The sequence below is a fragment of the Paracraurococcus lichenis genome, assembly GCF_030657435.1.
GTDB classification, from domain to species: domain Bacteria; phylum Pseudomonadota; class Alphaproteobacteria; order Acetobacterales; family Acetobacteraceae; genus Paracraurococcus; species Paracraurococcus lichenis.
On the sequence record NZ_JAUTWS010000049.1, the window covers coordinates 1 to 41,577 of the forward strand.

Consider the following 41,577-nt stretch of genomic DNA (forward strand, 5'->3'; position numbering starts at 1 on the left):
GCCCCGCCTGCCGATCGGACGCGAGGTTGTCACCTATGGCGGCCTCGATCCCGTCATTGCCTCTTTAGCACGGGTACGAGGTGGGATAAGGCATCCGGTGAATCCTCACGTTCAGAACAGCGCCGCGAAGGGCAGCACTTGCACTGCATCGCCGGGTACCACCGCGGTCGTCACCTCATCCAACTCGGCAAAGGCGTCGCTTTCGGTCAGAGAGGTTTGCATCCCAGAACCCACACGTTCGAATTTCTCGGCCAGAGGAGTCGTTAAACTTGGGCGCAGTCGGACCAGGACGTATTCTCGCCGTCCGACCTTCTTGCGATGATTGAATCGGGCCTCAACCGGAAAGCGCGGCAGAGGCTCCGGCGCGGCGCCGGCGAGCCGCAGCACCAGCGGCCGCGCCAAATGCAGAAACGTGACCACCGCGGCCACGGGGTTCCCCGGCAAGCCGAGCACCGGCTTGCCGGGGAACCCCGTGGCCGCGCACCGCATCACCCCCATCGCCACTGGCCGACCCGGTTTCACCGCCAGGCGCCAGAAGACGAGCCGCCCACTCTGCTCGATGGCGGCTCGGACATGATCCTCCTCTCCAACAGACACGCCGCCTGAGGTCAGCAGCAGGTCATGGTTCGCAGCTGCCGCCTGCAGCGCCGCGGAGCTCTCCCCAGCGTGGTCGGGCATGATGCCGAGATCGAAAGTTTCGGTCGGCAGCCTTGCCAGCAGGGCAAGCAGCGTGAACCGGTTGCTGTCATAGATCTGTGCCGGGCCCCGCGCACCGCCGGCTGCGGACAGTTCGTCGCCGGTCGAGAAAACCCCCACTCTAACCCGCGGCACGACCGGCAGGCTGGCGCAGCCCAGAGCGGCGGCTACGCCAATATCGGTCACCCGCAACCGACGCCCGGCAGGAAGCACGACCACCCTCTCGGGGGTGCTTCCGCGGGCAAGGCGAGCGTTGGAATCGAGCCTTGATGCAGGCGTGTTAACGGTGCCGAACGCGTGGGACGCATCCTCCTGCACTCGCCGGCCGCCGGCGTGCGGCAACACAGGGGCGTTTGTGACAAAACGGGCGCCCTCGGGGTCGGGTAGCGGCACATGCAGATCATGCGCCAGCACCCGACCGAGCGCGTCCGCCAGCGCTACCTGCTCCTCCCCGACCAAGGGCGGGATACGCGTGCCAATCAAGGCCTCCGCCGCGTCAACCGAGAGCAGCGTATTGGAGGCAAAGCAGTCATCCGTGAGCTGCGCCACGCCGCATCATCTCCCTATTTGCTTAGAGCAGCGGGGCTGCTGCAACGTGGAGCACCAGAATGTCGCCAGCCTCAGTCCCTTCATCCCAGGGCTATGGCAGATCCGGCGGAGACCGGACATAGTTGGCGACGTTGGCGTGCTGTTGAGCGTCTTGATGCGGCCTCTCTGTAAAACAACTGCACTTAGCCCCACTGGCAACAACGGCATATCGGTGTGCCGGTTAGGCCGAATCGACTAGGCATCCAATGCTGATCAGCGGCGGTCACGCCAAACTTCGTCGTTCACATTGACCGCCATCAAGACGGACCTGCCCGGTCCTACAGGTGTCGCTCACGCTCGACTTGGTTGAGTTAGGCGAACGGCTTGATCGCGTCGTGCTGCCATGCCGTCCTCCATGCTCCGTGGATAGCGCCGCGGTAAGGCGGAGACCGCATCGAGACGCTCTCGCGTCGCTTGAGGCAGCTCCCAGCCAGTGCACGCGAGGCTGTCGGTAAGCTGCTCAGCGGTGCGGGCACCGACGATCGCACTAGCGACCTGCGGTTGCTCGAGTACCCAGCGAAGTGCTACCTGGGCTGGGCTGCGGCCGAGAGTGACAGCGACCGCCACCAACTCCGCCAAAATCGCCTCGTGTTGCGGGTGGAAGTAGCGTGTCGGGAAGGCCCAGTTCTCAGCCGAGCGAGAGCCCGCGACCGCGCGCTCGCCGGGGCGGTACTTGCCAGAGAGATAACCTCCGGCCAACGGCGACCATACAACCATGCCCAGCCCCTTGAGGCCGCACACCGGAACCAACTCCTCCTCGATGTCGCGGACGACAAGACTGTACTGCGGCTGGTAAGCCTCAAACCGCGCCAACCCTTTACTGTCGCTCGTCCATAGTGCCTCCATGAGCCGCCAAGCTTCGTAGTTGCTGCAGGCGGTATAGCGGATCTTGCCGTGCCGGACGAGGTCGTCGAATGCGCGCAGCATCTCCTCGAGCGGCGTCTGAACGTCGACGTGGTGAATGTAGTAGAGGTCGACATAGTCGGTGCCGAGCCGACGTAAGCTGCCCTCGACCGCGTTCATGATGTGTCGGCGCGACATGCCGGAGTCATTCGGTCCCGTTCCCATAGGGTTGAAGACCTTGGTAGCAATTATCGCCTCGTGCCGTCGGGCGCCCAGAGCGCGACCCAGCATCACCTCGGACGCCCCGTTGCTATAGCCGTCGGCGGTGTCGAAGAAGATCACTCCAGCATCCAACGCCGTGCCGACAATGCGTGCGGCCTCGTTCTCCTCCGTTCCATGGCCGAAGGTCATGGTTCCAAGGCAGACTTCGGAGACTTTCAGGCCGCAGCGACCCAAGCGGCGGTACTCCATCGGCTATAGTCCTTCGTATCCAAGGTTGGATCTGCAGCAATCAAGTGGTTGCCCCGTAGCAGATCACCGCCGCAGCCTCGCTTAACTCGTTCACGAGCAGCCGCAGCTGATGGGGCGGTGCAGGTTGGATGCCGGGTTCCAGACACACAACCGGCGCGGATACAGGATGTGTTATCCTGAAATGGTAGTCTGCTCGGCATCCCAGGCGGTCGGGTCACGCGCAGGCCGGCCGGTGCCATAATGACTATCCCGGGTGGACGATCAAGACCCGTCACCAGCACCTCCACCTTGCCTGACGTTGTATTTATGTGAGTATAACGGAGCGCAGGTTGCAAGAGGGTTCAACCTATGCCCGGGGCGAGCGGAGGAGACGAGGACGGCGGGGCGTGCCGCTGTAGCGCGGTACACGGCCTACTCGACTGGTCGGTGTCAGAGGACAATCTTGTTGAGTTGCGTTTCGTCGCGCAGGACGGCGAGCACCTGATCGTCGCAGTGCCCACAACCATGATCCCACGTTTGATCATGGCCTTGATGGAGATGGGGAACGAGGCAGCCAGGCAGCGCGCGTTCCAGGATGCTGGTGTCCTGGCGGGACTAGGCTGGAAGCAGGCGGAGCGACGCCTGCTCCCGCCCAGCACCGGACGACTCCTCCCTGGCCGTCGGCTGCAAGGCGGCCTCTGACAATAGGACAACGGCGATCCGATAGATGGACAACGACAAGACGATTCAGAGGAGACCACTGATGCCGGGAGGCGACGATAAGGCCACCGACACGTTACCAGGGCCGACGAGGACGGTTGAGGCCGTGCTTGGTTGGCGCCTCGGTCCCACCGCCCATGGTACCTTGAATCTGCTCACCGCAGATGGAACGGAATGCGATTTAGTCGTCCCGGATCGCCTGCTGGCCCGGCTGGCGCTGGCCGCGGTCTCGGTCTTCACCGAGTGGCAGCAGCACGAGACCCCAGAAGGGCTCCGGCTTCATCACCCGGTGAGCAACTGGGCGGTGGAGCCGATGCCGGATGAGCCAGAGCAGTGCTTGCTCACGCTGGCGACGGTTGACAGCTTTACGCTGACCTTCCTGCTCGACCGAGCAGAGCTGGCGGGCATCGCGCGCGCTGCCACTCCGGCAGCGCCGTCATCAAAGGCCAAACATTGAACCGGCCCGACCTGCGCTGGCCCGGCGTTCGAGCCGCACTCGCCACCGGCACCTCCACTCTACGGCTCCTGAATCGATGTGAGTATAGCGATGTGCAAGCCGCAAGAGGTTCCACCACGAAGGCGTGAAGCGCGCAGAGTGAAATGGATGAGAATGGCAGGTGTGTCGCTGCACTGTGGTGGGATGCCGGCGTCCCAGCCACAGCAGGCCATGGTGGGGCGGCTTGTCATCTGCTCGCGCTTGGCGCCGAAACGAGCGATGCTGCGCCGGCCATTAGATGCGACGCAGTAGCAGGCAAGAGGGGGACTGTCCCATGATGAAGGCTCCAGTCCTGCGCCACAGCCTCGTGCCGCTGCTCCTCGGTGCGGTGCTCACACCCACTGTCCGGCAGGGCTCAGATCGAGCTTCTGCGCCTACTCGTCGCTGGCGGTCTGACAAGCGCTATAGAAGAACTCGCGCGCAGATACGCGGCGAGCCGGGGGGGATGCTTGGTCGAGACGCGCTTCGGTCCTTCCGGCCGCTGCGCGAAGCGCTTTTGGCACTGTCGCCCGCCGGGCGGACCGCCTTCGGACGGCATGGCTGCACGCCCATGACGGAGACGAGGGAGCGGTCATGAGCCGACTCGCCGGAGTGGCGGCTGTGATCGCCTTCCTCGCAACGGCAACGGCACCGGCCCTGGCGCAGGGGCCGCTGCGACTCTTCGCCGCCGGGTCACTGCGCGAGGCGATGACCGAGATCACGGTCGCCTACAGCCGCGAGACCGGACGCCAAGTGACGGCGAGCTTCGGCTTCTCCGGCGTTATGCGGGAGCGCATCGAGCGCGGAGAGGCCGCGGACCTCTTTGCCTCCGCCGACACCGGCCACCCGCAGCGGCTGCTGCGGGATGGTCGCGCGAGCCGCGTCGTGCTCTTCGCGCGTAACGCCCTATGCCTTGTGGCGCCGTCCGGCACCGGGTTGTCGGACCGCACGGCCGTGCAGCTCCTGCTCAACCCCTCCGTCCCGCTCGGTATTTTCCCGCCGGTGCAGGACCCGGTTGGGGACTACACGCTCGAGCTGTTCCGTCGCCTCGAAGCGGAGCATCCGGGTGCCGAGGCGGCCCTGCACGCCCGCACAACTGTCATCACAGAGGCGTTGCTGAGCCGTGCTCTATCAGCTGGTGAGGATCTCGCGGTGGCACTGCTACAAGATGGCAGGATGCGTCTCCATGTCAGCTATTGCAGCACCGCGCGGATCCGCCTGGCGGCGGCGGTGCCCGGTCTGGAGATCGCCGCGCTTCCTGCCGCGCTCGCGGTCGGGCCTGCCTACGGACTCGCCGTACTGCGGGAAGGTCGAGCGGGTGTTCAGGACTTGGCGCTGTTCATCCTCGGGGAGGTCGGACAGCGAACTCTGGAACGCTTCGGCTTCACGCCGGTTACCCTACCCTGAGCCTCCTTCGCGGATGACAAGGAGGGCGCAACACCCATCCCGCCCCGTTTTGCACTCACGACATCGACGCAACGTGCTCTGACCGCACAATCGGGAGATGCTGATCATGTTGTGAGTGCGCGACCGCCCAGGGGAAGCACGATCGAGCGCACGCATGACTGGCTTCGCCATTTCGCCGGAGCGGGCGCAGACGGCAAGCGTCGTACAGCATCTGCCCGTCAGGTGTGGTCCTGTACAATCAGACCTTGTTGCGCGCCATCAGTGCCTAGCTGATGCGCGCCATCTTGGCCGCTAGGACTATGGTCATGTGCCGAACGGGATGCCACTCAGCAGTCCTCGCACCCATATGGCAGCGGAGCCGTCCCAGTGCTCTGCGCGGTACACCATCGAAGTGGCCCCGGGTACCGGCAAGGCCTGGATCTGCGGATTCCCCGCTTTGATGATCTTGCCAAAGCGCGCTGCGCCGAAGGAAGGCTCAGCCACCTCGCGTTGGCGGTTTCGCAGTAGCGAGCACGCCTAGCTCGGCGTGGGTGAATATTCGGCTGCGGGTGAGAAACCGCACGCCCTCGGGTGCCTCGAGCGAGAAGCCGGCACCACGCCCCGGCACCACGTCCAGGATCAGCTGCGTATGCTGCCAGTATTCGAACTGCGCGGCACCGATGTAGAACGGGCAACCGGCAATCAAGCCGAGCAGCACATCCTGCGGTCCGACCCGAAACTCGCCCACCGAGTAGCACATCGGTGCCGAGCCATCACAACACCCTCCCGATTGATCCCCCCTTATTCATGCTGACGGCGCTCTGAGCGGGCTCTTGCGGGAGATGCGTGGCTGATTCAGGCGTTTGCGCTGCAGTGTCAGCGAGCGCCGAACCACCCATGGGTGAAACACCATCGACCTTCCATCCGAGCTTCAACGCGGGCGTGGTGATCGAGGCCCGCGTCGAACGCCTGACCAGCGACGCGGGAGCGGTGATCGTGCGCGAGGTGATGGAGCGCAGCGGTATCATCGAGTGGCTGACAGAACGGCTGCACGATCCACGCCAGCCGCATCTGGTGACCTATCCGCTGGCCGACCTGCTGCGCACCATGCTGCTGCTCTTCGCCCAGGGCTGGCGTGACCAGGACGACGCCGATGCCCTGCGGCTCGATCCCGCACTTCGGCTGGCAGCGGCCGAGACGCGCAGCACCACGCCGCTGGCCGAGGGGGCGCACCTGGCCTCGCAGCCAACGCTGTCGCGGCTGCTCGACATCCTGACGCTGGAGCCCAACCGGCCGGTGCTGCGCGAGGCGGTCGGCGAGCTCGCCGCCCGGCGGCTGCGGGCCGAGCGCGGCGGCCACAAGCTGCGCTACCTTACCATTGACGTCGACGGCTTGCCGGTCGAGGTGCATGGCGAGCAGCCGGGCTCGGCCTGGAACGGGCACTACCACCAGCGCATGTACCACCCGATCATCGCCTGCGCGGCAGAGACGGGCGACCTGCTCGATGCCCGGCTGCGGCCCGGCAACGCGCACACCGCCGCGGGCGCGCTCGACTTCGTCCTCGACCTCGTTGACCGCCTGGAAGGCTCCATGTGTCAGGTTGCGGCGGTGCGCATCGACGCCGGCTTCCCCGAGGAGCAGCTGCTCGCCGGGCTGGAGCGGCGTGGCACGCCCTATGTTGCCAGGCTGCGGAACAACCGCGCTCTCGATCGGCTGGCCGGGCCCTACCTCAAGCGTCCGCCGGGACGGCCGCCGGCCGAGCCGCGGCTGTGGTTGCACGAGCTGGAGTACCAGGCCGGTCCCTGGTCGCGCCCGCGCCGGGTCGTGCTGGTGGTCAAGGAGCGCCCGGACGACCTGCTGCTCGACCATTTCTGGCTGCTGACCAGCTTCGATGCCGCCGCCATGCCCGCCGAGAACCTGCTGGCGCATTATCGGCGGCGCGGCACAGCGGAGGGCCATTTCGGCGAGCTAATGGACGTCCTCGCACCGGCGCTGTCCTCGGCGCCGCGCACCAAGAGCCGCTACCGTGACAACCCGCTGCCGGCGCTGCCCACCGGCATCGACGCCGCCGCCCGCAACGAGGCCATCCTGCTGCTGCACCTGCTGGCCTACGAACTGATGCATGCCGGCCGACGCGCCATGGAACTCGCCTCCCACACCGGCTGGGGCCTGCGCCGCTTCCGTGAGCGCGTGCTGCGCGTCGGCGGCCGCGTCCTGCTCCATGCCCGCCGCGTCACCCTCGTCATCGCCCAAACGGCTGCTGGCTTCTGGAGCGCCCTCTGGCCCCGCTTCGAGCGCTTCACCTGGGCGGGCTCCTGAAGCCAGCTTCCGTCCAAGACACTGTGTCGCGCCCATGCCCGCCAGCATTCCTGGCGGACGAGGCCGCATGCCCGTAGCATGCACCAACTGCGCCGCCAACGTCGCCGCGGAGCTCCTCGCCCCCGTTCAACGGAAGCCGCCCCCTTCAAGACAGCGCTTCGTACCGCCACCGAGCGTCCGTTTGCCGCCTGACGCAGCATAAAGCGGTATCGACCCGGCCCAGTGTGAATAAGACGGGTTGATGGAAGAGCAGCGGCCCGTGCCGTTTAGCCAGTCGGGCGACGAGCGCCACTGCGGCTTCGGTGATCTCGACGCGTTCCACCATACGATGCACTCCTTGAGTGGGGAGGGAGACCATGCGCCCCCTTCCCCGCTCTTTGCGTCAGAAGAAGCCGAGTGCCTTCGGCGAGTAGCTGACCAGCACATTCTTGGTCTGCTGATAGTGGTCCAGCATCATCTTGTGGGTCTCCCGCCCGATGCCGGACTGCTTGTAGCCACCGAAAGCCGCATGCGCGGGGTAGGCGTGGTAGCAGTTGGTCCAGACCCGGCCCGCTTGAATCGCGCGTCCCATGCGGTAGGCACGGTTGCCATCCCGGGTCCAGACGCCGGCGCCAAGGCCGTAGAGGGTGTCGTTGGCGATAGCCAGGGCGTCCGCCTCGTCGCGGAAGCGCGTCACCGAGACGACGGGTCCGAAGATCTCCTCCTGGAATATTCGCATGCGGTTGGAACCCTCGAAGATCGTCGGTTCGACGTAGTAGCCGCCGGCCAGTTCGCCGCCGAGGTCGGCCCGCTGGCCGCCGGTCAGAACCTTCGCTCCTTCCTGCCGGCCGATGTCGAAATAGGAGAGGATCTTCTCGAGTTGGTCGTTGCTGGCTTGCGCGCCGATCATGGTGGCGGAGTCCAGAGGGTGTCCCTGCCGGACCTTGCGGGTGCGCGCCACCGCGCGCTCCATGAAGCGGTCGTAAATCGACTCGTGCACCAGCGCGCGAGACGGGCAGGTGCAGACCTCGCCCTGATTGAGGGCGAACATGGTGAAGCCTTCGAGCGCCTTGTCGAGGAAGTCGTCGTCCTCCTGCATCACGTCGGCGAAGAAGATGTTGGGCGACTTGCCGCCCAGCTCCAGCGTGACCGGAATAAGGTTATCCGAGGCATACTGCATGATCAGGCGCCCGGTCGTGGTCTCGCCGGTGAAGGCGATCTTGGCGATGCGCCGGCTTTGCGCCAGGGGCTTACCGGCCTCGACACCGAAGCCATTAACCACGTTGACAACGCCGGGCGGCAACAGGTCGGCGATCAAGTCCATGACCACCAGGATCCCAAGTGGAGTCTGCTCGGCCGGCTTCAGAACCACGCAGTTGCCGGCGGCAAGGGCGGGGGCGAGCTTCCAGGTCGCCATGAGGATCGGGAAGTTCCAGGGGATGATCTGGCCGACCACACCGAGGGGCTCGTGATAATGGTACGCGACCGTATCGGCGTCGATTTCGGAGAGGCTGCCCTCCTGCCCGCGCAGCACGCCCGCGAAGTAGCGCCAGTGGTCCACCACCAGCGGCATGTCGGCATGCGTGGTCTCGCGTACCGGCTTGCCATTATCGAGCGTTTCGACAAGCGCTAGAAGCTCGAGGTTAGCCTCCAGCCGGTCGGCAATGCGGTTCAGCAGGCGCGAGCGTTCCTGGACGGAAGTTCGACCCCAAGCCTCGCGTGCAGCATGCGCGGCGTCGAGTGCGAGGTCAACATCAGCCGCAGTGGAGCGCGGCACCTCGCATAACACCTGACCGGTGATTGGACTGGGGTTCTCGAACACGCGGCCCTCGACGGGCGGCACCCAACGGCCACCAATAAAGTTGTCGTAGCAGTGGCGGAACGCAGCCTGCTTCCGAATGGTCTCTATAGCCTGCTGGTACACGGCATGCCTCCCTGTGGCAGGTTGCGGATCGCGGCCGCCCTGCGTGCACACAGGACGCTAAAAGGCGTCTATTGGCGGGGTCAACGTGATATTTAGTAGAATATAACGCTACAGCCCCCTGGTCACCTGGCCTGCCACCACCCGACAAAGGGGCTTTGTCCAAACTGACGGAAACACGAACCCAGCCTCGCTTGGTAGCGCCATGCTCTGCCTTGCGGCGATCCAGGGCGCTGTATACGAATTGATACGTATTACCGTGGGGAGGTCCGGGGCATGCAGGATGTGTGCAGCCACAATATTGACACGGATGGAGCGGCTCTCGGCAGCGTCGTGGCGCGGCTGTTGAGTGACTTACCCGATTGGGTGCCGCTGCCGCCGGCCTTCCTCGATGCGCTCGGGCTGGTGCGGCTCGGCGGCGATGTGGCCGACTCCGGCCTCTATTCGGTCGGAGAGTTCCGGGCGCTGCCAGCCACCACGGAGGCAGCGACCTACCTCTCCGGCGCCGGCCAGATTACCGATACCTACACCGGCGTGTTGCTGCGCGACCTTCTGGCCGACGCAGGGGGCGCAGTCACCGATCCGGCGGCGAAAAACGATATTCTGTCCCATTATGTTATAGCCACAGGTAGCGACGGCTACAGCGCTGTGTTCTCCATCGGTGAGCTGGAGCAGCGCTTTGGCAACCAACCGGTGTTGGTCGCCTATGCTGACCAAGCCGGCCAGCTCGGACCGGACGGCACCGAGGGCTGGCTGCGCATGGTCGTACCAGGCGATGTAGCAGGTGGCCGCTACGTGTCGCACCTGGTCGGGCTCACCGTCGGCGGCGGCCCTGACTTCATCGCCGGTCCTGGCGGCCCCACGACCGAGTTCCACCTCGATGGCGCTGTGGCGCATCCGGCGGGTTTCGACGAGGCCGGCCTTGCCGCCCTGGCCGGCGTCACGCTCACTGCTACCTACACCTCTGGCGCCGGCCAGGTCACCGACACCTACACCGGCGTTCCACTGTGGGACCTTCTGCAGGACGCAGGTGTACTGACCGACCCGGCGGTGAAAAACGACATTCTCGACTTCTATGTTGTCGCAACCGGCAGTGACGGCTACCGCGTGGTGTTCTCGATGGGCGAGCTCGACCCACGGTTTGGCAACGGTGGCGTGCTCGTCGCTTACGACGATGCACTCGGGCAGCTCGGACCCGACAGTCAAGATGGCTTCGCCCGGCTGGTGGTGCCGGATGACACGGCTGGCGGCCGATACGTGTCAAACCTGGTGTCCATTGAGGTGGTAGACGCTGCGGGTCACAAGCACGACCCTGTCTGGGGCTAAACGACACCAGCATCGTCACCGCCGCCGCCATTCGTGTTGCCTTACTGACGCCCGGACGGTCGCATCGCTAGCCGCACTCGAATACAACGCCTTCGGGACTGCGACGCGGCGCCGTCCGGCACCGGCTTTTTGGAGGAGACGCAACATGGCGGTGACACGGCGAATCCTAACCTTCGCCCCGGCAATCCTCGGCGCAGCGGCAGCTCTCGGATCCCGCAGCGCCAGAGCACAGGCCGGCTGCGGCACGGGCCCACAACTGAGCGTTTACCACGCGGGGAGCCTGAGTGCGGCATTCACGCCTCTCGAGACGCTGTTCACACAGCAGACCGGCATCTGCGTGACCGATGCCTCGGCCGGCAGCTTGGATGCCGCACGGCGCGTCACCGCAGGAGGCGAGCCCTGCGATGTCTATGCCAGCGCCGATGACCGCGCCATTGATTTGCTGCTGAAGCCCGCCGGTTTTGCCGACTACACTATCCGGTTCGCGCGCGGGGCCATGGTGTTGGCCTACACCACGAATAGCCGGAATGCCGGGACCATCGCCGGCTCCGGCACCCTCGCTCCACCCGATCAGGTGCCGATGGTGGCTGATGATTGGTACCGGCAGTTGACACAGACCGGCGTGGTAATCGGTAGTTCCCATCCCTTTCTCGATCCTAGCGGCTACCGCACCGACATGATTTTTCAGCTGGCAGAGATGATCAGCGGCGTGCCCAACCTTTACGACCAGCTGCTGACGCACCTCTCGGTCACCCGAGTCTCCGATGTGCTGGGCCAGACCTACGACCACCAGTTCACCTACGAGCACAGCGCGCGTGCCGCCTACGCTGCGAACCCTGCGACCTACCGCTTTGCGCGGCTACCGGCTGCGGTAGGGCTGTCAGATCCACGATTGAATGCCGCCTATGCGAAGGCCGGTGTTGTCGTTCCCGGCCTGCGCACGCCCGAAGCAGAGCCTTATGTGCGCATCCCAGCCAGCCGCGCGCGCTGGGGCCTGACCATCCTGCGCAATGCGCCTAACCGTGACGCTGCGATCCGCTTCCTGCAGCTGCTTCTCGGAGAGCAGGGCTTCGCGCAATTGTCGGAGACAGGGCCAGAGCCGATCAGCCCGGCGCTGGTCACCGCCGAAGATTATGGCCGTCTGCCTTCTGAGTTGCAGGCGCTGGTACGCATTGGACGACCACCTGCCGAGTAATCCTCGCTCGGAGAGTACAGCCACTGCGAGGGCGAACCAGCCTCCAAACTGATGCGGCCGAGATGATGGCCGCAGCTGGCAAGGCAAGCGGCGAGCGTTTCGGGCTCACTGGGGATTTTCTCTTACTGAACAACACGACCGGTCGTGTCGAGGATGCAGATGCTGCTCGTCGCCAGCGACAAATCAGACCCAGCGTAGTGTCCGTGGCAGCTCGTCCCTTCGGAGCTATGGTGCCATTTTCGCTCTTGGCTCTGCTGTGGCAACAACAGCAGCTGCCGGGAGAGTCGAGGTCCTTCTGCTGCAACTCTGGATGCACACTTTCGGCACCATCGAGGCCTGATTAGCGCAGCCGACTGTCTCAGCGTCCGGGCACAATACAGCAGTGGACGTCCGCGCTCGTGCGACGATCAGCGCGATTTTGAAGGCAGGTAGCCGCAGCCACTGCGACATGCTCGGCCTGCTCGCGCGGCAGGGCCGGCGTGACGCGCCGTTGGCTTCCAGCATTCTTGAAGGTAGTCATCTCACCCATCTTCGTCGGCATTCAAGCGTGGTCGACCAGGCAGGTCGCGCAGGAACTCGACGACGCCGCGGTACGAACTCCGGCAGATCAGCGGCAGGGCGACGATCACCTGGCGCAGCCAGGTCTTGGTCACCGCCAGCTCGAACAGCACCTCGTCGTCCCGCACGGCGGGCGAGAAGGCGTCATTCAGCGCCGCGCTGGCCTTGTGCGCCTGTTGGTAGACAAACTTGCGGCTCACCCCATGCTGGGCGGCCAGGTCGCTGATCGTCTCGGAACCGGCCAGGGCCTGGATGGCGAGGTCCTTGCGGCCGCTCTCGGGCAGCGACCTGACTGCCGCGCCAACACCTCGGTCCATACTCGCCTCACGGGTGAAAACCCGAGGATACCATCACCTACCCCGGTACCGCCAACCCAGCTTCCCGTTTGACCCGATTTCGAACCACGCCCCCGCCATCACCCAATTTCGGCCATAGCTCCCCCTGCTTCGGCCTGGGACCGCTTCAGCCCCGACGGGCTTGACGCGGGGGAGGCTGACCGCCTCCCGCACAAGACATATCGCACGTCCACATCCGACCCTCACAGGCCGGCGCTCTTCGTGCGCCCGTGTTGCCCGATACTGGCCGATTCTGAACCACGCCACACCGAGGCATCAGCCGCACCTCGGTCCGTAACATCTCAGCTCACATCCGGGGTCACGGCTATTCGGATGGAAGTGATGTCGCTGTTCTTGAGGTGAGCCGCCTCGTACCCCGCGCGCTGCCCATTGGCCGGCAGTGCTTCCGCTGGTACGATACCGCGGAAAGCAGCCGCTCCGCGTTGAAGCAGACGCCGTGCTCTCCGGGGGAGCTGGTCGGCCAGCTGCCGAAGCGGCGCGGTCGCCTGCCAGCAGGTGCTCTGGAGGATGCCTGACAAGCGTTCTCGCGTCATTGCCTCCCGGACCGCCAAGTCAGTGAGGGCTAGCTCTGCTCCTGCAATACGTTCGCCACTCTCCTCCAACATTACCCGGAGACACCGAATTTCCTCCGCTTGCGCAGCCATGGTGACTGCAAAATCTTCGGTCTGCCCTTCGAGTTCGAGGTTCCGACGTCGCACCGCCAGCAGATCCGGATCGACACGTTCCACGTCGAACGCGGCCCCTCTGAACGCTTCCAATCTGCCGGTAAGCATGCGCAAGCGGGCCAACTCCGCTGTCAGCACGGCGTGCTCGTGATACGTCTCAGCAGCAAAGATCTGATGCTCGGGCGCAGGATGTCTCGCGGCAAGTTCTGCAATCTTCAGGGCGATTGGGCTGCCCACGACGGCACCTTCGAGAGCCTCATCGCCAAACACCTCATGGTACAGATCGTCCCCCATGGACGCGAAATGCCGCAGGATGCGCGTCGTCTCGAATCGCGTCCGCAAAAGATTGTCGAGGCGCGGCGCGCTCGCGTTCGCGGCGTTGTCGCGGATCCGGAGGGCAGTGAGCTTTTCCGGAAGAACATGGATACGGTGGCCCGCCAGCAGCATGCGGATCCACATGTCGAGGTCCGAAAGGTTCGTCAATCTCGGGTCATAATGGCCGACGGCGGCGTATGCCTCGCGTCGGATCATCGCCGTCGGTGCGCATAGGCAGTTGCCCCCGAAGAAGAATTGCCGGAGCCAACTGCGCCGGGAGAAATCCGGCAGACCGAAGGGAACATGGAAGTCATTATAGGCCTGGGTGGGTTGCCCTGTCTCATCGACCGGCTGGGGCAATCCGAACAGCAGAGAGATCTCGGCATTCGCGTCGAGGAAGGCGACCTGCGTCCGCAAGCGACCCGGCAGTGCCCAGTCATCGGAGTTCAGGATCGCCAAGTACCGGCCGCGCGCCCGCGCAAGCGTGGCATTCATCGCGGCAGCGACGCCGCCGTTGCAAGGCAGCACCTCAAGTCGGATCCGGGGATCATCGAAGAAGCGGAGGATCGCGGCCGTCTCGTCGGTCGAGCCGTCATCTGTGGCAACGATTTCGAAGTCCTGAAAACTTTGACTCAGCAGGCTTTCGATCGTCTGTCGGACATAGGCTGCATGATTGAAAGTCTTAATGAGCACCGAAACCGAAGGACAGCATGCGGGGGCAACATGGGCAGGCCGCAACTCGGCTGCGGGAGTGCACTCGGTGCGCCACCAAAGCGGCTTTACCGCCGCTCGTTCTGGTTCAAAGTCACAGACTGACAGGTCGCAACCCGCAAGAACCATCTCCTCCCAAAATGTGCGATGCTCGTCCCGAGACCGGAGGTAGTGCCGGCCGAACCCGCTGGCGCGATCACGCGGTCCGAGACGTCGACCCTGAACATTCTCGCGCGCGACATACCGCTCGAAGTCGAGATGCTTGTAGTGCCAGAGCATAACTTCGTCGCGCTCGGGCAGGTGCAGGTGCCCAACTGGCCGGGCGACGTGTCGCCCCGCCCCGAAGCCAGTCTCCTGCAACGCATTCGGATCGAAAATGCTGAGTTTATTGAATGCCGGTCGGGCGCGGCCGCACGTGACGGTCTCCACCAGCAGACCGTTGTCCGGCGGCATCTCGGGGTGGTGCATATCAAAGCCAAGCGCTGGGATCAGCGTCGTGTTGCGCCGTGCCTGCTCGGCAAGGTAGTCCCTCATCTCACGCCCACGGACGTGCAGGTGCTCGTCAATGGCGGTAACGACGACCCAATCCGCCTGACCACGACTTTCCTTCCAGACCTCATCCTGCATTGCTGTATGCGAGAGAACGAAGGAATCCGCTACGACCCGGGTGAATTGCCGTACTTCGACTTTGGGATGTGCTCGTAGGATGCTCAAAGAATTGTCAGTCGAGCCGTCATCGTAGATGACAAAGCGATCTACCCATGGCGCGTAGTGGCGAAAGAAGAAGCCGAGCATGTCAGCTTCGTCCCAGCAGATGGTATACAGATGTACGACGGGTCTGGGCATGATCGATGTCCCCTCACCCTGCCTTCACGATGGTGTCGCGCCGGACCAGCCGTGCGGGGTTCCCGAGCGCAAGATAGCCGTCTGGTACATCGCGGGTCACCACGGCACCCGCGCCGACAATGGCATCCTCGCCGACCGTGATGCCGGGCAGGATCACAGCGCCGGCACAGACCAAGCCCCCTGAACCGACCGTCACGTCACCGGCAAGCACGGCGCCTGGACCAATCGAGGCGAAGTCACCCAACCGGGCGTGGTGACCGATGCTGGCGCCGCGATTGATTAGAACGAAGGCACCCAGGACACTATAACTCCCGAGGCTGACCCCGGAGTTGACGTAGCAGCCGGGGCCAGTGTCCAGCCGGCGCGGGACCGCGACACTCGGGTCAACAAGTCGCATCGGACGAACGAGCCCGAGAACCTCCGCTTGCCGGGCAGCCAGCCGCCGATGGCGCGGCGTGAAGAGCGGTACGAGAAATGGTAGTTCCAGCATGGCACCCGTTATGTCCTCAGGCGCCATGACGCGCGTACCATCGCACAGGTAATGTCTGCCAGGCCAGTTGTGGATACCGGCGACGACGCGAAGTCCCGCCCGATGCAGGCTCTCCTCGACATCGACCAAAATCGGTGATCCCGCACCGAAGAGAAGAACGCCGGCTACGCCCTGGACGGTGCCAGCATCATCCTGGCTTGCATGGATTTCGCCTGCTTGGTCGAGCATTGGATTTCCCAGTCCTCCCACCAGGAAGCGTACCGGGAGCTCGTCGCGGGCCCTATGGGCCATATTCCCGGTTTTCCGGGGAATCTTTCCTGATTTTGCCGGCGAGGCGTGCTGGCCCAGCTACCGGGGCCGATCACGCGGTCCGCGCGATGGCCCACTTGGGTGGGGGTAGCCCGCGACAGTGTCGGCCGGTGGGCCGCACCACGAGGTGAGCGCATGACCAGCTGCGGTCTCGCCCTACGCGCTATCAGTCCTCTGGTTGCCGGGCGATCTCGCGCAGATCGTCCGCTGAGAGGCGGAGGTCGAAGCGCTTACCGTCAGCTGTATAGGCATCATCAACTTCCCAGGTCTTGCCGCGGTCCTCGCGCTCGATCTCCTTCCAGCGCACGAACCCTCGTTCGTGCAGCACGGCCTCGATCCGTTTGCGCTCGGCGGCTGTCGGCGCGTCGTTCTCCGTCCGCCGCCGCTGCTGTGCGTAGGCTGTCGGCACCACGGTTGCGAGCGCAAGGGTGACGAGGAGGACACGGGCCACCAATGGGGTGCCGAGCCCTGGGCTACTGTGAGGCATGTGGCGAAATTCCCTTTCCAGCCTGACCAAGCAACCGATCTGGATTGGGTGAGTTCCACGTTCTCAACCTGGAGCATTTAGCTGGCGCGCACGGTAGCATCGAATAGTTTCAGTTAGATTTGAGCGCTCGGAGACCACCACCTATCTCAGTCCGAGCTCAATCGTCATCCGCATCAGGTCAGCCGTCGTGGTAACGCCGAGCTTGGCCTTGATTTGGGCCGAGGTGTTCGCCACCGTCTTGTAGCTGGTGCCGAGCGCAGCAGCGATCTCGGCGAGCGATCGGCCGTCCCCGAGCAGGCGCAGGGTTTCGAGCTCCCGTCCGGTCAGCTGACCAAGTGGGTCCTCGGTTGCGGCAGCCCGGAGTGCGAGTTCCTGCGCGATCTCGCTTTCAATGTAGCGGCCCCCCTTGGCGACGCGGCGGACTGCCTCGAGCACCTCCTCCGGCGGGGCCCGCTTGCTCAGGTAGCCTGCGGCACCGGCCCGGAGTGCCTGTGACGCCCGGAATGCCTCCGGATGCATGCTGAACACCACCACGCGCAGGGCGGGCTGCACCAAGAGCAGGCGGCGGAGGAGTTCGAAGCCGCAGAGGTCCGGCAATCCGAGGTCGAGCAGCACCAGGTCCGGCGGCGCGGCCTGGACCATGGACAGCGCCTCACGGCTGATGGCCGCCTCGCTGATCTCGAGCTCGGGTAGGGTTCCAAGCAGGCGATGGAGGCCCGACCGGATCACTGCATGATCGTCAACGATGAGCAGCTTCATGCGATAGCCGCGGTCATGACTGCACGGATCATGTTATCAGGCGACAGGCGCGCCGTGACGGTCGGACTTCGGTTCCTCGCAATCTCTCCGCTCTCCGACGTGCCGTGCAGGGCGACAGCCCGGTCATAGAGCATGAGCAAACCAGATTCGAACCCTGCCGTGCCAGCCAGATCGACATCGTGGCCCGATCCGCGGGCGATCACATCATCCGCGACGGATGTTGGGGCGTATCGGAGCAGGCAAGCTCGTAGTGGCATGAACAGTCGGTCCTCCGATAGCGACGCTATCAGAGCGGCGGCCCATTAATGCAAATCGGGAAGTTTTCCCTCGCATTTCGGGAAGTTATCCCATGGGCAACTCGCAGCGGCTTTGGCCTAATCAACACGCATGGTGGGCGCTGCGAACTGACAAAGGCACAAAGACGAGTGCGGGGTGTTGTACAGGCTAACGACCCCGGCTTGCTTTAGTCCCTCTGTCGCGCTGTTGCCCGAGGGGGGAAGCAAAGGACATGACAACACACAGGAAGCGGCTGGGCCGGGGAGGTCGCTATTCCGCGCGGATCGTGAGCGCATTGACATTGGGCATCGTGATACCTTCTGTGCAGCCAGTTTTGGCGCAGGAAGCAGCTCCGACGGCGACCCTGCCGGCGGTCGAGGCGGTGGGCACCACGCCCCTGACCTCGACCGGGCTGCCGCGCGACCGAATCGCCGGCAATCCGCGTAGCTTTTCCGCGGCCGATCTGGCGCGCGATGGTGCCCCTAATCTTGTCGACACCCTGGTCCGGCTCTCGGCCGGCGTCACGCTGAACGACACGCAGGGCAATCCCTTCGCACCGGACCTGCAGTACCGCGGCTTCACCGCCTCACCCCTGGTCGGCACACCGCAAGGCTTGGCGGTCTACCAGAACGGGGTTCGCATCAACGAGGCCTTCGGTGACACGGTCAACTGGGACCTTATCCCGAGCATCGCCATCCGCAACACCGACCTGCTCGGCAGCAATCCGGTCTTCGGCCTGAATGCGGTCGGCGGCGCCCTGAACCTGCGCATGAAGACCGGCTTCGACACTCAGGGCGGCCGCATCGACCTGTCGGGCGGCTCCTTCGGCCGGGTCGGCCTCGCCGCAGAGTATGGCAAGCAAGTGGGCAATGTCGCCGCCTATCTCGCGATTGAGAGCCTGAACGAGGATGGTTGGCGGCGCTTCTCGCCGTCCCGGGCGAGACGGCTTTATGGCGACCTGGGCTTCCGCGGCGAGCGGGCGACCCTGGACCTGTCCATCACCGCCGGAAGTACTGCACTTGGCGGCAACGGACCGACGCCCGTGCAGCTGCTGGCTGCCAACCGCCGCGACGTCTTCACATACCCGGACCGCACCTACAACCGTATGACCATGGTGCAGGCCAACGGCACTTATGAGATCGCGGCCAACTGGAAGCTTGAGGGCAATGCCTATGTCCGCAGCTTTCGCCAGCGCACATTAAACGCCGATATCGCGGAATTCGAACGCTGCGACGACGACGACCTCGCCGGATTACTCTGCTTCGAGGATGGTCCCGCGGTGACTGCGAGAGGTGGCGGGCCCGTCAGCGCCGACCTCCTCGGGGACGGCGTGCCGGGTGTGGTGAACCGCACCGGGACGAACACAACGGGCGCCGGTGGTGCGGCGCAGGTGGTTTCGACCGAGCCGATCCTTGGCCGACCTACGCGGGTGGTCTTCGGCGTCAGCTACGATCATGCGGACACCGACTTCATCGGCAGCACCGAGCTCGGCGTGGTGACGCCGGACCGTACCGTCGTCAATCGCGGGGTGTTCGTCGACAGCCCTCAAGGCGGCATCGCCGATGTCCGCCTGAACACGACGAATGCCTACTGGGGGGTCTACGGAACCGGCACCATCGACCTCACACCGCGTCTCTCAGCCACAGTTGGCGGTCGGTTCAACAATGCCAATATCCGGCTACGGGACCAGATCGGTACGGCGCTTAATGGCGACCATACTTACTCCCGCATCAATCCTACGGCGGGGCTGACCTGGCGGCCGCTCGACACCGTTACATCCTATGTCAGCTATGCCGAGGCGAACCGCGCCCCAACCCCGGCCGAGCTCTCATGCGCCGATCCGCTGCTCCCCTGCACTCTCGGTGCGTTCTTTCTCGCCGACCCTGCCTTGAAGCAGGTGGTGAGCCGGACCTGGGAAGGAGGGCTGCGCGGCACCCTGCCGCGCGCCTGGCTCGGTGGCCGAACCACCTGGAACCTCGGCCTGTTCCGAACCGATCTCTCGGATGACATCCTGCTGGTGCAGAGCGAGATCCAGGGCCGCGGCTTTTTCCAGAATGCAGGCGATACCCGCCGGCAGGGGATCGAGGCTGGGCTCGCTTGGCGCACCGAGCGTCTCGCCATTGCGCTCGACTATGCGCTCATCGACGCTACGTTCCGCACGGCCCAGCGGCTCCCGAGCCCTAACCATCCCGATGCCGACGCTAACGGAACCATCCCGGTCGAGCGTGGCGACCGCATCCCCGGCATCCCTCGGCACCGCATTCGCTTCGACACGGAATGGCGGGCGACGGAAGCCTGGCGACTGGGCGGCACGGTGATCTTCAACTCGGACCAGTACCTGCGAGGGGACGAAGCCAACCTCCTGAAGCCGATCGCGGGCTATGCCATCGTCAACCTGCGCACCAGCCTTGCCATCGGTCCCGGCGTTGAGCTCTATGGTTTGGTCCGCAATCTGTTCGACCAGCGCTTCTCGACGTTCGGCACCCTCTACAGCCTGGAGACCGCGAGCGCGCTCAACCTCGGCCTGAGCGACCCACGCACAGTCACGCCTGGGTTGCCGCGCGCTTTCTACGGCGGGGTGCGGTTCACCTTCTGAGCTTCGCGTTGGTGATTCATCCTCTCGCGACGGAGGGCCGCTCGAGAGCATGCAAAGTTGTGGGGGTCGATCAGGCTGCATTTGCCATGGCCTGCTGACCTTCGGCGGGACGGAAGCCCGGGTAGCGCTGCCGGAAGGTAGCCTCGAGCGTGTCGTTCAGAACCGCCGTGCGGACGTCCAGGAAGGGCTGCACCGTCGCCCGGCTCCAGCGCATCTGCTGGGCTTTGTTCATCCGCTTGGCCACGATCTCGTTCACCGCGCTTTCCACGAACGAGGTCGAGATCGGCAGCCCGCGCCGACGCTGGGCGGCATAGGGCACCAGCGCGCGCTCGTTACGCCCAAGGTGGCCCAGCAGATCGGTGACGTAACGCTGCACGCGGTCACTCCCTGCTGCCTCCACCACGGGCGTGGTTCAAAACGAGCCAATTCCAGGTAACATCGAAAATCTATAGAGCTCTGAAAATAGGCACTCTTTTCGCTTTAGGTGTTACCCTGACTTGAACCAAGCCAAAATGCTGGCTTGGCACGAGGTCTGACAGAATCTGTGGAGGAGTGTCGACCTGATCAATGCATGATCCGCTTTTCAGCAGGGAGGTTGTCCGTTGCAAACTGCGGTTGAGTCACAGTGTGACCGCGGAGGCATATTCCACAAGTGCGCGCCGTTGCCGCCAAGCGCATGGCCAATGGCAGGGCCGGCATAATGGCCGGCTGCTCGAGCCAGCTGGCCAGCACATCCAAGGCGCTCAAGGCGTCATCTCGCTGCAGGGCCGCGATCAGGGCAAGGAGGAGGTCTTCGTCGCGGCCGACTTGCGGACAGGTGCAGCACCGGATGTCAAGCGGACGTCGCATGGCACGATGAACGGTGTGCAGGAACGCGTCGAAGGCCTGCACGGTATCTTCCGACAACTCTCCTCGTCTGCAGACCTCGCGCCAGTCGAGAGAGGGCATGCCATCTGGACGACGCGCCGCTACCCAGGTCCGGATGACCGCGATGCAGAAGAGAGCCTCCGGTTCGAGGTCCTGCACCGGTCGCCCTTGGTCCACCTCCTCCCGGTGCATGCATGTCGCCATTCAACTACTCCCGAGAGGCCTGGGGTTCTTGGTCGCGTACCACGGACGAAGTAAACCTGACGCACCAGATGGGCCTGAAAGGTGCGGAATCGCCGCTTCTCGATCGGTGCGTGACAAAGCTCTGGTCATACACCTGGCAGGTACTGCGGGCCGCTTGGGAAAGGTCGAATGCGCCCAGATCGTCGTCCCAGCTGTGCCGGCGTCCAGACTTCACATGCGCCATGCCATCCCTTGCCATGAGCGCAGCCAGCGTAGCGACGCCAAGAGAGCGGTGTCGGATCATCACAGACAGCTCCCTCAGTGCCGAATTGGAAGAGGCGGCAGCCAGGGCGTGATACCTGCGCTGTCTATGTCCATCAAATCCACAAGCGGACGGGGGCTGAGATGGAGCCCGACGGTGAGAAACATCTCGCCCAGACCTTGCAGCGGCCCGAGGGCGAACTCCGCTCCGACATTGGACAGTAAGCCCTGCTGGAGTGCCTCCTCCGCGAGCCAGCTATCCCGGCCCTGGGCCAACCGTGCGGCATGCAGTAGGCGCTGCTCATCCGTAGTAAGCCGCGGGCAGTGCGGACAGCCGAGTTCCACTGGCCGGCGTGCGGTGCGAGCGATGACGCGCATGAACATGTCCAGCGATGCCGCGGCTGCGGGAATGCCGACCCGTGCCATGCTCTCTTCGAGCCGCAGCATTGGGTTCACCGCCCGGCGAACATCGCGGACCCATCCGCGCACTCCGAGAAGCAGCAGGGTCTCAGCCGGGTCGAGCGCCTCTGTCGCATTTGGATAACCACGAAGGCTCCGCGGGGCGAAAGGCACGATGTGGCCCATGAGCGTGCTCCTGGTCTCTGGTCCAAGGAGACTAGCTCTTTTTGCGAGTGACTCGCAATCGCAATTTGCCGGCAACTCGGGACCATCGAGCTGAACTATGTGCACGGAAGAGAGTGGCGCTGGCTCGCCCGCTGGTGGGCCAGCCTCGTCAATCCTGTGGAGCCGATTGGGCACCGCGCGCGATCGCCACCATGGCTCTCAACCCAGGGCGCGAGCTGGCATTGCGCGGGTGAGGTCACCCTATAATGATAATGGCTGTTCGGCGTGCCGCCGCCGGGCAGAGGCGAGGAGCAGCAGCGCCACGACAGCCGGAAGTGTGAGCGATGCGGCAGCAAGTGCCGGATCGATCTCGACCAGAATCCCGCACACCGGTGCTGCGGCTGCATAGGCGGCCGCCTGGATCGCCGAGGTGCGGCCCGCGACGCGTCCGCGCGACTGCGCCGTCGCACCACGCATCAACGCCGCCATGGTCGAGGGGACGGCGATGCCGATGCCAACTGCCAGGACGACGATTCCCACCGCCGTGCCGGAAAGGGTCTCAGAGGCCGCGAGGACAACCGACCCAGCGGTCGCTAATCCAGCCCCCGCGGCGGCGCGCCAGCGTCCCGAGACACGGTGGGACAGCAGATTGCCTGCGATGGCCGCTATGGCCGTCAAGGCCATGAGCCAGCCAGCCCAGCGCGTAGCGATATGCCCGTCCAGGCCGAGCCGCGCCAGCAGCAGCGGCCCGAGGAGAAACTGTGCGCCACCCCCGAGCACATGCAGTGCGAAAAGGGCGAACACCAGATGCCACGCCGGGGTCCCTGACGCTGCGCGCGTCTCCGCAGCCATGGGCAGCACGGAACTGGTAACACTCGACATTACAGGGCTTGGCAGAAGAAGCAGGACAAGAAGCGCAAGGCACGCAACTGCGACCAGCGCTGCGAGGGTCCCAGCCGCACCCAGACCGCCGATGAGCGCCACGGCGAGCGGTCCGAGCAGCCGGCCTGCATTCTGGGCTGCGCTTGCCCTACCCTGCAGACGAGTTCCCGCCATGACATCCTCCCCGGCCCAGAGCCAGGCCTGGGCGGCCGGATGTAGCGCCGCTACGCCAGTGCCATTGACGATCCGCGTCATCAAGACAACAGCGAAGGCGTGTTCCTCGGTCACGACACCGGCGGAAACCAGGGCCGTGTAGCTGCAGAGAAGAGCTGAGGCGACGCATATAGCGGCGAGACCGCATCGGGCTGGCAAGGCGGGCCGTGCTCGATCTGCAAGAGCGCCGGCCACGGGTGCCAGCAGGATCGTTGTCAGGAGCCCTACCCCGATTGCCAGGCCGAGCTGGTCAGCGCCCATGCCGAGTGCCTGCATCAGGAGTGGCAGGAGCGCGAGCGGTGCCGTCTGCGCAGCAGCAACCAACCCCAGCGTCAAAATCAGACCCACCTTCACCATTCTTGAGTTCCACTCCGCCAATTCGTACGCTGGCGCAATCGCGAATAATTCTCACTCGCATTCGCAAGTGACCTATTACAAGCGTTCCATGATCTGCGAAGCAACAGCAACCGGCGCTATCGGTCCTGCAGAGCAGGGTGCCGCCGAAGCTTTCTTCAACAGCCTCGCACGCGAATGGGCAGGCTGCCGGCTGCGCCCCGTCGATCACGGCTGGGATCTGGAGATGCCCGTGGCGCCGCTCTCCGGAGTACTGCGGGTCAAGGTGGTGCACCGCTCGTGCGCCGGGCGGCACGGGCTGCGGTTACCAGTCCGCTTCTGCCCCAACGGTGGAGCCGAACGACCTATGGCGTGGCCCACCGCAGTGGCGGCAGTGGCCGAGGCTCTTGCCGCAGAGCGTCAACTAGCGCCGGCCACAATGCGCCGCTTCGTGGACCGTGTGCTCGAGAGCACCGACACGATCGAGGCGATGTTGCCCAACCACGCCGGGCCGGACACCGCGGTCACAGACTTCCTCACCGCGGAGCGCGCCCTCGTGCTCGGCCATTCCCTGCACCCCGCGCCGCGCTCCGCCGCCGAGTTGCGACCTGAACGCCACCGCTTCTTGCCTGGCCTGTCTCCCGGCTTTCGCCTGCACTGGGCGTTTGTGCGACTAGACGCCTTCGCGTGCGAGGACGTTGGGGACCGCACGGCTGACGCGCTACTGCAGAATCTCGGTGCCCCGCGCGAGCCGGGCTGGCTCACGCTGCCCATGCATCCCTGGCAGGCCCGGCACCTGGCATCGCTGCCCGCAGTCGAGGCATTGCGCCGCGCTGGTGCGGTGCGCTTTCTTGCCGAGGAGGCAGGAGCGGTTTGGCATCCCACCGCTTCGGTGCGCAGCTTGTACAGCGCCGAGCTACCATGGATGCTGAAGACCTCGCTCGGCGCGCGGATCACCAATTCCGTCCGCACCCTATTCCCGGCCGAGTTGCAACGCGGCAAGGATGTCAGCCGGCTGCTACGGAGCGCGCTCGGGCCGGAGATTGCGTCCTTCGCGCCACATCTCACCTTTCTGGAGGAGCCGGCCTATTTCGGCCTGCGCTACGAGGGGGAGCTGCTGCCGGACAGTTTGGTCGTCCTGCGGGACAATCCGTTCTGTGGAGGCGGTGCACGCGATGCGGCGATGCTGGCGACGTTGTGCCAGACCGATCCCGAGACCGGACGGACTCCGCTGGCCGGGCTGGTTGCCACCGCGGCCGCCTCGACGGGTCTGTCTCTGCGGGAGGCTGGCTTGCACTGGCTCCGGCGCTTCGCCGAGTTGCTTCCCTTGGCGCTGACGCGACTGCGTTGCCACCACGGTTTGCTGTTTGGCGCGCACGGCCAGAATGCTGTTCTCCGCCTGCGGCGGGGGTGGCCTGTACAGGCCTATGTCCGCGATTGCCAAGGCTCCGGCCATGTCGAGAGTGCTCATGCACGCCTCGCTGTCGCAGTGCCGGACATCGGCGAGCAGGCCGAAGCGATCGTACCGGATACTGTAGGCAATCGGCTGCTCGGCTACTACGTCGTGGTCAATGGCTTGTTCGGCTTGGTCGCGGCCTTGTCGCGCGACGGCTTGGCCGAGGAGGAGGCGATGTTCCGCCTGCTCCGCACGCAACTTGAGTGTGTGCGTGCCACCCATCCGCCTGATCCATCCTTCCTCGAATACATCCTGGACAGTCCGGCACTTGCCGCGAAGGGCAACTTCATGACCTTCCTTGAGGACGTTATCGAGAACCGCGGGACGCGCGAGCAGCGCGCCATCTACCACGACCTTCCCAATCCGCTCTGCGTGCAGGTGACAGCATGATGGCGATCCTGCGCCGCCGTCCTGCATCAGCGGAGCGGCATCGGTACACACTCGGCAAGGCAGCGCCGCTGGACGTCGAGATTACCGACATGACCCTGGCTGTTAAGCAGGGCGAGCGCCTGCTCCTGGAGGGACAGCTCGGCATGACGGGCCTGGACGCGCGGGAGGTGGACAACTGCAAGGGGGGTGCGCTCGCGGAGGCCCTCGCTGCCGCCGCTGCTGCGGTGTTCGAAGTGGACCTTGAACGGGCGGAGCTGCCGCTTGGACCAGGAACGCCGGCAGAGGTTTTCGACACGGCCCTCGCCTACGGGCTGGTGGCCAGCAGCGGTGCACCACTGATCCGGCGCCGGCAGCTCCTGCAGCTCCCGCTGCTCTGGCACCAGGACCCGCGCGCTATGCCGCATCCACGGCTGCCCTGCCAGCTGGCAGATGGGCGCATTTACCCGGAGCGGCCTCCGCTCGCGCAGAACACTGTGTACGACCGCTTTGACCCGCTGCTCGGCATGCGGGTTTCGTTCCGGCGCGTGGCGGCCGACCGCGACCTGCCGCTGTTCTACGCTTGGATGAACGAACTGCGGGTGGCCTATTTCTGGGAACTCGCACAGAGCGAGGTGGAGTTGCACGCCTATCTTCGGCGGCTGGAAGAGGATCCCCATGCTTGGCCGCTCATCGGCTGCTTCGATGGCGATCCGGCAGGTTACTTCGAGATCTACTGGGCAAAGGAGGATCGGCTCGGTCCCTACTACGAGGCGCACGACTACGACCGCGGCTGGCATGGGCTGATCGGCGCCCGGCACCATCTCGGTCTCGCCAAGACCGCGGCCTGGCTGCGTGGCCTAACCCACTTCCTGTTCCTCGACGATCCGCGCACCGAGAAGGTGGTTGGCGAGCCGCGCGTCGACAACGCGAAGCTGCTCCGCTACGCCAACGCGCTCGCCTATGACAAAGTCAAGGAGTTCGACTTTCCGCACAAACGGGCGGCGTTGATGCATTGCTGGCGCGATCCCTTCTTTGATCGGGTGATGCGATGAGCGGCATTCCTGACTCTTCAGCGTGGCAGGAGGCAGGTCGCACCCTGCTGGCCAAGGCGATCTCCGAGTTCGCTTACGAGGAGGTCGTGCGGCCGGCGCTGGACCTGCGCCCCGACGGCAGCTTCACCGCCTTCCTGCAGCTCGCCTCCGGCGTGGGCTACCGCTTCGCCGGCACGCAGCGGGTCTGGGGCAACCTTGCGATCGATCCCACGAGCATCCGACGTCTGGAGACGTTGGAGACAGAGGCAACGGACCCGCAGCAATGGGTCCTGGATGCGCGCGTTGAGCTCGGCGGCGACGGCGCTGCAACGGCCGGCTTTCTGCGCGAGCTCGGCCGGACGCAGCAGGCCGAGGCGCTGCGGCTGGCCCGTTGCCGTGACCTCGACGGCGCGGCCTGGCTCATCAAGGCGCCGGAGGAAGTGCAGGCACTGCTCTCCGGACATCCGAAGGCTGTCGCCAACAAAGGACGTCTCGGATGGGGGGAGGGGGCGCTCGCCGCCTTCACGCCAGAACGGGCCGAGCCATTCCGCCTCACCTGGGTGGTCCTCGACACGCAGTGTGCGACATGGGCGAGCGCGGGTGGCGCAAGTTTTGCCGGTGAGTGCATCCCAGCGGCCGAGCGCTCCACCTTCGACGCGGCGGTCGCGCGCTGTGGCATCGCGCCAGAACACGCGCTGCCGCTGCCGGTGCATCCGTGGCAATGGGACAACGTGCTGCTGCCTGAGTTCGCCGGCGAGATAGCGGCAGGGCGCATGGCGCCGATCGGCTGCTTCGGCGACGTCTATCGGCCGCAGCAGTCGATTCGCACGCTGACCAATGTCTCGCGGCGCGGCCGAGCCGACGTGAAGCTCGCACTATCGATCCTTAACACGTCGGCCTATCGTGGCCTTGGTGGCACGACACTACGAGCCGGGCAGGCGCTGTCCGGGTGGCTCGCCGGGATCGTCGCAGCCGATCCGGTGTTGCACCGACGACGTGTCACTGTGCTACGTGAGCTGGCCGGGGTGCATTTCACGCATCCTGCCTATGCCGCACTGCCGGATGTGCCCTACCACTACCGCGAGCATCTCGGCGCCATACTGCGGGAGAGCGCCGAGGCGCATGCAGGCCTGAAGGAATGGCCAGCGCTCTACGCCACGCTGCACGAGCGCGACGCCACGGGTCGACCACTCGCCCTCGCCATGGCGCGGCAGGCCGGCCTGGACATCGAAGTCTGGTTGGAACGCCTTTTCGACCTCACGGTCGTGCCATTGCACCATCTGCTCTGCCGATATGGCTGCTGTCCGATTGCGCATGGTCAGAACCTGATGCTGATTCTGCGACAAGGCCTGCCCGTTGCCATGGCATTGAAGGATTTCCAGGGCGACTTTGACCTGGCCGATACTGGCCAGGCCGAGGCCGCGGGCCTGCCCGCCGAGATCGCGGCCCTGCTGCCGCGCAAGCGTCCCGAAGTGGTGGTCCACAATATCCAGACGGCGCATTTTGTCACCACGCTCCGCTTCCTGTCGGACGCATTGGCGGCGGCGGGCGCGTTGCAGGAACGCCGGTTCTACTCGCTGCTGGCGCGGACGCTGCGTGCCTACCAGCGTGAGGCAGACCTGCCGCCGACTGCCTACGCCCGCTATGAGTTGTTCGCGCCGACCCTGCCGAAGGTCTGCATCAATAAGGTCCGGCTCGCCGCAGGATACGGCGACACGGCCGCGCGGCCGCTTCCTGCGCTCGGCACACCGTTGCACAACCCCCTGCACCTCGCCGAGGTCGGTGAGCAATGATGCGGGCGACGCTCGAGATCGCCGGCATCGGCATCGGCCCGGCGAATCTCAGCCTCGCCGCCCTCTGCGAGGAGGCCGGCGAGAGCAGCCGTGCTCGCTTCTTCGACCGCAAGCCCGCTTTTGCCTGGCATCGTGGCATGATGCTGCCCGGGGCGCGGTTGCAATGCTCCTGGATCAAGGACCTGATCACGCCCATTGCTCCGACCTCGCGCTTCGGGTTCCTGTCCTACCTGGCCGATCGCGGACGGCTCTTCGCCTTCGTCAATGCCGGCTTCGAGGCGGTGTCACGCGCCGAGTTTGCCGATTATCTCGCCTGGGTCGCCGAGCGCCTACCCGGGTTGCAATGGAATAGCGAGCTGCGGGACATCGGCTTTGAGGATGGTGCCTTTACCGTGCATGCGGGACGGGAAAGTGTGCGAGCGCGGCACCTGGTTCTCGGCCTCGGCCATGAGCCGTCACTGCCTGCCTGCCTCGAGCCATATCGCGGCACACATTGCGTACACGCGGCCGAGTTTCTCGAACGCACGCTACCGCTTGCACGCAAGCGGGTTGCGGTCGTTGGTGGCGGCCAATCCGGTGCGGAGATCGTACTTCACCTGCTCCGCATGGCGAACCCGCCGGCTCGCCTGACCTGGATCAGCCGCCGATCCAACTTTCTGCCGCTTGACGAGACGCATTTCAGCAACGAGCATTTCACACCGGCCTACGTTGAGCATTTCTTCAGCCTATCCGTCGAGCGGCGCAGCGAACTGTTGCGCGAGCAGCGGATGATGAGCGACGGGATATCACCCTCCACTCTCCGCGAACTCTACGCCGAGGTGTACAGGCTCCAGTTTCTGGAGCGCGGTGCGCCCGGGCCGAGGCTCCTGCCGGGCCGCAGTCTCGTGGCTTGCGCGATGGTCAACGACGCGTTCCGTCTCGAAATACGAGCCGAGGATACCGCAATCCGCGAGGCTCTCGCCGCCGATGTGGTGATCGCCGCCACGGGCTATCGGACCGCCCTGCCGTCCTGTCTTGAGAAGCTGCGCATCGTGCGTGATCCGGCAACCGCTGCGCTGCAACTGGGACGTTGCTATGCAGCGGCCTGGGACGGACCGCCCGGGAACCGGATTTACCTGCAGAATGCTGGCCGTTGGTCGCATGGCATCGCCGACCCGCAGCTCGCGCTGCTTGCCTGGCGGAGTGCGACGATACTGAACGACGCACTCGGCCGGGAGGTCTTTGCTCTCGGCGGCACAGCGTCAGTGATCTCGTGGTCACGGAATGCTGAACATTCTGTCCTTGCAGATAGTTGCGAATGAATCTCAATTGCAATGCGTGGGCTCCATTTCGGACTTCCGCACTCTGACTAGGTTTCCAAAAAGGGAGAGACCAGCATGGCTGATTTCGAATTTCCTGTACTCACGCGCGGCTCTGCACTGTTCGGTACCGACGGTCCCGACGTATTCCAGATCACTTCGCCCGGTACGGCTTATGGGGTTGGCGGGAATGACGTGCTCCGTGGCGGCGGCGGCGCTGATGCGGTCTTCGGAGGGGACGGCGACGATCAGATCTTTACCGAAGGTGGTGCCGATTACATCGAAGCGGGCAACGGCAACGATCTCGTCGCATCCGGCGCTGGCGAGGACTGGGTCGAAGGCGGCGAAGGAAACGACTTGCTCTATGGTGGTGCTGGCAACGACAACGTCTTTGGCGGCCCAGGTAATGACATGATCTTCGACACTGAGGGGAACAATGGCCTCTACGGTGCCGAAGGCAACGACAACATCCTGGGCGGTGATGGCATTGAGGTTGTGTTCGGCGGTGAAGGCAACGACTTCATCAACACCCAGGGCGGGGACGACCAGATCTTTGGTGCCGACGGCAACGACGTCATCATTGGCGGCGCGGGCAACGACATTCTGAGCGGCGGTGCGGGGCTGGACCGCTTCGTGTATGCCGGCGGCGACGGCCTCGATGCCATCACTGGCTTTGCGGTCGGCGAGGACATCCTGCAGGTTGCCGCCAATATTAATGGTACGGGTATCGATAGCGCCGACGACCTCTTGGGGCGCCTCTCCCAGTCGGCTGACGGTGTGGTGCTGGACCTTGGCGGCGGCAATGCCGTCTTGCTGAGCGGACTGACGCTCGCCGCCGTGACCTCCACAGGGGGCAGCATCTTCGACATCGTTTGATGACACCACGGACGCGTCGCGGTCTGACCGCGGCGCGTCTGCCGGTTCCGCTCCGCCCAGGAGCTTGCGCCCTCTCGCCGCAGCAGCGGCACCACCGTTTGCCGACGAGCGACCCAGACCATGCCCCGCTTCCTCCGGTGCTCACGCCGAGCATCTGCCCGCCTCGTCCTTGTCACCGTGCTGTCCGCGCCACTCCCTGTCGTGGCCCAGGAAGGTGAGGTGCGGGCACCGAGCGGTACCACCCTGGATCTCCCAGAGATGACGGTCACCGGCACGCGTGCCGCCCGACCAATCGAGGAAGTGCCGCAAACCGTACAGGTGATCGAGCGCGACGAGATTGAGCGGCAGCTCATTCTGAGCTCCAGCCCATCAGAGGCAATCGCCCGACTGGTGCCGGGCTACTCGGCCACTACCCAGACGATTTCCAGTGCCTCGGAGAACTTTCGCGGCCGTGACGCACTGGTGCTGCTCGACGGTGTCCCGCTCAACACGCCGCTGCGCGATGTATCACGTATTCTCGCCCTATTGGACCTCAACGCGGTCGACCGGATTGAGACGGTCGCCGGCGCGTCTAGCCTCTATGGCGCGGGCGCTACGGGCGGCACCATCAACATCATTACACGTCGTCCGACCGAGGGGCCGCCACAGTTCACCATCAACTCTGCACTGCGCTTCTTCCCAGCCAATCTTGGGCGATCGCTCGCGCCGGAGCTTTCCCTCGGAGTGACTGGTCGTTCAAAGACCGGTCTCGACTACGTTATCGTCGGCAGCGGGCGTCATTCGGGCCGCACCTATGATGGGCTCGGGCGAGAGCTTCCCTCCGACGCACTCCTCGGTCAGGGCGGCGCCGATCGCACCAACAGCGGGAACCTCTTCGCCAAGTTTGGCTATGACTTCGATGCCGCCCGCCGCTTCGAGGTCTCCGCCATGGTGGTCCGGCTGAATCAGGATCCGGATTTTCTGACCTTGTACTCGCCGCCGCGTGCCCGGCCCGACTTCAACACGCCTTATCCGGGGCGCAGCATACGTGAGGCATCGCAGTCTTTCTCTGCTCGGTACACTGACACGGACTTTGCGCTCGGCAGCTTGTCTGTGGTGGGGTACTATAACGAGATCGAGAAGCGCTTCAACTACACCCAGTTCTCGTTCCCCTATAACAGTGTGGTCTACTACTCCGGCAATCCCACCGTGCCGACCAGTACGGCGAACCAGACGACGCTCTACTCCACCCGCTACGGTCTCAACCTTACGATCGATACGCCCCTCGATCGCTTGCTCAGCGGGGCGCGCTTCACCTGGGGCGGTGACGTGATTCATGAGCGGACACGTCAGGAGCTTCTGACCGGCGAGAATGTTTTCACGCCACTCGAGCAGACGACGCTCGCCGCCTTTGGCCTGCTTCAGGTGCCGGTCGGCCCCCGGCTCACCCTGCGCGGTGGGCTGCGCTATGAGCATTTTGCACTCTCAGTCGACGGCTTTGTCCGTCCTGCTGCCTATACGGGCGTCACAGCACGTAATGCCGCGGGCTTCAGCCCCTTTGTTCTGCCGGCGCTACGCGTCACGGGCGGCGATTTCAACTACGATGCGATCACCGGAAACGCAGGTGCCACTTTCCGCATCACGGAACGGGCGGAGCTCTACGGCGGCTACTCGCAAGGTTTCGCACTGCCTGACGTCGGCTCCTTTACGCGCCGGGCCGGCCTCTCAACCGCCTTTGCTTGCCCTGTCGCCCGACCCAACTGTCTGCCAGCGGGTGCCAGCGTCGGTTACGCAAATATCGGCCCCGAGGCGCAGATCGTGAACAGCTACGAACTCGGCCTCCGCCGCCGTGGCGCGGACGCGAATGCCGGCATCGTCGGCTTCATCAGCACCTCCGACCAGGGCGTGACCTTCGACCCTCTAACCAACCGGATCAGCCAACAGAAGGAGATGATCTGGGGGGCGGAACTCAATGGCGATGTGAAGCTCACCCAGCGCTTCACCTTGGCAGGCCTGCTGGCCTACCGCGAAGGTCGGTATGACTCCGATGGCGACGGCCGGCTCGACAGCTTCCTGCCTAACAACCGTATCGCTACACCGCTGCGCGCAGTCCTGTCCGGGATCTGGCAGTTCGAGGAGGGCACCATGTTGCGTGTCGAAGCGGTTGGGTTCACCGGCCGCAACCAGCGGATCGACCGCAGCGGCACCCGATACAAAATCGAGGATGGCGGCACAATCAATCTGGCGGTCAGCACGCCGGTACTGGGCGGGCAAGCCTATGCCTCGATCGATAATCTCTTCGATGCCGGCTACCAGAACCCGACCGCGACCTCCGTCCGCAACCTACCGGTCGAAGCGTTTGGCCGCACCGTCACCGTCGGCTACAGGAAGACATTCTGAGCATGGAGAAGCCGATGGTGCATTTGGAGGCAGAGGCCGCCGGCATCCTCACCCTGCGCTTTGGGCCACCCTGTACGGACGATGATGAGCCTGCCTATCTCGCAGCGCTCGAGAGCATCGCCCGACACGACGAGCCCTTCGCACTGCTCGCAATCTTCGGCGGACGGGGGCGGCTCTCGCCGGCCGGGGACCGCGCGCAGGCGTTGTGGTTCAAAGCCACGCGCAGCGCGCTGAACCAGCGCTGTCAGGCCCTGGCCATCGTGCGACCCGGTGATCCCGGTGGCGCAGCGACGGTATTTGGCCGCCTCTGGGCCTTCCCTGTCGCGGTTCGGGAAACGGAGGCGGAGGGGCGTACCTTCCTTGCCGACTACCTGCCGGTGCGGTCGTGAGCGCCGCCGTTGAAACGCCGCGGCGGCGTTTCCGGCTTTTCGCCGTCCTTGCTGGCCTATACGTCGCCCAGGCGATCCCGAGTTATCTGCTCGCCGCCGCCATTCCCCCGATCATGCGCGAGGCGGGGGTCTCACGCTCCGCGATCGGCTACTTCAGCATTCTCTTCCTGCCGCTGGTGCTGAAGTTCCTCTGGGCGCCTTGGGTCGATCGGGTGAGACCCTTCGCTCGAGCGCACCGCGCCGGCTGGGTGGTGCTGACGCAGCTCGGTGTGGTCGGCTGCATCCTCGCCCTCACGGCAGTATCCCCGACCCAGGTGACAGCCGTGCTAGCCATCGGCTTTGTCGCGGCACTACTCGTCTCCACTCAGGACATCGCCACGGACGGCTATGCAGCGAAGTATCTGGCTCCAGACGATCGCAGTCTGGGCAATGCGATCCAGGGTGGATCGATCGCCTTCGGTGTGCTCGTCGGTGGAACACTCGGTCTCGTGCTGCACCACCGCTTCGGGTGGCAGTCCATGCTGCTGACCATCAGCGCCATCTCACTCCTGCCTCTGGTGGCCGCACTGGCCATGCGCGAGGGGCCGCCTACGGTGACGACCGTCCGCCCCTCCCTGCGAGCCTTTCTGCGCCGCCCGAAAGCGCGCGGCATCCTCTGGATCGCTCTCACCTACCGCGCGAGCGAAGGCCTCGTGAAGGCGATGGAGGGTCCGTACTTGGTCGACGCCGGCGTGCCGCTCGACATGATAGGCTATATTTCAGGCGCTTCGGCAGCCACAGCCGGTGTCGCAGGTTCTGCTCTGGCTGCCTGGCTGGTCCGGACCGCGGGACTGTCGCGTACACTCGGCCTGCTCGGCGGACTGCGAACCCTGTGTTTCCTGCTGTTCACCTTGCATGCCGCCGGCACCCTGCTGGGATATTGGCCCCTCTTCGGGGCGGCCGCTTTCCAGACGCTGATCCGCTACATGGAGATCGTTGCCCTATACAGCTTGTTCATGACGGTGACCTCGTCGGACCAGCCGGGCACAGATTTCACGACACTCGCCTGTGCGCAGCTCGTCGTCTATTTCATCGGCTCGCTGCTGTCCGGGCGCATCGCGGACACGCTTGGCTACCAAACCCTGTTCGGTATGGCCGCGGCCCTGTCTGGCGGCGCAGTCCTGGCGACACTCGCCCTGCTTCGACGTGTCGGAGACAGCGCTGTGAGGGCAAGCCGGGCCGAAGTCCGCTCAGATGTGGCGACATGATGCTGTCGGTCAGGAACGGCTCGTTGAGGGTGGGGCAGCAGTCATGTCCTTCGGGGCACTGTCTTGGCGGACGCGGGACTGCTGCACTCGCGTCAAGCAATGCATCCGATTGGATGCCGCGGGATCGGGTTTCCGGGTTCAATCGAAGCAGTGCTGGCGATGATCCAACGCGCTGCGACCTGCGTCGGTTGCCATGCTGATGGGCGAGACGATCGCGGTCACCATACTTAGAATCTGTACGCGAAATAAGCGGGTATTTTGTGTTGGATTCGACACAGAGGGCGGCGTCGGCCCAGTCTCACCATGTCGAGCCCAAGTCTTGCGTCGGCATTTTCGACATCTCTGATCGGCCGTGCGTGATTCGGAACGGAATGATTAACCTGCGAGCCTCCGCTAAGGCATTGATTAAACAAGGGGTTTATTTGCGTACAGACTCTTATGCCCTCGCGCTGATAACATAATATAATCAGTTTTCGAGCGGCTTGGCGATAATGGATTCAAAAATGAAGCCGATCTGCAAGATCGATATCATACTAAAATTTTGAGAAGCCAGTTCTCAAAATGCATGGGGGGAGGTAGCGGCATGGATGCACGGAGGAAGGCAGGCGATGCAATGCTTGCCATCATGTCAGCACCCGCCGTAATAAACGGTGATGTCCCGTTATCGGACAGGGTGCCACTGTCTCCGGATCTGCCTCGACACGATGTCGAGCAGCTATGTCTAGAGCGCGGATTGCGCATGACACCGCAACGGCACGCCATTGTGCGCGTCTTGTCAGAAGCAGATGATCACCCGAGCGTCGAGCAGGTGTATCAACGGGCTCTGGCGTACAATCAGCAGATTTGTTTAGCAACAGTCTATCGCACAATTCGTATTTTCGAGCAGAAAGGTATACTGCAAAGCCGTGATTTCGGCACTGGACGTGCGCGCTACGAACCGCTCGATCACGAGCACCACCATTTAGTAGACGTCGACACAGGCGATGTCGTCGAATTCAGCATCGCCGCTCACGAACACCTGCTCCGGGCTATTGCGGAAGATCTGGGTTTCCAGGTTGTCTCGTTACGCCTTGAGATATTTGGTAAACGCTACGGCTTTCAACGAAATTCAGCCGGGGAGGCGGACGGCCTATAAGAAAGGCGCAGTTCGACTTGGGTGGGGGGTGGCCACAGTAGGCTACGCCAGCGCTCGATCCAGCAGTGCCTTTCCGGTGAAGCCTTCACGCAGCATCGCCCGGTGCCAACCGAGGTAGTTGCCGAGGTACCGGGTCGCTACGCCACGGCACCGCCCGTTCACCAGCGCCTTGATCTGACCGTGATGTGCGTTCACCCGCCCGAGCCCGAGGCGGCCCTTTTGCCGCCGCTTGGTTGGTACCGGCGCGACCTTCACCGCCACAGGCGTGATGGTCGGCACCACCACCCGGCGATGCTCGGCGCCCGCCTTCACCGCCGCCTTCACGTAAGCCGCCGTGCCATCGGAGCAGACCACCGACCCGGCGGCGATCCGGCCGTTGAGCGCCCCCTCGGTTGCTGCCAGCGATGGCAGGATGGCTTCGTAGACCCGCCCGCATTGTCCAGGGCGGTCAGTACCGGCACCTGCTCGCCCGACAGGCCCCGCTTGGTGGCGCCCCAGGCACGCGGGCGCGCGGCTCGGGGCTCGGGGGGCCTGCCCTTCACCCATCCGCGGTGCCCCTTGCAGGACCGGACGAAGAACGTCTCATCGGCCTCGATCACCCCGGAGAGGATCGCCGTGTTGTCCTGTGCGACAGCCTTGAGAAAGCGATGGCGCCAGCGCCAGACGGTGGTGTGGTTCACCCCGATCCCGGCCGCTGTGATCTTCCTGACCGAGTGGTGGTCGGTCATGGGGGACAGATAGTGCCCCCACTTCTCGGGCTTACGGGCGCGGGCCATCGGCGTGCCGGTGAGGATGTTGAAGCTGCGGCGACACTCGGAGGTGCGACAACGGAACCGCTGTCTGTTGTTCTTGTCCTTGCCGTGCAGATGGGCACCCGCGGTCCCGCAATGCGGGCAACGCCGCTCGGCGCGGGTCACCTCCGTGCGGCGAGCGAGGGCCACCTCTGCGACCCGCATGGATGCGACCTCGGCGACGAGGCGTTCGATGGTGATGATCTGCTCGCCGGACGCCGCCCGGATGGCGGATTCAAGATGGTTGAGGCGACGAGATTCGAGGCTGGACATAGGACATGATGTAGTCAGCCCTCGTCAGATTTGCGCGTCCCCCAACACCCAAGTCGAACAGCGGCTTTGTAATTGCTCACCTCCCCCCGGCGGCTCGAGTACATTAGGGCGCCGGCTGCCGGGGAAGCCACGGCAAGATTTGGGTTGCACGAGGGGCCGGAACGTGGGTCAACCGGCCTGTGGCCCTGTCCGTCGACCCTGCCGTGCTATCGTCCTCGGAGAAGGACGACCTGATTGCAACGCTGCTGGCGCAGGTCGACGCGTTGGTGGCCCGAGTTGCCGCGCTCGAGGCGGAGAATGCGGCCTTGCGGGAGAAGCTGCAGGCACCGCCAAAGACGCCGACCAACTCTGGCACGCCGCCCTCGCAGGGGCGCAAGGCGAATGGCGACGGCAAGCCCAGCCGCAAGACCAGGGTGCACGCCGGCGCGCATCGGCCGCTGCACCCCAATCCAACGCGTTGCGCAGCGATCCGGATGGAGCACTGCCCGCACTGCCGCGCCGACCTGGGCGAGGTGGAGCAGGTGGCAGTGCAGACCTACGACCGTGTCGAGATCCCCGAGATCACCCCGGATGTGACGCGGGTGGTCCTGCACGGCGGCGTCTGCCCCTGCTGCGCCGGGCGCTTCAAGGCAGCCGCCCCGGCCGGCTTGGAGCCGGGCTCGCCCTTCGGCCCCAACCTGCGCGCCTTCGTGCTCTACCTGCGCTTCGGCCAGGCCATCCCGTTCGAGCGCCTGGCGCGGCTGTTGCGTGACCTGTTCGGGCTGGAGATCAGCGAGGGGGCGCTGGCCAACCTGCTGCAGGACAGCGCGCCAGCCTTCGCGGCGCAGACCGGCCTGATCAAGCAGCGGCTGCTGGCCAGCACGGTGCTGGCCTCCGACGAGACCAGCGTGCGGGTTGGCAAGAAGACCTTCTGGACCTGGGTGTTCCACCACGCCGACAGCGCCTGCTTCCTGATCCGCCCCTCACGCGGCAAGGCGGTGGTGCGCGAGTTCCTCGGCGAGGTCCGCCCGGCAGTCTGGATCTCCGACCGCCTCGGTGCCCAGAGAGGCTGGGCCAGCCGGGAGCATCAGGTCTGCCTTGCTCATCTGCTGCGCGACGTCCAGTACGCGATCGACGCCGGCGATGCTGGCTTTGCTCCCGGCATGAAGCATCTGCTGCAACGCGCCGTGCGCATCGCGCATCGCCGCCCGCGGCTCGCCGATGCCACCCTGGCCGCCTACCACGGCCGGCTGCAGCGCGCGCTGGATGAGCTGCTCAAGATCGTGCCGGACAACAAGCCGGGGCTGAAGCTCCAGCGCATCATCAAGCGCTTCCGGCAGAACCTGTTCGTCTTCCTCACGGACCGCGCGGTCTCCCCCACCAACAACGGCTCCGAACAGGCGCTGCGGCCCTGCGTGATCTTCCGCAAGATCACCAACGGCTTCCGCTCCGTCTGGGGTGCTGACCTCTATGCCGATGTCCGCTCGGTTCTCGAGACCGCTCGACGACGTGGCCTCGGCATTCTCCAGGCCCTCCGCCTTACCCTCAAGGGAGAGCCCTTGCCGACGGCGGCATGACCCGGCTTGCCGGCCACCACCCCATCACGCACAGGATAGGCGCGTGATGGAAGGAGGCGCTGATGGTCAAGACCGCCCAGTCGACGAGCGGTGTCAACCGGAAGGTGGTCAGCTTGAAGGTGACGCTGCGCGACACCAAACCACCCGTTTGGCGCCGGCTCCTGGTGCCTGGTGCGACGACGCTCGGTGACCTGCATCGCGCAATCCAGGCCGCCATGGGATGGGAGGACTGCCATCTCCACACGTTTGACATCGAGGGTCGGCAGTACGGCGACCGGCGCACCGTCGACGATGTTGCCGATGAGAGCCGCGTCACCCTGAACGGCCTGACAAAGTCAGGCGTCACCCGCTTCGCCTACACCTACGACTTCGGCGACAACTGGCAACATGCCGTCGTCATCGAGAAGAGCCCGCCCGTTGTTGAGGCTCTGTCCCGTCCGGTCTGCACCGCCGGGAAGCGCAGATGTCCGCCCGAGGATTGTGGCGGCCACTGGGGCTATCGTGAGCTGCTCGACATCCTCGCCGATCCTGCTCATCCAGAGCACGCCGAACGCCTTGAGTGGTTGGGCGAAGATTTTGATCCCGAGGACTTCAGTCCGGCCATCGCCGACGCAATCCTGGCAGCCCGCTTCGGCCACGCCTGATCACCGCGCCAACCCAGCGCACGTACTTCTGGTTAGCCTCCGGACATCAACGGCCTGAGCAATTACCGAACTTGCGGCTCGGCGGCCAGGTCGCTGACCGTCTCGGAACCGGCCAGGGCCTGGATGGCGAGGTCCTTGCGGCCGCTCTCGGGCAGCGGCCTGACTGCCGCGCCAACACCTCGGTCCATACTCGCCTCACCGCTGAAAACCCGAGAGTGCCATCACCCCTCCCGGCAACGCCAACCCAGCTCCACGTGTGACCTGGGTTCGAACCACGCCCAACTGATGACGGTGGGAAGCACCGCACAGGCCGGATCGTCTCGGTGCTGGCCTGCGGTGTCTGGAACTGATCTACTCCGTGGGTGAATAGTCGAAGGACCGGCCATGGACGAGCGAGCGGCACCGCCGGTCGGCTTCGATCCGATGCTCGCCCTCGAGCGGGCTGCCGAAGCAATCGTGGTCACGACCACTGACCTCGATCGTCCCGGCCCTGCCATCGTCTTCGTCAACACCCAATTCGAGCGCATGACGGGCTGGTCACGGGCGGAGATAGTGGGGCGCAGCCCGCGCGTGCTGCAAGGATCTCGCACGGACCCCGCTGCTTTCGCCGACCTGCGCCGGATCGCCCATGGCCAGCCCTGGGAGGGGCGGGTCGTCAACTACCGGAAAGACGGCTCCGAGTTCGACCTTGAGTGGTCCGTCACGTCGTTGCCCGGCTCTGGGGGCGCCATCGCCTATTATCTTTCGGTTCAGCGCGACATTACGGAGCGCCTTGCGCTTGAGCGAGCGGCGTTTGCGGCGCAGCGAGCCAAGACTGACTTCCTGATCGCCATGAGCCACGAGTTGCGCACTCCTCTCCACGCGATTCTCGGTTATGGCGACTTGCTGCTCGGCGACATCGACGCGGTGCAGCGGCGCGAGTACGTAGAGGCCGTGCGCGCCGCCGCCGGCGCGCTGCTCGGCCATGTGGACGCCATTCTTGCCTACAGCTCTGGGTCAGGCGCCGTCCCGGAAGTGTCCGGCAGGGCGGAACTCGACTTGGGGGAGGTGGTCCGACAGTGTGTCGCCCGGCTGGCGGCCCCGGCGGCGGCGAAGGGAGTGCGGCTCGCATTCGCTCGGTCGCGGACCGCGTTGTTCCGGGGCGATGGAGGGATGCTGCAGGCCATCTTCTCCAACCTGATCGGGAACGCGGTGAAGTTCACGCCTATTGGCGGGCGGGTGGACGTCCGGTTGACCGTGGGGGCCGACTCGATTTCGTTCCGAGTTCAGGATACGGGACAAGGGCTGCCGGAAGGCCTCCCGCCCTCCTCTGGTGAGGCATTCTGGCAGGCGGATGGCGGGACTGCCCGAGCCTCTGTCGGATTAGGCCTTGGGCTGGCGATTGCCCGGCGCGCCGCCGAACTTCACGGCGGCGTCCTCAAGGTCGGTGCCGCACCCGGGGGTGGTACGATGGCCCTCGTGAGGTTGCCGCGGAGATGGCCCGTTGTGAAGCACGACGACGCCCTGACCGCGGCGGAGCGCCGGGTTCGGGGGAATGAGGCCCGGCTCGCCCGGCAGGAGCAGATTGTGAGCGAGATGGACCGCGACGGGCACCCGGAGGCAGCGGAGATGGCCAGGGCTGTGTTGGGGACCTTCCGCCGTGCGCTGGCCGCTTCCCGCTTGCATCTAGAAACGATAAAGCGCGAGCAGGGCGGCTAATCCCGCGTTCGTGATTATTGAGCCACAACCGGGCATCGGCGACTGCCCCTGTAGTTTGACTGTGTCAGTTCTCGCTGCGGCTCCGGACCGGCTTGGTGAGACAGTAGGGGCACCTGGGCAGACGCGCGACGATGGCGACAGCAATGCGTCGTCGGATGGAGGCGATCGAGTGCGGCACGTGGCGCTCAGGCCGGATTGGCAGCCCCTCGCGGCCGGAAACCTCGGGGTAGGGCAGGTATCTTGATCCGCTCACGGATGAACTGACGCCGAGGGGGGAAAAGGCAGCGCTCGGCGACCAGGAAGCCGTAGGCTGCGATGCACAGGCTGGCATGGTGGTGAAAGCCGCGCCAGCCACGGCCCTCGTAGTGGTCGAGGCCGATCTCTTGCTTGAGTTCCTCGTAGTCACGCTCGATGAACCAGCGTGCCTTGGCGGTGCGGACCAGCTTGGCCAGCTTGGTCGTCGGCGGCAGGTTGGTGAGCCAGTACCTGGTCGGCTCGGCCTCGCCCTTGGGCCACTCGATGAGCAACCACTCCTCCGGCCAAGGCTCGCTGCGCTGGGGTGTCGCCGTGCGCCGGACGGACCCGCAGGGTGGCTTTGCTAGCGAATGTTGGGTTCTTCGTCACTTTGCGTGCAAGGGGTGGTCGTTGCGGCGCTGGATGAACATGTAGGGGAAGAACCATCTTCCCACTTTCAGAGCACTCTTGTTCGCACATCTCGAGCCATGCCTTCCGGCAGGACTGCTGGTTCAGCAGGTCTTGTCGTTACCCGATCACCTCGCCATCGTCGCCAGTACGGATCAGGCGTCAGCGACCTGTCCCGGCTGCGCTGCGTCGTCAACGCAGGTGCACAGCCGCTACCAGCGCAGCCTTGGCGACCTGCCCAGCCAGGGACAAGCGGTGAAGCTGCACGTCACGTTGCGGCGCTTCCGCTGCCCGACGCCGGCCTGCCCGCGCCGGACCTTCGCCGAGCCCCTGACCGGGATCGCTCAGCGGATGGCGCGCCGGACCTGCTGAACCGCCCCGGGTTTGCCGGAGGCTGGTTTGCTTGGGTCACGCCGCCATAGCGGGCGCCT

The 41,577-nt window shown here is 65.0% G+C and carries 34 protein-coding genes and 1 pseudogene; 19 read left to right on the top strand and 16 right to left on the bottom strand.

The genetic code is table 11. From position 1 onward, the window contains the following. Positions 1-111 precede the first annotated feature (111 nt). A complete protein-coding gene (locus tag Q7A36_RS29380) occupies positions 112-1,245 on the bottom strand; it encodes a molybdopterin molybdotransferase MoeA (protein WP_305107348.1) in 1,134 nt (377 codons plus the stop codon). 330 nt (positions 1,246-1,575) lie between these two features. Continuing rightward, positions 1,576-2,598, bottom strand: a complete 1,023-nt coding sequence (locus Q7A36_RS29385; protein ID WP_305107349.1) for an aldo/keto reductase — start codon at positions 2,596-2,598, stop codon at positions 1,576-1,578. A gap of 706 nt (positions 2,599-3,304) precedes the next feature. On the opposite strand from Q7A36_RS29385, the gene Q7A36_RS29390 reads away from it, so the two are divergent. After that, on the top strand, positions 3,305-3,754 hold the full coding sequence (locus tag Q7A36_RS29390) for a hypothetical protein (protein ID WP_305107350.1): 450 nt from the start codon (positions 3,305-3,307) through the stop codon (positions 3,752-3,754). Positions 3,755-4,366: 612 nt separating this feature from the next. Beyond that, positions 4,367-5,179, top strand: coding sequence for a substrate-binding domain-containing protein (locus Q7A36_RS29395; RefSeq protein ID WP_305107351.1), 813 nt, complete (start codon positions 4,367-4,369; stop codon positions 5,177-5,179). Between the two features lie 475 nt (positions 5,180-5,654). Here the strand turns inward: Q7A36_RS29395 and Q7A36_RS29400 are convergent, their stop codons facing one another. Then, the gene (locus Q7A36_RS29400; RefSeq protein WP_370655720.1) at positions 5,655-5,963 is read right to left on the bottom strand and encodes a DUF779 domain-containing protein; all 309 of its coding nucleotides are present in this window, start codon (positions 5,961-5,963) and stop codon (positions 5,655-5,657) included. 92 nt (positions 5,964-6,055) lie between these two features. On the opposite strand from Q7A36_RS29400, the gene Q7A36_RS29405 reads away from it, so the two are divergent. Next, positions 6,056-7,477 carry an IS1380 family transposase gene (locus Q7A36_RS29405; protein ID WP_305107352.1) on the top strand — a complete coding sequence of 474 codons (1,422 nt, stop codon included), beginning with the start codon at positions 6,056-6,058 and terminating at the stop codon, positions 7,475-7,477. A gap of 382 nt (positions 7,478-7,859) precedes the next feature. Here the strand turns inward: Q7A36_RS29405 and adh are convergent, their stop codons facing one another. Next, positions 7,860-9,380 (bottom strand): aldehyde dehydrogenase, encoded by a 1,521-nt coding sequence (gene adh / locus Q7A36_RS29410; RefSeq protein WP_305107353.1) that lies wholly within the window; start codon positions 9,378-9,380, stop codon positions 7,860-7,862. 273 nt (positions 9,381-9,653) lie between these two features. Here adh and Q7A36_RS29415 point away from each other — a divergent pair, with 273 nt between their 5' ends. Together Q7A36_RS29415 and Q7A36_RS29420 are read left to right on the top strand one after the other, a co-directional pair. Then, positions 9,654-10,703 carry a molybdopterin-binding protein gene (locus tag Q7A36_RS29415; RefSeq protein ID WP_305107354.1) on the top strand — a complete coding sequence of 350 codons (1,050 nt, stop codon included), beginning with the start codon at positions 9,654-9,656 and terminating at the stop codon, positions 10,701-10,703. A gap of 145 nt (positions 10,704-10,848) precedes the next feature. After that, positions 10,849-11,898: a substrate-binding domain-containing protein gene (locus Q7A36_RS29420; protein WP_305107355.1), complete on the top strand. Its 1,050-nt coding sequence runs from the start codon at positions 10,849-10,851 to the stop codon at positions 11,896-11,898. Between the two features lie 521 nt (positions 11,899-12,419). On the opposite strand, the gene Q7A36_RS29425 is transcribed toward Q7A36_RS29420, so the two are convergent. The 5 genes from Q7A36_RS29425 to Q7A36_RS29445 all read right to left on the bottom strand — a co-directional run bounded on the left by Q7A36_RS29425 (position 12,420) and on the right by Q7A36_RS29445 (position 17,394). Then, positions 12,420-12,773 (bottom strand): hypothetical protein, encoded by a 354-nt coding sequence (locus Q7A36_RS29425; protein ID WP_305107356.1) that lies wholly within the window; start codon positions 12,771-12,773, stop codon positions 12,420-12,422. Between the two features lie 320 nt (positions 12,774-13,093). Next, positions 13,094-15,298: a glycosyltransferase family 2 protein gene (locus Q7A36_RS29430; RefSeq protein WP_305107357.1), complete on the bottom strand. Its 2,205-nt coding sequence runs from the start codon at positions 15,296-15,298 to the stop codon at positions 13,094-13,096. A 64-nt stretch (positions 15,299-15,362) separates the two neighbouring features. Then, entirely contained in the window at positions 15,363-16,067 is a 705-nt protein-coding gene (locus Q7A36_RS29435) for an LbetaH domain-containing protein (protein WP_305107358.1), read from the bottom strand. A 247-nt stretch (positions 16,068-16,314) separates the two neighbouring features. Then, complete coding sequence (locus Q7A36_RS29440) at positions 16,315-16,599, bottom strand: PepSY domain-containing protein (RefSeq protein WP_305107359.1); 285 nt, start codon at positions 16,597-16,599, stop codon at positions 16,315-16,317. 177 nt (positions 16,600-16,776) lie between these two features. Further along, complete coding sequence (locus tag Q7A36_RS29445; RefSeq protein WP_305107360.1) at positions 16,777-17,394, bottom strand: response regulator; 618 nt, start codon at positions 17,392-17,394, stop codon at positions 16,777-16,779. Between the two features lie 508 nt (positions 17,395-17,902). Here Q7A36_RS29445 and Q7A36_RS29450 point away from each other — a divergent pair. After that, the gene (locus tag Q7A36_RS29450; protein ID WP_305107361.1) at positions 17,903-20,266 is read left to right on the top strand and encodes a TonB-dependent receptor; all 2,364 of its coding nucleotides are present in this window, start codon (positions 17,903-17,905) and stop codon (positions 20,264-20,266) included. A gap of 70 nt (positions 20,267-20,336) precedes the next feature. Here the strand turns inward: Q7A36_RS29450 and Q7A36_RS42105 are convergent, their stop codons facing one another. The 4 genes from Q7A36_RS42105 to Q7A36_RS29470 all read right to left on the bottom strand — a co-directional run bounded on the left by Q7A36_RS42105 (position 20,337) and on the right by Q7A36_RS29470 (position 23,593). Beyond that, positions 20,337-20,642, bottom strand: a complete 306-nt coding sequence (locus tag Q7A36_RS42105) for a hypothetical protein (RefSeq protein WP_305107378.1) — start codon at positions 20,640-20,642, stop codon at positions 20,337-20,339. 188 nt (positions 20,643-20,830) lie between these two features. Continuing rightward, positions 20,831-21,325, bottom strand: a complete 495-nt coding sequence (locus Q7A36_RS29460) for a hypothetical protein (protein ID WP_305107362.1) — start codon at positions 21,323-21,325, stop codon at positions 20,831-20,833. A 309-nt stretch (positions 21,326-21,634) separates the two neighbouring features. Continuing rightward, a complete protein-coding gene (locus Q7A36_RS29465) occupies positions 21,635-22,162 on the bottom strand; it encodes a hypothetical protein (RefSeq protein WP_305107363.1) in 528 nt (175 codons plus the stop codon). Positions 22,163-22,402: 240 nt separating this feature from the next. Further along, on the bottom strand, positions 22,403-23,593 hold the full coding sequence (locus Q7A36_RS29470) for an MFS transporter (RefSeq protein ID WP_305107364.1): 1,191 nt from the start codon (positions 23,591-23,593) through the stop codon (positions 22,403-22,405). A 67-nt stretch (positions 23,594-23,660) separates the two neighbouring features. Between Q7A36_RS29470 and Q7A36_RS29475 the strand changes: the two genes are divergently transcribed. The 9 genes from Q7A36_RS29475 (at position 23,661) to Q7A36_RS29515 (ending at position 35,542) form a co-directional block, all read left to right on the top strand. Next, on the top strand, positions 23,661-25,415 hold the full coding sequence (locus Q7A36_RS29475; RefSeq protein ID WP_305107365.1) for an IucA/IucC family protein: 1,755 nt from the start codon (positions 23,661-23,663) through the stop codon (positions 25,413-25,415). After that, entirely contained in the window at positions 25,412-26,446 is a 1,035-nt protein-coding gene (locus Q7A36_RS29480; protein WP_305107366.1) for a GNAT family N-acetyltransferase, read from the top strand. The genes Q7A36_RS29475 and Q7A36_RS29480 overlap by 4 nt, the downstream gene beginning before the upstream one ends. Further along, positions 26,443-28,218, top strand: coding sequence for an IucA/IucC family protein (locus tag Q7A36_RS29485; protein ID WP_305107367.1), 1,776 nt, complete (start codon positions 26,443-26,445; stop codon positions 28,216-28,218). Before Q7A36_RS29480 ends, Q7A36_RS29485 begins: the two co-directional genes overlap by 4 nt. Beyond that, positions 28,218-29,519, top strand: a complete 1,302-nt coding sequence (locus Q7A36_RS29490) for a lysine N(6)-hydroxylase/L-ornithine N(5)-oxygenase family protein (RefSeq protein ID WP_305107368.1) — start codon at positions 28,218-28,220, stop codon at positions 29,517-29,519. Before Q7A36_RS29485 ends, Q7A36_RS29490 begins: the two co-directional genes overlap by 1 nt. Positions 29,520-29,594: 75 nt before the next feature. Beyond that, positions 29,595-30,392 carry a calcium-binding protein gene (locus Q7A36_RS29495; protein ID WP_305107369.1) on the top strand — a complete coding sequence of 266 codons (798 nt, stop codon included), beginning with the start codon at positions 29,595-29,597 and terminating at the stop codon, positions 30,390-30,392. Positions 30,393-30,650: 258 nt separating this feature from the next. Then, the gene (locus Q7A36_RS29500; RefSeq protein ID WP_305107370.1) at positions 30,651-32,771 is read left to right on the top strand and encodes a TonB-dependent receptor; all 2,121 of its coding nucleotides are present in this window, start codon (positions 30,651-30,653) and stop codon (positions 32,769-32,771) included. A gap of 2 nt (positions 32,772-32,773) precedes the next feature. After that, on the top strand, positions 32,774-33,160 hold the full coding sequence (locus Q7A36_RS29505) for a hypothetical protein (protein WP_305107371.1): 387 nt from the start codon (positions 32,774-32,776) through the stop codon (positions 33,158-33,160). Beyond that, complete coding sequence (locus Q7A36_RS29510) at positions 33,157-34,407, top strand: MFS transporter (protein ID WP_305107372.1); 1,251 nt, start codon at positions 33,157-33,159, stop codon at positions 34,405-34,407. The genes Q7A36_RS29505 and Q7A36_RS29510 overlap by 4 nt, the downstream gene beginning before the upstream one ends. Before the next feature lie 583 nt (positions 34,408-34,990). Continuing rightward, positions 34,991-35,542, top strand: coding sequence for a Fur family transcriptional regulator (locus Q7A36_RS29515; protein ID WP_305107373.1), 552 nt, complete (start codon positions 34,991-34,993; stop codon positions 35,540-35,542). Positions 35,543-35,584: 42 nt separating this feature from the next. Here Q7A36_RS29515 and Q7A36_RS29520 read toward each other — a convergent pair. Beyond that, positions 35,585-36,606: pseudogene (locus Q7A36_RS29520) on the bottom strand (IS1595 family transposase). Positions 36,607-36,785: 179 nt separating this feature from the next. Here Q7A36_RS29520 and tnpC point away from each other — a divergent pair. Next, positions 36,786-38,162, top strand: coding sequence for an IS66 family transposase (gene tnpC, locus Q7A36_RS29525; protein ID WP_305107374.1), 1,377 nt, complete (start codon positions 36,786-36,788; stop codon positions 38,160-38,162). Between the two features lie 62 nt (positions 38,163-38,224). Beyond that, positions 38,225-38,806 carry a plasmid pRiA4b ORF-3 family protein gene (locus tag Q7A36_RS29530; protein WP_305107375.1) on the top strand — a complete coding sequence of 194 codons (582 nt, stop codon included), beginning with the start codon at positions 38,225-38,227 and terminating at the stop codon, positions 38,804-38,806. A 62-nt stretch (positions 38,807-38,868) separates the two neighbouring features. On the opposite strand, the gene Q7A36_RS29535 is transcribed toward Q7A36_RS29530, so the two are convergent. Next, the gene (locus tag Q7A36_RS29535; protein ID WP_305107376.1) at positions 38,869-38,994 is read right to left on the bottom strand and encodes a hypothetical protein; all 126 of its coding nucleotides are present in this window, start codon (positions 38,992-38,994) and stop codon (positions 38,869-38,871) included. 196 nt (positions 38,995-39,190) lie between these two features. Here Q7A36_RS29535 and Q7A36_RS29540 point away from each other — a divergent pair, with 196 nt between their 5' ends. After that, positions 39,191-40,504, top strand: a complete 1,314-nt coding sequence (locus Q7A36_RS29540; protein ID WP_305107377.1) for a sensor histidine kinase — start codon at positions 39,191-39,193, stop codon at positions 40,502-40,504. Positions 40,505-40,689: 185 nt separating this feature from the next. On the opposite strand, the gene Q7A36_RS29545 is transcribed toward Q7A36_RS29540, so the two are convergent. Next, complete coding sequence (locus Q7A36_RS29545; RefSeq protein ID WP_370655719.1) at positions 40,690-41,031, bottom strand: hypothetical protein; 342 nt, start codon at positions 41,029-41,031, stop codon at positions 40,690-40,692. Positions 41,032-41,260: 229 nt separating this feature from the next. On the opposite strand from Q7A36_RS29545, the gene Q7A36_RS41690 reads away from it, so the two are divergent. Next, the gene (locus Q7A36_RS41690; protein WP_370655721.1) at positions 41,261-41,518 is read left to right on the top strand and encodes a transposase family protein; all 258 of its coding nucleotides are present in this window, start codon (positions 41,261-41,263) and stop codon (positions 41,516-41,518) included. Positions 41,519-41,577: the final 59 nt, after the last annotated feature.

What these genes read in the sequence shown, in the direction of transcription:
- Q7A36_RS29385 (WP_305107349.1), bottom strand. Translation starts at nt 2,598, where the DNA reads ATGGAGTACCGCCGCTTGGGTCGCTGCGGCCTGAAAGTCTCCGAAGTC.
- Q7A36_RS29390 (WP_305107350.1), top strand. Translation starts at nt 3,305, where the DNA reads ATGGACAACGACAAGACGATTCAGAGGAGACCACTGATGCCGGGAGGC.
- Q7A36_RS29395 (WP_305107351.1), top strand. Translation starts at nt 4,367, where the DNA reads ATGAGCCGACTCGCCGGAGTGGCGGCTGTGATCGCCTTCCTCGCAACG.
- Q7A36_RS29405 (WP_305107352.1), top strand. Translation starts at nt 6,056, where the DNA reads ATGGGTGAAACACCATCGACCTTCCATCCGAGCTTCAACGCGGGCGTG.
- Q7A36_RS29415 (WP_305107354.1), top strand. Translation starts at nt 9,654, where the DNA reads ATGCAGGATGTGTGCAGCCACAATATTGACACGGATGGAGCGGCTCTC.
- Q7A36_RS29420 (WP_305107355.1), top strand. Translation starts at nt 10,849, where the DNA reads ATGGCGGTGACACGGCGAATCCTAACCTTCGCCCCGGCAATCCTCGGC.
- Q7A36_RS29425 (WP_305107356.1), bottom strand. Translation starts at nt 12,773, where the DNA reads ATGGACCGAGGTGTTGGCGCGGCAGTCAGGTCGCTGCCCGAGAGCGGC.
- Q7A36_RS29430 (WP_305107357.1), bottom strand. Translation starts at nt 15,298, where the DNA reads ATGCTCGGCTTCTTCTTTCGCCACTACGCGCCATGGGTAGATCGCTTT.
- Q7A36_RS29435 (WP_305107358.1), bottom strand. Translation starts at nt 16,067, where the DNA reads ATGCTCGACCAAGCAGGCGAAATCCATGCAAGCCAGGATGATGCTGGC.
- Q7A36_RS29445 (WP_305107360.1), bottom strand. Translation starts at nt 17,394, where the DNA reads ATGAAGCTGCTCATCGTTGACGATCATGCAGTGATCCGGTCGGGCCTC.
- Q7A36_RS29450 (WP_305107361.1), top strand. Translation starts at nt 17,903, where the DNA reads ATGACAACACACAGGAAGCGGCTGGGCCGGGGAGGTCGCTATTCCGCG.
- Q7A36_RS29460 (WP_305107362.1), bottom strand. Translation starts at nt 21,325, where the DNA reads ATGCACCGGGAGGAGGTGGACCAAGGGCGACCGGTGCAGGACCTCGAA.
- Q7A36_RS29465 (WP_305107363.1), bottom strand. Translation starts at nt 22,162, where the DNA reads ATGGGCCACATCGTGCCTTTCGCCCCGCGGAGCCTTCGTGGTTATCCA.
- Q7A36_RS29470 (WP_305107364.1), bottom strand. Translation starts at nt 23,593, where the DNA reads ATGGTGAAGGTGGGTCTGATTTTGACGCTGGGGTTGGTTGCTGCTGCG.
- Q7A36_RS29480 (WP_305107366.1), top strand. Translation starts at nt 25,412, where the DNA reads ATGATGGCGATCCTGCGCCGCCGTCCTGCATCAGCGGAGCGGCATCGG.
- Q7A36_RS29485 (WP_305107367.1), top strand. Translation starts at nt 26,443, where the DNA reads ATGAGCGGCATTCCTGACTCTTCAGCGTGGCAGGAGGCAGGTCGCACC.
- Q7A36_RS29490 (WP_305107368.1), top strand. Translation starts at nt 28,218, where the DNA reads ATGCGGGCGACGCTCGAGATCGCCGGCATCGGCATCGGCCCGGCGAAT.
- Q7A36_RS29495 (WP_305107369.1), top strand. Translation starts at nt 29,595, where the DNA reads ATGGCTGATTTCGAATTTCCTGTACTCACGCGCGGCTCTGCACTGTTC.
- Q7A36_RS29500 (WP_305107370.1), top strand. Translation starts at nt 30,651, where the DNA reads ATGACGGTCACCGGCACGCGTGCCGCCCGACCAATCGAGGAAGTGCCG.
- Q7A36_RS29505 (WP_305107371.1), top strand. Translation starts at nt 32,774, where the DNA reads ATGGAGAAGCCGATGGTGCATTTGGAGGCAGAGGCCGCCGGCATCCTC.
- Q7A36_RS29515 (WP_305107373.1), top strand. Translation starts at nt 34,991, where the DNA reads ATGGATGCACGGAGGAAGGCAGGCGATGCAATGCTTGCCATCATGTCA.
- Q7A36_RS29530 (WP_305107375.1), top strand. Translation starts at nt 38,225, where the DNA reads ATGGTCAAGACCGCCCAGTCGACGAGCGGTGTCAACCGGAAGGTGGTC.
- Q7A36_RS29535 (WP_305107376.1), bottom strand. Translation starts at nt 38,994, where the DNA reads ATGGACCGAGGTGTTGGCGCGGCAGTCAGGCCGCTGCCCGAGAGCGGC.
- Q7A36_RS29540 (WP_305107377.1), top strand. Translation starts at nt 39,191, where the DNA reads ATGGACGAGCGAGCGGCACCGCCGGTCGGCTTCGATCCGATGCTCGCC.